This window comes from Pseudomonas putida (assembly GCF_028682635.1).
Lineage (GTDB): Bacteria > Pseudomonadota > Gammaproteobacteria > Pseudomonadales > Pseudomonadaceae > Aquipseudomonas > Aquipseudomonas putida_AE.
In genome coordinates this window covers 1-55,823 of the sequence record NZ_JANHLK010000005.1, presented here as the reverse complement: position 1 = coordinate 55,823, position 55,823 = coordinate 1, and the positions used below count along the sequence as shown (strand labels likewise).

53 protein-coding genes, 2 tRNA genes and 1 pseudogene (1 of these 56 running past the window's edge) are annotated in these 55,823 nt (G+C 61.0%); 28 read left to right on the top strand and 28 right to left on the bottom strand.

The window, feature by feature from the left end:
• The 3 genes in view from NPS56_RS07945 to NPS56_RS07935 are tightly spaced (at most 35 nt apart) and all read right to left on the bottom strand, a layout consistent with a single transcriptional unit that may run on beyond the window.
• Positions 1-612: the 5' portion of an SOS response-associated peptidase gene (locus NPS56_RS07945; RefSeq protein ID WP_046818982.1), read on the bottom strand. The gene continues 12 nt to the left of window position 1, outside the view; only the first 612 of its 624 coding nucleotides appear in the window; the start codon lies at positions 610-612; its stop codon lies off the left edge, out of view.
• A gap of 35 nt (positions 613-647) precedes the next feature.
• On the bottom strand, positions 648-908 hold the full coding sequence (locus NPS56_RS07940; protein ID WP_274074185.1) for a putative signal transducing protein: 261 nt from the start codon (positions 906-908) through the stop codon (positions 648-650).
• Between the two features lie 9 nt (positions 909-917).
• Positions 918-1,100 (bottom strand): CPXCG motif-containing cysteine-rich protein, encoded by a 183-nt coding sequence (locus NPS56_RS07935; protein WP_274074184.1) that lies wholly within the window; start codon positions 1,098-1,100, stop codon positions 918-920.
• A gap of 140 nt (positions 1,101-1,240) precedes the next feature.
• Here NPS56_RS07935 and NPS56_RS07930 point away from each other — a divergent pair, with 140 nt between their 5' ends.
• A complete protein-coding gene (locus NPS56_RS07930; protein WP_274074183.1) occupies positions 1,241-2,407 on the top strand; it encodes a 1-acyl-sn-glycerol-3-phosphate acyltransferase in 1,167 nt (388 codons plus the stop codon).
• Positions 2,408-2,492: 85 nt separating this feature from the next.
• On the opposite strand, the gene NPS56_RS07925 is transcribed toward NPS56_RS07930, so the two are convergent.
• The gene (locus NPS56_RS07925) at positions 2,493-2,771 is read right to left on the bottom strand and encodes a hypothetical protein (RefSeq protein ID WP_274074182.1); all 279 of its coding nucleotides are present in this window, start codon (positions 2,769-2,771) and stop codon (positions 2,493-2,495) included.
• Positions 2,772-2,948: 177 nt separating this feature from the next.
• On the bottom strand, positions 2,949-3,533 hold the full coding sequence (locus NPS56_RS07920) for a YajG family lipoprotein (RefSeq protein WP_056726255.1): 585 nt from the start codon (positions 3,531-3,533) through the stop codon (positions 2,949-2,951).
• 199 nt (positions 3,534-3,732) lie between these two features.
• Between NPS56_RS07920 and NPS56_RS07915 the strand changes: the two genes are divergently transcribed.
• Positions 3,733-3,966: a hypothetical protein gene (locus NPS56_RS07915; RefSeq protein WP_274074181.1), complete on the top strand. Its 234-nt coding sequence runs from the start codon at positions 3,733-3,735 to the stop codon at positions 3,964-3,966.
• A 740-nt stretch (positions 3,967-4,706) separates the two neighbouring features.
• Positions 4,707-6,215: a malate dehydrogenase (quinone) gene (gene mqo, locus NPS56_RS07910; protein WP_274074180.1), complete on the top strand. Its 1,509-nt coding sequence runs from the start codon at positions 4,707-4,709 to the stop codon at positions 6,213-6,215.
• 165 nt (positions 6,216-6,380) lie between these two features.
• Here mqo and NPS56_RS07905 read toward each other — a convergent pair whose 3' ends face one another.
• The 4 genes from NPS56_RS07905 to NPS56_RS07890 form a co-directional block, all read right to left on the bottom strand.
• The gene (locus tag NPS56_RS07905) at positions 6,381-6,668 is read right to left on the bottom strand and encodes a PA4642 family protein (RefSeq protein WP_274074179.1); all 288 of its coding nucleotides are present in this window, start codon (positions 6,666-6,668) and stop codon (positions 6,381-6,383) included.
• A 63-nt stretch (positions 6,669-6,731) separates the two neighbouring features.
• Entirely contained in the window at positions 6,732-7,217 is a 486-nt protein-coding gene (locus NPS56_RS07900) for a hypothetical protein (RefSeq protein ID WP_274074178.1), read from the bottom strand.
• Between the two features lie 169 nt (positions 7,218-7,386).
• On the bottom strand, positions 7,387-7,860 hold the full coding sequence (locus tag NPS56_RS07895; RefSeq protein WP_274074177.1) for a WbuC family cupin fold metalloprotein: 474 nt from the start codon (positions 7,858-7,860) through the stop codon (positions 7,387-7,389).
• A gap of 3 nt (positions 7,861-7,863) precedes the next feature.
• Positions 7,864-8,421 (bottom strand): hypoxanthine-guanine phosphoribosyltransferase, encoded by a 558-nt coding sequence (locus NPS56_RS07890; protein WP_274074176.1) that lies wholly within the window; start codon positions 8,419-8,421, stop codon positions 7,864-7,866.
• A 176-nt stretch (positions 8,422-8,597) separates the two neighbouring features.
• On the opposite strand from NPS56_RS07890, the gene upp reads away from it, so the two are divergent.
• Together upp and NPS56_RS07880 are read left to right on the top strand one after the other, a co-directional pair.
• A complete protein-coding gene (gene upp, locus NPS56_RS07885) occupies positions 8,598-9,236 on the top strand; it encodes a uracil phosphoribosyltransferase (RefSeq protein WP_008060213.1) in 639 nt (212 codons plus the stop codon).
• Between the two features lie 2 nt (positions 9,237-9,238).
• Complete coding sequence (locus tag NPS56_RS07880) at positions 9,239-10,513, top strand: uracil-xanthine permease family protein (RefSeq protein ID WP_274074175.1); 1,275 nt, start codon at positions 9,239-9,241, stop codon at positions 10,511-10,513.
• Between the two features lie 72 nt (positions 10,514-10,585).
• Here the strand turns inward: NPS56_RS07880 and hemH are convergent, their stop codons facing one another.
• The gene (hemH, locus tag NPS56_RS07875; protein WP_274074174.1) at positions 10,586-11,611 is read right to left on the bottom strand and encodes a ferrochelatase; all 1,026 of its coding nucleotides are present in this window, start codon (positions 11,609-11,611) and stop codon (positions 10,586-10,588) included.
• Between the two features lie 13 nt (positions 11,612-11,624).
• Positions 11,625-12,527 (bottom strand): TIGR01777 family oxidoreductase, encoded by a 903-nt coding sequence (locus NPS56_RS07870; RefSeq protein ID WP_274074173.1) that lies wholly within the window; start codon positions 12,525-12,527, stop codon positions 11,625-11,627.
• Between the two features lie 198 nt (positions 12,528-12,725).
• Here NPS56_RS07870 and NPS56_RS07865 point away from each other — a divergent pair, with 198 nt between their 5' ends.
• The 6 genes from NPS56_RS07865 (at position 12,726) to NPS56_RS07840 (ending at position 18,522) form a co-directional block, all read left to right on the top strand.
• Entirely contained in the window at positions 12,726-13,712 is a 987-nt protein-coding gene (locus NPS56_RS07865; RefSeq protein ID WP_274074172.1) for an NAD(P)/FAD-dependent oxidoreductase, read from the top strand.
• 204 nt (positions 13,713-13,916) lie between these two features.
• The gene (locus NPS56_RS07860; RefSeq protein ID WP_274074171.1) at positions 13,917-14,876 is read left to right on the top strand and encodes a YbgA family protein; all 960 of its coding nucleotides are present in this window, start codon (positions 13,917-13,919) and stop codon (positions 14,874-14,876) included.
• Positions 14,876-15,817 (top strand): MerR family transcriptional regulator, encoded by a 942-nt coding sequence (locus NPS56_RS07855; RefSeq protein ID WP_274074170.1) that lies wholly within the window; start codon positions 14,876-14,878, stop codon positions 15,815-15,817. Before NPS56_RS07860 ends, NPS56_RS07855 begins: the two co-directional genes overlap by 1 nt.
• 31 nt (positions 15,818-15,848) lie before the next feature.
• The gene (phrB, locus tag NPS56_RS07850; RefSeq protein ID WP_274074169.1) at positions 15,849-17,294 is read left to right on the top strand and encodes a deoxyribodipyrimidine photo-lyase; all 1,446 of its coding nucleotides are present in this window, start codon (positions 15,849-15,851) and stop codon (positions 17,292-17,294) included.
• 72 nt (positions 17,295-17,366) lie between these two features.
• Complete coding sequence (locus tag NPS56_RS07845) at positions 17,367-18,131, top strand: SDR family NAD(P)-dependent oxidoreductase (RefSeq protein ID WP_274074168.1); 765 nt, start codon at positions 17,367-17,369, stop codon at positions 18,129-18,131.
• A gap of 85 nt (positions 18,132-18,216) precedes the next feature.
• Positions 18,217-18,522, top strand: coding sequence for a YkgJ family cysteine cluster protein (locus tag NPS56_RS07840; protein ID WP_274074167.1), 306 nt, complete (start codon positions 18,217-18,219; stop codon positions 18,520-18,522).
• 122 nt (positions 18,523-18,644) lie between these two features.
• On the opposite strand, the gene NPS56_RS07835 is transcribed toward NPS56_RS07840, so the two are convergent.
• The 6 genes from NPS56_RS07835 to hemA form a co-directional block, all read right to left on the bottom strand.
• On the bottom strand, positions 18,645-19,163 hold the full coding sequence (locus NPS56_RS07835) for an acyloxyacyl hydrolase (protein ID WP_274074166.1): 519 nt from the start codon (positions 19,161-19,163) through the stop codon (positions 18,645-18,647).
• A 118-nt stretch (positions 19,164-19,281) separates the two neighbouring features.
• Positions 19,282-20,073 carry a glutamate racemase gene (gene murI, locus NPS56_RS07830; RefSeq protein ID WP_274074165.1) on the bottom strand — a complete coding sequence of 264 codons (792 nt, stop codon included), beginning with the start codon at positions 20,071-20,073 and terminating at the stop codon, positions 19,282-19,284.
• Positions 20,066-20,821 carry a molybdopterin-synthase adenylyltransferase MoeB gene (locus tag NPS56_RS07825; protein WP_274074164.1) on the bottom strand — a complete coding sequence of 252 codons (756 nt, stop codon included), beginning with the start codon at positions 20,819-20,821 and terminating at the stop codon, positions 20,066-20,068. Before NPS56_RS07825 ends, murI begins: the two co-directional genes overlap by 8 nt.
• On the bottom strand, positions 20,815-21,645 hold the full coding sequence (gene prmC / locus NPS56_RS07820; protein ID WP_274074163.1) for a peptide chain release factor N(5)-glutamine methyltransferase: 831 nt from the start codon (positions 21,643-21,645) through the stop codon (positions 20,815-20,817). The genes NPS56_RS07825 and prmC overlap by 7 nt, the downstream gene beginning before the upstream one ends.
• Positions 21,646-22,728: a peptide chain release factor 1 gene (gene prfA / locus NPS56_RS07815; protein WP_020799741.1), complete on the bottom strand. Its 1,083-nt coding sequence runs from the start codon at positions 22,726-22,728 to the stop codon at positions 21,646-21,648.
• Positions 22,725-24,014, bottom strand: coding sequence for a glutamyl-tRNA reductase (gene hemA, locus NPS56_RS07810; protein WP_274074162.1), 1,290 nt, complete (start codon positions 24,012-24,014; stop codon positions 22,725-22,727). The genes prfA and hemA overlap by 4 nt, the downstream gene beginning before the upstream one ends.
• A gap of 345 nt (positions 24,015-24,359) precedes the next feature.
• Here hemA and NPS56_RS07805 point away from each other — a divergent pair, with 345 nt between their 5' ends.
• The 8 genes from NPS56_RS07805 to ychF all read left to right on the top strand — a co-directional run bounded on the left by NPS56_RS07805 (position 24,360) and on the right by ychF (position 31,280).
• The gene (locus tag NPS56_RS07805; protein ID WP_274074161.1) at positions 24,360-26,084 is read left to right on the top strand and encodes a tetratricopeptide repeat protein; all 1,725 of its coding nucleotides are present in this window, start codon (positions 24,360-24,362) and stop codon (positions 26,082-26,084) included.
• Positions 26,085-26,088: 4 nt separating this feature from the next.
• Positions 26,089-26,706: a lipoprotein insertase outer membrane protein LolB gene (lolB, locus tag NPS56_RS07800; RefSeq protein WP_274074160.1), complete on the top strand. Its 618-nt coding sequence runs from the start codon at positions 26,089-26,091 to the stop codon at positions 26,704-26,706.
• Between the two features lies 1 nt (position 26,707).
• Positions 26,708-27,559, top strand: coding sequence for a 4-(cytidine 5'-diphospho)-2-C-methyl-D-erythritol kinase (ispE, locus tag NPS56_RS07795; protein ID WP_274074159.1), 852 nt, complete (start codon positions 26,708-26,710; stop codon positions 27,557-27,559).
• 36 nt (positions 27,560-27,595) lie between these two features.
• Positions 27,596-27,670, top strand: a tRNA-Gln gene (locus tag NPS56_RS07790).
• Between the two features lie 45 nt (positions 27,671-27,715).
• Positions 27,716-28,657 carry a ribose-phosphate pyrophosphokinase gene (locus tag NPS56_RS07785; protein ID WP_003171603.1) on the top strand — a complete coding sequence of 314 codons (942 nt, stop codon included), beginning with the start codon at positions 27,716-27,718 and terminating at the stop codon, positions 28,655-28,657.
• A gap of 142 nt (positions 28,658-28,799) precedes the next feature.
• Complete coding sequence (locus tag NPS56_RS07780) at positions 28,800-29,402, top strand: 50S ribosomal protein L25/general stress protein Ctc (RefSeq protein ID WP_274074158.1); 603 nt, start codon at positions 28,800-28,802, stop codon at positions 29,400-29,402.
• A 170-nt stretch (positions 29,403-29,572) separates the two neighbouring features.
• The gene (pth, locus tag NPS56_RS07775) at positions 29,573-30,157 is read left to right on the top strand and encodes an aminoacyl-tRNA hydrolase (protein WP_008037207.1); all 585 of its coding nucleotides are present in this window, start codon (positions 29,573-29,575) and stop codon (positions 30,155-30,157) included.
• Between the two features lie 22 nt (positions 30,158-30,179).
• Positions 30,180-31,280: a redox-regulated ATPase YchF gene (gene ychF / locus NPS56_RS07770; RefSeq protein WP_274074157.1), complete on the top strand. Its 1,101-nt coding sequence runs from the start codon at positions 30,180-30,182 to the stop codon at positions 31,278-31,280.
• Between the two features lie 66 nt (positions 31,281-31,346).
• Here the strand turns inward: ychF and NPS56_RS07765 are convergent, their stop codons facing one another.
• Together NPS56_RS07765 and NPS56_RS07760 are read right to left on the bottom strand one after the other, a co-directional pair.
• Positions 31,347-33,548, bottom strand: a complete 2,202-nt coding sequence (locus NPS56_RS07765; protein WP_274074156.1) for an OsmC domain/YcaO domain-containing protein — start codon at positions 33,546-33,548, stop codon at positions 31,347-31,349.
• Between the two features lie 100 nt (positions 33,549-33,648).
• Entirely contained in the window at positions 33,649-34,866 is a 1,218-nt protein-coding gene (locus NPS56_RS07760; RefSeq protein WP_274074155.1) for an MFS transporter, read from the bottom strand.
• A gap of 242 nt (positions 34,867-35,108) precedes the next feature.
• Here NPS56_RS07760 and NPS56_RS07755 point away from each other — a divergent pair.
• A tRNA-Met gene (locus NPS56_RS07755) sits at positions 35,109-35,185 on the top strand.
• Between the two features lie 170 nt (positions 35,186-35,355).
• Here the strand turns inward: NPS56_RS07755 and NPS56_RS07750 are convergent.
• Positions 35,356-36,465 carry a DUF2817 domain-containing protein gene (locus NPS56_RS07750; RefSeq protein ID WP_274074154.1) on the bottom strand — a complete coding sequence of 370 codons (1,110 nt, stop codon included), beginning with the start codon at positions 36,463-36,465 and terminating at the stop codon, positions 35,356-35,358.
• 153 nt (positions 36,466-36,618) lie between these two features.
• Here NPS56_RS07750 and ggt point away from each other — a divergent pair, with 153 nt between their 5' ends.
• Positions 36,619-38,451 carry a gamma-glutamyltransferase gene (ggt, locus tag NPS56_RS07745; protein ID WP_274074153.1) on the top strand — a complete coding sequence of 611 codons (1,833 nt, stop codon included), beginning with the start codon at positions 36,619-36,621 and terminating at the stop codon, positions 38,449-38,451.
• Between the two features lie 52 nt (positions 38,452-38,503).
• Here the strand turns inward: ggt and ddlA are convergent, their stop codons facing one another.
• Positions 38,504-39,598 carry a D-alanine--D-alanine ligase gene (ddlA, locus tag NPS56_RS07740; protein ID WP_274074152.1) on the bottom strand — a complete coding sequence of 365 codons (1,095 nt, stop codon included), beginning with the start codon at positions 39,596-39,598 and terminating at the stop codon, positions 38,504-38,506.
• Positions 39,599-39,850: 252 nt separating this feature from the next.
• Entirely contained in the window at positions 39,851-41,164 is a 1,314-nt protein-coding gene (locus tag NPS56_RS07735; protein WP_274074151.1) for an MFS transporter, read from the bottom strand.
• Between the two features lie 201 nt (positions 41,165-41,365).
• On the opposite strand from NPS56_RS07735, the gene NPS56_RS07730 reads away from it, so the two are divergent.
• The 3 genes and pseudogenes from NPS56_RS07730 to NPS56_RS07720 all read left to right on the top strand — a co-directional run bounded on the left by NPS56_RS07730 (position 41,366) and on the right by NPS56_RS07720 (position 44,343).
• Entirely contained in the window at positions 41,366-42,784 is a 1,419-nt protein-coding gene (locus NPS56_RS07730; RefSeq protein ID WP_056853286.1) for a short-chain fatty acid transporter, read from the top strand.
• A gap of 53 nt (positions 42,785-42,837) precedes the next feature.
• A pseudogene (locus tag NPS56_RS07725) lies at positions 42,838-43,017 on the top strand (hypothetical protein); the annotation flags it as partial.
• Positions 43,018-43,170: 153 nt separating this feature from the next.
• The gene (locus NPS56_RS07720) at positions 43,171-44,343 is read left to right on the top strand and encodes a hypothetical protein (RefSeq protein ID WP_274074150.1); all 1,173 of its coding nucleotides are present in this window, start codon (positions 43,171-43,173) and stop codon (positions 44,341-44,343) included.
• 74 nt (positions 44,344-44,417) lie between these two features.
• Here NPS56_RS07720 and can read toward each other — a convergent pair whose 3' ends face one another.
• Positions 44,418-45,062 carry a carbonate dehydratase gene (gene can / locus NPS56_RS07715; protein WP_274074149.1) on the bottom strand — a complete coding sequence of 215 codons (645 nt, stop codon included), beginning with the start codon at positions 45,060-45,062 and terminating at the stop codon, positions 44,418-44,420.
• Positions 45,063-45,231: 169 nt separating this feature from the next.
• Between can and NPS56_RS07710 the strand changes: the two genes are divergently transcribed.
• The gene (locus tag NPS56_RS07710; RefSeq protein ID WP_274074148.1) at positions 45,232-45,636 is read left to right on the top strand and encodes a serine kinase/phosphatase; all 405 of its coding nucleotides are present in this window, start codon (positions 45,232-45,234) and stop codon (positions 45,634-45,636) included.
• Between the two features lie 107 nt (positions 45,637-45,743).
• Here NPS56_RS07710 and rimI read toward each other — a convergent pair whose 3' ends face one another.
• Both rimI and NPS56_RS07700 read right to left on the bottom strand, forming a co-directional pair.
• The gene (gene rimI, locus NPS56_RS07705) at positions 45,744-46,196 is read right to left on the bottom strand and encodes a ribosomal protein S18-alanine N-acetyltransferase (protein WP_274074147.1); all 453 of its coding nucleotides are present in this window, start codon (positions 46,194-46,196) and stop codon (positions 45,744-45,746) included.
• Positions 46,189-46,929 (bottom strand): energy transducer TonB, encoded by a 741-nt coding sequence (locus NPS56_RS07700; RefSeq protein ID WP_274074374.1) that lies wholly within the window; start codon positions 46,927-46,929, stop codon positions 46,189-46,191. The genes rimI and NPS56_RS07700 overlap by 8 nt, the downstream gene beginning before the upstream one ends.
• A gap of 221 nt (positions 46,930-47,150) precedes the next feature.
• Here NPS56_RS07700 and mksB point away from each other — a divergent pair, with 221 nt between their 5' ends.
• Genes mksB through mksF form a run of 3 tightly spaced genes read left to right on the top strand, consistent with a single transcriptional unit; the run spans position 47,151 to position 51,956 of the window.
• Complete coding sequence (gene mksB, locus NPS56_RS07695) at positions 47,151-48,428, top strand: Mks condensin complex protein MksB (RefSeq protein ID WP_274074146.1); 1,278 nt, start codon at positions 47,151-47,153, stop codon at positions 48,426-48,428.
• The gene (gene mksE / locus NPS56_RS07690; protein ID WP_274074145.1) at positions 48,418-49,119 is read left to right on the top strand and encodes an Mks condensin complex protein MksE; all 702 of its coding nucleotides are present in this window, start codon (positions 48,418-48,420) and stop codon (positions 49,117-49,119) included. Before mksB ends, mksE begins: the two co-directional genes overlap by 11 nt.
• Positions 49,116-51,956 carry an Mks condensin complex protein MksF gene (gene mksF / locus NPS56_RS07685; protein ID WP_274074144.1) on the top strand — a complete coding sequence of 947 codons (2,841 nt, stop codon included), beginning with the start codon at positions 49,116-49,118 and terminating at the stop codon, positions 51,954-51,956. The genes mksE and mksF overlap by 4 nt, the downstream gene beginning before the upstream one ends.
• Before the next feature lie 185 nt (positions 51,957-52,141).
• Here the strand turns inward: mksF and NPS56_RS07680 are convergent, their stop codons facing one another.
• From NPS56_RS07680 to NPS56_RS07670, 3 genes are read right to left on the bottom strand one after another with little or no spacing between them, the layout of a single operon-like run.
• Positions 52,142-54,445, bottom strand: a complete 2,304-nt coding sequence (locus NPS56_RS07680; RefSeq protein WP_274074143.1) for a PqiB family protein — start codon at positions 54,443-54,445, stop codon at positions 52,142-52,144.
• Complete coding sequence (locus tag NPS56_RS07675) at positions 54,438-55,061, bottom strand: paraquat-inducible protein A (RefSeq protein ID WP_274074142.1); 624 nt, start codon at positions 55,059-55,061, stop codon at positions 54,438-54,440. Before NPS56_RS07675 ends, NPS56_RS07680 begins: the two co-directional genes overlap by 8 nt.
• On the bottom strand, positions 55,048-55,707 hold the full coding sequence (locus NPS56_RS07670; RefSeq protein ID WP_274074141.1) for a paraquat-inducible protein A: 660 nt from the start codon (positions 55,705-55,707) through the stop codon (positions 55,048-55,050). Before NPS56_RS07670 ends, NPS56_RS07675 begins: the two co-directional genes overlap by 14 nt.
• Positions 55,708-55,823: the final 116 nt, after the last annotated feature.

Below are 55,823 nucleotides of genomic sequence, written 5' to 3'. Positions count from 1 at the left end.
AAGACACTCCGGCCCATTGAGCTTCGGGTCATTGACCATGTTGGCCAGCACCCGCTCGCGCAACGCCGCGGGCTCGCTGGCGAGCAGGGCTTGCAGGGCATGCAGCGGCGTCTCGGGGTCGAGCCACGCGGCCTGCCCCGCCTCATCGAGAATCAACGGTCGGCGCTGACTGGCCGCCGGTTGCGTGATCACCGCCGTGCTCAGCCACACCTGCTCCTGCACCGGGTACGCCTCCCAGATGGCGGCGAAAAACAGCGACGAACCCTCACCCGGCGTCAGCCAGTACGGACGCTTGCGCGTGGTGCCGCGCCATTCATAGAAACCGTTGGCCGGCAGCAGGCAGCGGCGCTGACGCAGGGCCTCGCGAAACATGGGTTGCTCGGCAACGGTTTCGGCCCGGGCATGGGCCGGGGTGCGGGACAGGTCGGTCAGCCATGGTGGTGTCAGGCCCCAGCGGGCACGGGCGAGTTCACGCTGGCCGTCCTGGCCTGCGCGCAGCATCAACACCGAATCGTTGGGGGAAATGTTCCACTGGGCCTGTTGATCGGCCGGAAAACCTGGCAGGGTCGCGAAGTCGCGATTCCAGCGAAACAGGGCATAACGTCCACACATGGGGTAGCACGACTCTTGATCAAACGAACGCCAGCCTAACAGACCAGCGTGCCGGGAAAGCTCTCCGGCTCATCGCCGGACAGCGGCAGCGCAGCATTGTACGCGGTGATCAGCTCACGGGCGTATTCGGCCTGGTCATTCTCCACCGCCAGGCCCAGCAGGCCGAAGATCGGCAATTCCCCCGTGGCGCCCACCAGGTCGCGGCCCACCAGATGCGCCTCGACGCCCTCGCTGGCGAGCATGCCTTGCAACAACTCGCCTTCCATCAGGTTTTCCGGTTCGTAGATGCGCTGCATGGGTGCCCCTCACTCGTTTTCGCTGAAGACTTCCAGAAACCAGTCCTCTCCATGAACCTGCAACACGAACGTGATCGGCCGACAACAGACCTGGCAGTCCTCGATATAGGTCTGATCGCCAGCGGACAAGTCCACAGTCGTCTCGACTGTTTCACCACAATACGGGCATTCATACTGCGCAGTTTCCAGCATCGCGGTCTCCCAGGTGACTTGTGCGTATAATCGCCGGTCTATTTGCAGGGCTATTTTTGTCTGGACTACTTTTTCAGACCGTACCCTGCTGGTTTTCGATCAAAACCTTTACTTACCCTAGCCGTTTCTAACAAGAGAGCATGATGGGCGAATTCGATGCCATCCGACCTTACGACGATAGCGAAGTCCCAGCGGTGCTGGCGCGACTGCTCGGCGACAAGGCGTTTCTAGATATCCTCACCCACTTCCGCTTCCCGCGTTTCGCCGGCGCCTTGGGCTGGGCGCTCAAACCTCTTATAGCTCATCGGCTGCGCCGCGAGTTCGCTGGCATCACGTCGGTGGCCACCTTGCAGGACAAGGTCGAGTACTACGTCGACCACACCATCGAGCGAGCCACGGACGGTGTGACGTACACCGGCGTGGAGCAGTTCAAGTCCGGCAGCGCCTATCTGTTCATCGCCAACCACCGTGACATCGTGATGGACCCGGCCTTCGTCAATTACGCCGTGTACCACGCCGGCCTGCCGACCCCGCGCATCGCCATCGGCGACAATCTGCTGCAGAAGCCCTTTGTCAGCGACCTGATGCGCCTGAACAAGAGCTTTATCGTGCACCGCTCGATCACCGGTCGGCGCGAGAAGATGGCGGCGTACCAACTGCTGTCGGCGTACATCAACCATTCGATCCGCAACGATTGCGCCTCGATCTGGATCGCCCAGGCCGAAGGCCGGGCCAAGGATGGTGACGACCGCACCGAGTCGGCGATCCTCAAGATGTTCCACATGAGCCGCAAGGACGAGCCGTTCGGTGAAGTCATCCGCTCGCTGAACCTGACCCCCGTGTCGATCAGCTACGAGTACGATCCATGCGACCAGGCCAAGGCCCGCGAACTCTACATCCGCGCCACCACCGGCAGCTACACCAAGGCTCCGGGCGAGGATGACGTGAGCATCGCCAAGGGCATCACCGGCTACAAGGGTCGGGTGCACGTGAACTTTGCGGCGCCCATCACCGAGGTGTTCGAAGACACCAAGCAATTGGCGGTCGAGATGGACAAGCAGATCCTCGGCGGTTACCGCCTGTTCCCGGTGCACTACCTGGCCTACGCCCAATGGCAGGATGCCGACCCGCAACTGCAGGTGCCAAGGGCCAGCGAGATATTCCCGGCCGAGGAACTGGCCAAGGCCCAGGAACAATGGCAGCAACGTCTGGACGCCTGCCCCGAGGAACATCGCCCGTTCCTGGTGCTGCAATACGCGACGCCGGTGCGCAATCAGTATCGGGTCAAGGCTGGATTGCCGCTTTAACGGCGGATACGACAACGGCGCCCTCGGGCGCCGTTTTTTATTGCTTTGACCTGTAGGAGCTGCCGCAGGCTGCGATCTTTTGCTTCTAGACCTGTGTGCTGATCCACGACACCAGCAACGCCAGCCCCATGCAGGCAAAGCCGAAGCGGTAGAAAAACCGGTTCATGCGCAGGGTGGCCCAATCCAGCGTCGGCTCCTGGCTTGGACTGCTCTGGCGCTGCGACTGCAGACTGGCCATCGCGCGCTGTTCGCGGCGGCGGGTGGCGTGCAGCAACCAACTGCCCGGAAAGGCCAGCAGCAAGGCCAACAGATTGATCAATTTGGCGGGATGGGCGGTAAACAGCGTCATCAAATGCAGCGACATCACAAACCTCAAACGTAACCGGGGCGGCAGGCACCGGACAGGTGACCGCGGGCGAATTCTACCGAAAGCCTGGGCGCCTGCCCCTGCCTTTGCGACAAATAACGAATCAAATGACCAATGGCCATGAAAAAGCCCGGGACCATTGCTGGCGCCGGGCTTTCGGCATCAGGCGAACCTTTACTCGCCGAGCACCTGACCCACGGTCGGGTCCTTGAACAAGCGGGTCAAGGCATCGCTCAACACGTCGCTGACCAGCTTGGTGTTGGTTTCCTGGTTCGGCGCCATGCCGAAACGCTGGTCCAGGGAGGCGCCATAACGGCCGCTGTAGCGACGGTTGGCATTTTGCACATCGGAGCGGAAGGTTGCGCCAATGGTAGCCTCGGTCACGTACATGCCTTCTTTGGGCGACTGGTACTTCAACTCGGCCAGGGTCACGGTGATCTGTGGCGCGTTCGCCGCATTGGCGGTCGGGGTGAAGCCCAGCAAGCGCACGGCCGCTTCGGCCTGCGCCTGCAGTTTCGGCAGGATCTGCGCGCCCTGCACGGTAATCGCGCTGGTTTCCGGGTACAGGCCGCCACGGGTACCCAGGGTTGGCGACGGACGTCCGTCGACCACGCGCACCACCACCGGCTGGCCGTGGCCGACCGGCGCCAGTTGCGCCGTCAGCTTGGGTTCCGGGTTAAGTTGTTGCGGGCTGTGGGCGCAGCCGACCAACGTCAAGCTGGTCACAGTGATCAAACCGAACAACAGGCGTTGCAACATACTCTTCTCTCCAGAATCAGGCACTAACAGGCCCGCAGTATAGCGGTGCGCCGCTGCAGCGAACCAGCGCAACCATTGAGGAAAGTTCTGACAAATCTTTCAGAATCGGCTGCCTGTCACGCATCTGTCATCGCCCATACACTTGCGCGTCACGGCTCACTGCCATTCTCCACCGCAGTCACCCACAAGGTACTTCGCCATGCGCTTTCTCGTTTCGCTGTTCGCCCCACGCCCACGGCACCGCAGCTTTGCCCTGCTCGACAGCAACGGCCATTGCCAGGCATTCAAGCAGTGCAGCCTACAGCCCATGGGCGATGGTTGGGTCGAAATCGAGGAAATTCGCCTCAACTGGCTGCAGCAACCCCTGCCCGCCAGTGCCCGCGTCAGCCAGCATCCACCTCGCTCACGGGTGCAACAGTTGCTGGCGACCTGACCAGACGCCTAATAAAAGTCATTAAACACGACCAATTCCCTGCGTTTCTTCGCTACAATCTCCCCCCGATTATAAGGACGTCTCCTGATCGGGCCTCGCAGCATCGTCAATGCTTCGGTTTTGGCACCCCGCACCGCCCACAGAGAGCCGCCCACACAGATCGAGTGAAGCTGGCGCGCTTGCTGTTCCTCAAGCACAAACACCGCTTTTCGCGAATCTGCAGAGCTGTCATTACGCTCGGTCACTGAGCTGTTTGCCCGTATTGCCCGCCATGAATGTCCTGGCGGCAGACGTTCCGGGCACGGTGCCAGGCTGGGACAGCCCTTTTTTGAGGTTCACGTCTTCAAAAGAGCGTGAAAAAAACGGGTTTTCACAACTTCACAAGAGTGTGGCGAGCAAATGAATAGTTTTGCGTCTGAATATGCACCATTAGCGTCCAGTACAGCCCAACGACACAGGACCGAGTACACCTCGAATACCGGAGCCTGAAGCCTGTCCGCTACGGATTTGGTTGCACAAGCGGATGTATCGACCATAAGTCGAATTGCCAGTCGCCCGTTGAAATGAGTTCATAGGACTCTTAGTAGACCCGGCCGGTAGCATCCGTCGAAGTTGCGAAAAATTGCGAAGATTCGGACATGGCGATACTGCCATGAGTTTGAGGGGCATCACTGACTCGCCCCGGAACGCCTGGCAGCCATGCCGACAATTTGGTGCTGCAGATTTTGGAGACGCGTTAAATGGCGCATAACGAAGCAGTCGACGTAGTACTGGTTGGGGCCGGCATCATGAGTGCCACCCTTGCAGTACTGCTCAAAGAGCTCGACCCCGCGATCAAGCTGGAAGTCGTCGAGCTGATGGATTCCGGTGCCGCGGAGAGTTCCAACCCGTGGAACAACGCCGGTACCGGTCACGCCGGCCTGTGCGAGCTGAACTACACGCCGCAGGCTGCCGATGGCACCGTCGACATCAAGAAAGCCGTGCACATCAACACCCAGTTCGAGGTGTCGAAGCAGTTCTGGTCGTACCTGACCAAGAAAGGCACGTTCGGCTCGTGCAAATCGTTTATCAGCCCGGTGCCACACCTGAGTTTCGTGCAGGGCGAGAGCGGCGTGTCCTTCCTCAAGGAACGCTTCAACGTGCTGCATAAGCACCACGCCTTCGCCGACATGGAATACACCGAAGACAAGGCGACAATGGCAGAGTGGATGCCATTGATGATGCCTGGGCGCGACCCTGGCGAAACCCTCGCCGCCACCCGCGTGATCAACGGTACCGACGTCAACTTCGGCGCCCTGACCAACCAGTTGCTCAAGCACCTGACCAGCGCCCCCGATGCCCAGGTCAAGTACTGCAAGCGCGTGACCGGCCTCAAGCGCAACAACGGCGGCTGGACTGTCAGCATCAAGGACGTCAACAGCGGCAATACCCGTGAAGTCGACGCCAAGTTCGTCTTCCTCGGCGCCGGTGGTGCGGCATTGCCGCTGCTGCAGGCTTCGGGCATCGAAGAGAGCAAAGGCTTCGGCGGTTTCCCGATCAGTGGCCAATGGCTGCGCTGCGACAACCCGGAAGTGGTCAAGCACCACCAGGCCAAGGTCTACAGCCAGGCGGCCGTAGGCTCGCCACCGATGTCCGTACCGCACCTGGACACCCGTGTCGTCGATGGCAAGAAATCCCTGCTGTTCGGACCTTACGCCGGCTTCACCACCAAGTTCCTCAAGCACGGCTCCTTCATGGACCTGCCGCTGTCGGTTCGCGCCGGCAACATCGGCCCGATGCTGGCGGTGGCGAAAAACAACATGGACCTGACCAAGTACCTGGTCAGCGAAGTGATGCAGTCGATGGAGCAGCGCCTGGAGTCCCTGCGTCGCTTCTACCCTGAAGCGAAAGCCGAAGACTGGCGCCTGGAAGTGGCCGGCCAACGGGTACAGATCATCAAGAAAGACCCGAAAAAAGGCGGCGTCCTGCAATTCGGTACCGAACTGGTCGCGGCCAAGGACGGCTCCCTTGCTGCCCTGCTCGGTGCCTCGCCAGGTGCTTCGGTGACGGTTTCGATCATGCTCGAGCTGATCGAAAAATGCTTCCCGGGCAAAGCCAAGGGTGAGTGGGCTGCCAAATTGGCAGAGATCTTCCCGGCCCGCGAGAAAGTCCTGGAAACCGACGCTGCGCTGTATCGCAAGATCAACTCGCAGAACAACGTTGCCCTGGAACTGGTTGAAGAAAGCAGCGAGACCCCAAGCTTCGCTTGATTCGGCCGCATAAAAAACGCCCCGTCCATCCATGATGGCGGGGCGTTTTTTTATGCCTTTTTGTAGGAGCTGGCTTGCCAGCGAAAGGAGACGCCGCGGTATGCCAGAGACACCGCCTTCGCCGGCAAGCCGGCTCCTACAAGGGGCCCGATGTTTTACAGACGGTCAGCCGCGAGCCTTGTTGATCAACTCGATGTATTCCGGCGCATTGCGCTGATCCTGGATCAAGGCAACGAAATCATTGCCGTGCTCATCCTTGCCGTTCACGTCATAACCTGCCTCGACGAAGAACGTCAGGAAACGCTCGAAGTCGTCGATCCGCAGGCCACGATAGGCCTTGATCAGCTTGTGCAGGGACGGGGAAGTCGCGTCGACCGGCTCGAAATCGAGGAACAACTTGATCTGCTCATCGCCGATCTCGTCACCAATCACTTGTTTCTTATCTTTACGCATTGCCGACTCCAGCTCGCAGACATTTCACGGGGCGGGCAGTTTACCCCTGCGCGGGCGCCGGGCTCAACGCGGACGAACAGCCCCGGTGTGCAGATCGGCCCAGATGTGGCCGTTGGCGTAGCTGAGAAACTGGCAATACACCGTGTCGTTGCGCAACAAATCGATGACCACCCGGTACTGGGCCAGCGGGTAATAAAGCGTCAGGGTCTTGCTCTTGTCGTCGTACAGCGGCTTCTTCAGGCTTTTGCTTTCGCCATCGAAATTGACCAGTACCTGATTGATGGTCGCGCCCTTGTTCAAGGGTTTGCCCTTGAGGCGAATCATCAGCGGCGAGGTGACAGGGATCGGCTGCTGGCTGGACTGGCGCTGACTGCCGACCACCACCGAATATTCGGTGACTTGCAGCAGTTGTTGCTGCTCGGGTTCGGCATCACGCAGGGTCAGGTCGTCCGGCGGTAAAAATTGACTGTGCATCGGTGCCGGGGCGGCGGCCAAGGGCAGGCTGAGGGACAGCAACAGGGCGGCACAGCAGCGGATCGAACGGCTCATGACAGGCTCCGGAATCGGGGCCGTGCACTCTAGCATGGGCGGATGAAAGTGAGTCTGTGAACACAACCCCCTGTGGGAGCGGGCTTGCTCGCGAAGACGGCGTGTCAGTCGACATCAACGCAGCTTACACACCGCTTTCGCGAGCAAGCTCGCTCCTACAGTTGGAGAATCAATCGAATTGCGCGCGCATCCAGGCCTGATACTCGGCAACACCGGGTTCGCCTTCACGCGGTGCCCAGTGCGCCAGCTCACCTTCGCCCACCGGACGATAGGGACCCGCCTTGCACTCGAACATCAGGCTGTCGGCTTCGAGCACCACCAGGCCATGGAACACACCGGTCGGCAAATCGACGCCGACGCACTCGCCGCCAGCCTGCAGGATCTGCTTTTTCACCACTGCGCCAGCCTCGTCGAAAATCAACAGCCCAAGCCGTCCCTTAAGGACCAGCAAGGTCTCGGCCTTGTTTTCGCCCAAGTGGCGGTGCGGCGGAATATAGGTGCTCGGTTGCAGACCCACCGCCATCCGGTGGCAGGCGTCTTCCATCTGGTGGAAGTTGTGATGCTGGCGCCCACGGGGATTGGCCACGGCTTTCTCGGCCAATTCAGTGAACAGCGTTTGATCAAGAAAGCTCGGTGTGGCCATTACTTACATTCCTTTAACGGCAAAAATCCCGTTGGCGTTACGCCAGTAGCCTTTGTAGTCCATGCCGTAGCCAAAGATGTAACGGTCGATGCACGGCAAACCGACGAAATCGGCCTTCAGGTCCGGACGAGCCTTGCGGTCGTGGTCCTTGTCGATCAGCACGGCGGTGTGCACTTTACGCGCGCCAGCGTGCTTGCAGAAGTCAATGATAGCGCCGAGGGTATGACCTTCGTCGAGGATGTCGTCGATGATCAGCACATCACGGTCGATGAACGAAATTTCCGGCTTGGCTTTCCAGAACAGCTCGCCGCCGCTGGTTTCGTTGCGATAGCGGGTGGCGTGCAGGTAGGACGCTTCCAGCGGGAATTGCAGGTGGGTGAGCAGTTTGCCGGCGAAAATCAGGCCGCCGTTCATCACGCAGAACACCACCGGGTTGCTGTCCGCCAGTTGATCGTTGATGTGTGCACCGACGCGGGCGATGGCTGCCTCGACTTCAGCTTCGGTGTACAGGCAGTCAGCCTCTCGCATGATTTGACGGATATGCTCGAGATCAGCGGACATGGCGCTCTCCTGGGGGGTGGTATCGGGGGGACTAAGTGCGGAAAAGCGGGCAAAGGTACGCATCCTGCGAGGCCAGATCAAGCGTTTGTGGACTAACGTACTTTATGTCTATAGGACATCACCCTCGGATAGATTAATCTAGGCCGGTTTTTTTGCCCGCCGCCGGAGCCTTTCCCATGCCCATCCTCGAGATCCGCCACCCGCTGATCCGCCACAAACTCGGCCTGATGCGCCGCGCAGACATCAGCACCAAGAATTTCCGCGAGCTCGCTCAGGAAGTCGGTGCCCTGCTGACCTATGAAGCCACCAAGGACCTGCCGCTGGAAACCTACGACATCGAAGGTTGGTGCGGCACTGTGTCGGTGGAGAAAATCGCCGGCAAGAAGATTACCGTCGTACCGATCCTGCGCGCCGGTATCGGCATGCTCGAAGGCGTGCTGAGCCTGATCCCGGGCGCCAAGGTCAGCGCCGTGGGCGTGGCCCGCAACGAGGAAACCCTCGAAGCCCACACCTACCTCGAGAAACTGGTGCCGGAAATCGACGAACGCCTGGCCATGATCATCGACCCGATGCTCGCCACCGGCGGCTCGATGGTTGCCACCATCGACCTGTTGAAAAAAGCCGGCTGCAAGGACATCCGCGCCATGGTGCTGGTCGCTGCACCCGAAGGTATCGCCGTGGTCGAGAAAGCTCACCCGGACGTGATCATCTACACCGCTTCGATCGACCAGAAACTCAACGAACACGGTTACATCATCCCGGGCCTGGGCGATGCTGGCGACAAGATCTTCGGCACCAAGCAGAAGGACGCGTAAGCATGCAGCAAGAGTTCAACGATCCGCTCTGGCGCACGGTGCTGTCTGGCGCCCAGATGCTGTTCGTGGCCTTCGGCGCCCTGGTGTTGATGCCGCTGATCACGGGGCTCGACCCCAATGTGGCACTGTTTACCGCAGGCCTGGGGACAATTCTGTTCCAGGTCGTCACCGGGCGCCAGGTGCCGGTATTCCTGGCGTCGAGCTTCGCCTTCATCACCCCGATCATTCTCGCCAAGGGCCAGTTCGGCCTCGCCGCGACCATGGGCGGCGTGATGGCAGCCGGTTTTGTCTATACCTTCCTCGGCCTGGCCGTGAAAATCAAAGGCACCGGCTTCATCGACCGCCTGCTGCCGCCGGTGGTGATTGGTCCGGTGATCATCTCCATTGGCCTGGCCATGGCGCCGATCGCCGCCAACATGGCGATGGGCAAGGCCGGTGACGGCAGTGAACTGATTCATTACCAGACGGCAATGCTGATCTCGATGCCAGCCTTGCTGACCACCCTGATCGTCGCGGTGTTCGGCAAAGGCATTTTCCGCCTGGTGCCGATCATCTCCGGCGTGCTGGTGGGCTTTGGCATGGCGTTCTACTTTGGCGTGGTCGACACCGCGAAGATTGCGGCGGCCCCCTGGTTCGCCATTCCGCACTTCACCGCTCCGGAATTCAACTGGCAGGCGATCCTGTTCATCGTTCCGGTGGCCCTGGCCCCGGCCATCGAGCACATCGGCGGCGTGATCGCCGTGGGTAGCGTGACCGGTCGCGACTACCTGAAAAAGCCTGGCCTGCACCGCACCCTGCTGGGCGACGGCATTGCCACCACTGCCGCGGGCCTGTTCGGCGGTCCACCCAACACCACCTACGCCGAAGTCACCGGCGCGGTGATGCTGACCAAGAACTACAACCCGAAAATCATGACCTGGGCAGCGATCTTCGCCATCAGCCTGGCGTTCATCGGCAAATTCGGTGCGCTGCTGCAAAGCATTCCGGTGCCGGTGATGGGCGGGATTCTCTGCCTGTTGTTCGGCTCGATTGCGGCCGTGGGGATGAACACGCTGATTCGCCACAAGATCGACCTGGGCGAAGCGCGCAACCTGGTGATCGTCTCGGTGACCCTGGTGTTCGGTATTGGCGGCGTACTGGTCGGTACGGGCACAGGCCCGGACGACTTCGGCCTCAAAGGTATCGCGCTGTGCGCGGTGGTGGCGATTGCGCTGAACCTGATCCTGCCGGGCAATGACAGCTGGAAGCACAAGAAGGCGGATGAGCCGCTGATCTAAGGCAGCCTTGAGGACGCCATCGCGGGCAAGCCACGCTCCTACAAGAGCGTGGCTTGCTGGCGATGGATGCTTTTAAAGCACCAACGGTGCCCGCTCGCACAACGCACTCAACGCCTTCGCCCACTGCGGGTCATCGTTGAGGCACGGCACCAGCACCAACTCCTCTCCCCCCGCTTCGCGGAACTGCTCCAGCCCGCGATCGCCGATCTCTTCCAGGGTCTCGATGCAATCGGCCACGAAGGCCGGGCACATCACCAGCACTTTCTTCACGCCGCTTTTGCCGAGCTCGTCCAGGCGCGCTTCGGTGTAGGGCTCGATCCATTTGGCTCGCCCCAGGCGCGACTGGAACGACACCGACCATTTGCCATCCGGCAACCCCAGGCGCTTGGCGAACTCGGATGCCGTGCGCAGGCATTGGGCGCGGTAGCAGGTCATCAATACTGCTGGCGAAGCGTTCAGGCAGCAATTCTCGCCTCGCAAGCAATGGTGACCGGTAGGGTCGATCTTGGTCAGGTGCCGCTCCGGTAAACCGTGGAAACTCAACAGCAGGTGATCGTAATCCTGCAGCAAATACGGCTTGGCGCTGGCCACCAGGGCATCGAGGTATTCCGGTTGATCGTAGAACGGCTGGAGCACCGACAGTTGCACGTCGAGGTTTTTCTCACGCAGCACGCGCTTGGCTTCCTCGATCACCGTGGTGGTGGTGCTGTCGGCGAACTGTGGATAAAGCGGTGCCAGGGTGATCCGCTTATGCCCTTGGGCTGCCAGGCGCACCAGTGCCGACTCGATCGACGGCTCACCGTAACGCATCGCCAACTCCACCGGGCCATGGTGCCACTGCGTAGTCATTGCCTGTTGCAGGCGACGGCTGAGCACCACCAGCGGCGAACCCTCGTCCCACCAGATCGACGCGTAGGCATGCGCCGACTGCTCGGGACGCTTGATCAGGATCAGCGACACCAGCAAGCGCCGCAGCGGCCATGGCAGGTCGATGACGTACGGGTCCATCAGAAACTGATTGAGGTAGCGGCGCACGTCCGCCACCGAAGTGGAGGCCGGTGAGCCCAGGTTGACCAGAAGCAACGGGTGATCGGTCATGCAACGTCCTATTTCAAAGGCGGCTGGATAAATCGTCCAGGGCCGCGCGCAAATCAGTGAACTGGAAAGTGAAACCCGCTTCCAGCAAGCGAGCCGGTACGGCCTTCTGGCCGCCCAGCAAAAGCAATGACAACTCGCCCAGGCACACCTTCAACACCAGGGTTGGCAAGGGCATGAACGACGGGCGATTCAGCACGCTGCCCAATGTCTTGGCAAACTCGCGATTGCGCACCGGGTTCGGCGCACAGGCATTATAAGGACCACTGGCGCTTTGCCGATGCAGAAGAAAATCAATCAGGGCGATTTGGTCGTTGATATGAATCCACGGCATCCACTGCCGGCCGCTGCCGATAGGCCCGCCCAGCCCCAGTTTGAAGGGCAGCAACAGGCGCGACAAAAAGCCGCCGTCCGCCGACAACACCAGCCCGGTGCGAATGAAGATCACGCGAATGCCCAAACCCTCGGCACGCTGGGCGGTTTCCTCCCAGGCGATGCATAACTGGCTGGCGAAGTCATCGATGACCGGCGGCGAATCCTCGCTCAGTTCACGCTCACCCCCATCGCCGTACCAGCCGACCGCGGACCCCGAAATCAATACCTGCGGTTTCTGTTCACGGCTTTCGAGCCAGGCGAGCAGGGTTTCAGTCAGGGTGATGCGGCTACTCCACAACAGGGCCTTGCGCTTGTGGGTCCACGGGCGATCGGCAATCGGCGCGCCGGCCAGATTGACGATGGCGTCCACCGGCTCTTGCCCGAGCTCTTCAAGCCGTGCGATACCACGCACCTGGGCACCGCAGATTTTCGCGACTTTTGCAGGGGTCCGACTCCAGACGGTAAGGCGGTGTCCCTGGCTCAACCAGTGTCGGCAGAGCTGACGTCCTATCAAACCAGTACCGCCGGTCAGCAATATGTGCATGACTTCTTCCTCGCGTGGCGTTTTACCCTGATCACTAGTCTATTTTTATAAGCAAGGGATCTTTTGGTATCGGGCAGGCTCTGTGTTTAACAATAGGCCAAGCTGTCAGAACGAGAACGCTGAAAGTTATACCAAAAAACAATATTGTACAGGTTTCAACCCCGGCGTAGTCTGTACAGACAGGTAAACGAGGCCCTTATGACTGTACCTATCGCAATCATCGGCACCGGCATTGCCGGACTCTCAGCCGCACAAGCCCTGACCGACCTGGGGCATGTCGTGCAACTTTTCGATAAAAGCCGCGGCAGTGGCGGACGCATGTCGAGCAAGCGCAGCGATGCGGGTGCCCTGGACATGGGCGCGCAATATTTCACCGCCCGCGACCGCCGTTTTGTCACCGAAGTCCAGCGCTGGCAAGCCAATGGCTGGGTCGCGGAATGGACGCCGCAGCTGTATACCTACCATGGCGGCCGGCTCGATCTGTCGCCGGACGAACAGACACGCTGGGTCGGCACCCCGCGCATGAGCGCCATCACCCGTGCCCTGCTGGGCGACCTGGAAGTGCATTTCGCCTGCCGGATCACCGAGGTGTATCGCGGCGAAGAACACTGGCATCTGCAGGATGCCGAAGGTTTCACCCACGGCCCGTTCAGTCACGTGATCATCGCCACTCCGGCACCCCAAGCCACCGCGCTGCTGGCCTCCGCGCCGAAGCTCGCGGGCGCCGCCGCCGGTGTAAAAATGGACCCTACCTGGGCCGTTGCCCTGGCCTTCGAGACACCCCTGGAAACGCCCATCGAGGGCTGCTTCGTGCAAGACAGTCCGCTTGACTGGCTGGCTCGCAACCGCAGCAAACCGGGGCGCGACAACACCCTCGACACCTGGGTGCTGCACGCCACCAGTGCCTGGAGCCGCCAGCATATCGACTTGCCGAAAGAAGCGGTGATCGAGCAATTGCATGGCGCGTTCGCCGAGCTGTTGCACGACGCCATGCCCGCACCCAGCTTCAGCCTGGCCCACCGCTGGCTCTACGCCCGCCCCGCCAGCAGTCATGAATGGGCCACCCTGGCCGATGCCGACCTGGGCCTGTATGCGTGTGGCGACTGGTGCCTGTCCGGCCGCGTGGAAGGTGCATGGCTCAGCGGCCAGGAAGCCGCCCGCCGCCTGCATGCACACTTGCAATAACGCAACACCGCGACACTGGCTTGCCAGCGATGAACGATAACGTGGTGTGCTGAACACCGCCGTACCTGGATCGCTGGCAACGTCGCTGAGACAAGCCACGCAAATACCTATACAAGAAATTTGACTTGTACACCTTTGAATCTATGATGAACCTATGTTGTACAGCCTTTTAGCTCTGTACAGGTTTAGATTCCGAGGTACTCGATGCCCCTGCCCCCCGCCAAACCAAAAATTGCCATCAGCGCCTGCCTGATGGGTTTTGACGTGCGCTACAACGGCGGCCACAAGGCATCACAGCTGTGCCGCCAAGTCCTCGGCGAATACTTCGATTTTGTCCCCATCTGCCCGGAAGTCGCCATCGGCCTGGGCATTCCACGCCAGCCCATCCGGCTGGTGGGCGATGCTCAGGCTCCCCAGGCCGTCGGCACGGTCGATCGCAACCTCGATGTCACCCAGCCGCTGGCGGACTATGGCCGCCATATGGCGGCGGAGCTAGGCGATATCTGCGGTTACATCTTCATGCAGCAATCCCCTTCCTGCGGCCTGGAGCGGGTCAAGGTCTACCACGCCAACGGCGCCCCGGTGACTGGTGGTGGCCGGGGCATCTACGCCCGGGCGTTCTGCGCCCTGCAAGCGGATCTGCCGGTGGAAGAGGACGGTCGGCTCAACGACCCGGTGCTGCGCGAAAACTTTCTCACCCGCGTATTCGCCTACAGCGCCTGGCAACAATTGTTACAGGAGGGCCTGAGCCGCCGCGGCCTGACAACATTTCACTCACGCTACAAATACCTGCTGATGGCCCACAACCCGATGCAATACAAAATCCTCGGCAATCTGCTGGGCAACATGGGCCAGACCGACCCGCAGGAACTCGGGCCGCGCTACTTCAGCCAGCTGATGGCCGCCTTGAAGAAATGTGCCACCCGCCGCACCCACACCAATGTGTTGCATCACCTGAGCGGTTACCTGAAAAAAAACCTCAGCGCCGAGGACAAGCAGGAAATGCAACACCTCATCGGTCAATACCGCCAAGGCATCGTGCCGCTGGTGGTGCCGCTGACGTTGCTCAAGCATCACTTTCGCCAACACCCGGACCCGTACATCGACCAGCAGGTGTACCTGCAACCCCATCCGGAAAATCTCAGCTTGCGAAACGCCATCTGATGAAACCCCTACTCGACAGCAGCGCCAGCGAAGACCTCGGTGCCGACTTCAAGAAGGCCCTGGACGAAGGCTGGCTGCCGATCCGCGAAGTCGCCCGGCAGACCGGGGTGAACGCCGTGACGCTGCGAGCCTGGGAACGTCGCTATGGCCTGATCGTGCCGCAACGCACACCCAAGGGGCACCGGCTGTTCTCGGCTGAACATGTACAGCGCATTTTGGCGATCCTCACCTGGATCAACCGCGGCGTGGCCGTCAGCCAGGTCAAGCAATTGCTCGACACCCCACAGGCCTTCAGCGGGTTCGTTGAAAACGATTGGCAGGTGTTGCGCCATACCTTGCTGCACGCCGTCTCGCAGCTGAGCGAACGGACCCTGGACGACACCGTCAACCAGGCCATGGCGCTCTACCCGCCACGCACCCTGTGCGAGCAGTTGCTCCTGCCCCTGCTGGCGGAACTTGAACAGCGCTGGCAAGGGCAGTTCGGCACGCAGATGGAACGGGTATTTTTTTACTCCTGGCTGCGTAGCAAGTTTGGCGCGCGCATCTACCATGACAATCGTCAGTTACACAGCGCGCCACTGCTGTTGATCAACCACTCGGACCTGCCACTTGAACCTCACCTGTGGCTCACCGCGTGGTTGATCAGCAGCGCCGATTGCCCGGTGCAAGTGTTTGACTGGCCACTCCCGGCCAGCGAACTGGCAATGGCTGTCGATCTACTGCAACCACGGGGCGTCTTGCTGTATTCCAGCAAAGCGATAAACCTTTCACAGGTGGTGAAACTTTTAAATGGCGCCAGTTGCCCAAAAATGATCGCCGGACCCACGGTGTGCATTCACAACACCGAGTTGTCCGCAATAACGTCAGGGATCGCTGATCTGTACCTGGCCGACAATCCGTTGGCGGCGCACCAGGTACTGGTTCAATGCGGGCTCGTTTAATGGCATTCCAACGGTTCGAGCGGACACCCACATGCAATTGATCTGGCTGCGCAGCGACCTGCGCGTGCATGACAACACCGCCCTCGCGGCCGCGGCAACCCGTGGCCCGACTGTGGCGGTGTTTTTGCTGAGTCCGCAGCAATGGCGTGAACATGACGACGCCGCCTGCAAAGTGGACTTCTGGCTGCGCAACCTGCAGGCGTTGAGTCGTGTGTTGGGCCAGTTGAACATTCCCCTGCTGATCCGCAATGCTCCCCGCTGGGATGACGCTCCGACCGTGCTGCTCGAGCTGTGCCGGCAATTGCAGATCGACACGGTGCATCTCAACGAGGAATACGGCATCCATGAAACCCGTCGCGATGCCGCGGTGGCCCGGGCCCTGAAGACCGAAGGCATCGAGGTCCGCCGCTACCTCGATCAGTTGCTGTTCAAGCCCGGCAGTGTGCTGAGCAAAACCGGTACTTACTTTCAGGTCTTCAGTCAGTTCCGCAAGGTCTGTCATGAACGGCTGCGTCACTCGCTGCCGGGCCGGGTACCTGCACCGGTGGCGCAAGCGCCGCTGAATATAGCCAGCGACGCCATCGCGACGCAGGTCGAAGGCTTCGACGTGCCCCCCGACCGCCTGCGCGCCCTGTGGCCGGCCGGTGAAGACGAAGCCCGGCGCCGTCTCGACAGCTTTGCCGAGGTGCAGATCGACTACTACCAGAGCGAGCGCGACTTCCCGGCAAAACCCGGCACCAGCCAACTCTCGGCCTATCTGGCCGCCGGGGTGATTTCGCCCCGCCAGTGCCTGCATGCCGCGCTGCAAAGCAATCAAGGCGAGCTCGAAAGCGGCAAGGTCGGCGCCGTCACCTGGATCAATGAACTGCTGTGGCGCGAGTTCTACAAACACATTCTGGTGGGCTACCCGCGGGTCTCCCGTCACCGTGCCTTTCGCCCGGAAACCGAAGCCTTGGCGTGGCGCAATGCTCCCGAGGAGCTCGCCGCCTGGCAGCAAGGCCGTACCGGCTTTCCGATCATCGACGCGGCCATGCGCCAATTGCTGGAAACCGGCTGGATGCACAATCGCCTGCGTATGGTGGTGGCGATGTTCCTGACCAAGAACCTGTTGATCGACTGGCGCGAGGGCGAACGTTTTTTCATGCGCCACCTGATCGATGGCGACCTGGCAGCGAACAACGGCGGCTGGCAGTGGAGTTCGTCCACCGGCACCGACTCGGCGCCTTACTTCCGGATTTTCAACCCGCTGAGCCAGTCGCTAAAATTCGACGCCGATGGCCGGTTCATCAAGCACTGGCTACCCCAGTTGTCGGAGCTCGATAACAAGGCTGTGCACAACCCGGCGCAACTTGGCGGACTGTTCGGTGTGACCGGTTATCCTGCTCCGATCGTCGACTTGAACACCTCCCGTGCTCGCGCCTTGGCCGCGTTCAAGAACCTGCCGTCGCGGCAAACTGCCGGGAGCCACCATGAATAGCCGAATGCTGCGCCAATACGAACATCTACCGGTATGGGGCCGGGCGATTGCCTGGCTGCAAAGGAGAACGGGATGAGCCTTACACCTCCACGTCGATACTGGTTGACCGGTGCGAGCAGCGGCATTGGCGCCGCGCTGGCCGAAGAAATACTCAAGACCGGCGCCCACCTGGCCGTCAGCTCCCGCTCGCTGGCGCCGCTGAGAGTCCTGTCCCTGCGCTATCCCGGGCAGGTATTGGTGGTGGCTGGCGACTTGACCAACAGCCAGACGGTACGTGAAATCGGCGAGCAGATTGCCCAGGACTGGGGATATCTGGACACCGTGATCCTCAACGCCGGCACCTGCGAATACGTGGATGCCAAGCAGTTCGACGCCTCGATCATCGAGCATGTGGTGCGCACCAACCTGCTCGCCAGCAGCTACTGCATCGAAGCGGCGCTGCCACTGCTGCGCGCTGGCACGGCGCCGCACCTGGTAGGCCTGGCCAGTTCGGTGACTTACCTGCCACTGCCCCGCGCAGAGGCCTATGGCGCCTCGAAAGCCGGGATGCGTCACCTGTTCGAATCCCTGCGCATTGACCTGGCACCGGAAGGGATCGAAGTCACGGTGGTCAGCCCCGGCTTCGTCGAGACCTCACTGACATCGAAAAACGCCTGGCCAACGGGGAAAGCTGCCCAGCACATTTTCCACGAAATGAAGAACCGGCCTGTGGATATCCCGTTGCCGGGAACGCTCATGGCAACCCTCTGGCCGCTGTCGAAAACGACCGACCGGACCCGGTTGGCGATTGGCAAACGCATGGTACGCAGCAGCCCGCCGATCATGGATCAGTTGTGATCAACAAACTTGCAGTGCACGCCAGCCACTGAGCGTCCGTCAGAGCTTTCACACGGCGCCGGCTGACTGCCTTACACTGCGCGCCATGAAAACCATCCCTCACACACAAATCGCCACGCCGACGGTGACCTGCTCGACCTGTGCAGCCTGCTGCTGCCAGCTCGAAGTCATGCTGATCACCGATACCGGCGTGCCCGAGCGATTCATCGACACCGATGATTGGGGTGGGGAAGTCATGCTGCGCCTGGATGACGGCTGGTGCGCCGCGCTGGATCGCAACACGATGATGTGCACCATCTACGAAAAACGCCCGCTGATCTGCCGGGAGTTCGAGATGGGGGCACCGGAATGCATTGAGGAACGCCAAGGCATTTCGACGGCGTATCGCTGAAACTCATTGTGGGAGCCAGCCTGCTGGCGATGGCGGTGTTTCAGTCAACACTAATGTTGAACCTGAAATCGCAATCGCCAGCAGGCTGGCTCCCACAGGGTATGTTGCTCAGGCAGTGATCCTTACAACGGCATCGTGTAATGCAGCGCGTAACTTTCTACGCCTTGGTTGGGACTGGCGATCCCGGCATTGGAATAGTGCGTGGCGCGAACTCCGACTTCATGCCCGCCAGCAAAACGCAGGCCGACACCTAAACGGTCTTCGAACTGAAACGCGCTGCCCAGGTCGTTGTTTTCCACTTCGGTAGTGGCGAACACCGCCACGCCAACCCCGAGTTCCACATAGGGTTTAACGCTCTCACCGGCGAACTCATAAACAAACACTGGGGAGAACGAAAGGCTGTGGTTGCTGGATTTCTCGTCGCCATCCCAGTAGGTGTAGGCGCCGCTCCAGTAACCGGTCAAACGACCGACGTCGCTTTGCCACCAGCTCTTGTCCCAATCGAATTGCATACCCAGCCGATAAGTCATGGTCGACTCGGGGGTCTGGCCGATCCCGAACTCCACGCCTGCCGCCTGTGCAGTGAAACTGTGCCCCATCAGTGCAGCCGCAATCGCGGCCAAGCAAAATAGTCGCTTCATAGAAACATCCTTTTCCGAACGATTACGTTTGGTGTTTTTTTTGCTCTACGTACCCAGCTATAGAAGTCGACGGTTATTCAGAAGTTCCACCCCAATTGTGCCCTGCCCCACAACTTGTTTACCCTTCGAAGCTTCGCACAACCCCAGCGTTATTCCACAAGATTGGCAATATATTTGTGAAATGAACAGGATCGGCACTGGTCCAGAACTGCGCAGCACGCGCAGGCCCGGCGGCGAGTAGTTCGCGCTCGGCCAGCAGGCGTTGAAGCTGGCGCGCGACCGCCGCGCCGGTGTCGATCAGGCTGATGTCATCGGGGATCATCTGCTTGAGCAGCGGCTTGAGAAACGGGTAATGGGTGCAGCCCAGGATGATGGTGTCGGCGCCTTCGGCAAGTAGCGGCTCGACGTAACCCTGCAGCAACTGACGCAGGGTGGGGCTGTGCAGATCGCCTTGTTCGATCAAATCGACCAACCCGGGGCAGGGCTGGGTGATCACTCGAACGTCGGTGGCGAATCGGTCGAGCAGCGCGGCGAACTTGGCGCTCTGCAGGGTGCCCGTGGTGGCCAGCACGCCGACCACGCCGCTGCGGGTCGCGGCGGCCGCCGGCTTGACGGCAGGTTCCATGCCGACGATGGGCCACTGCGGGTAATCGCGACGCAGGTCGGCGACCCCCGCGACCGTCGCGGTGTTACAGGCCAATACCAGGGCCTTGGCGCCCTGGCCTTGAAAAAACTCGGCCATGATGCTGCAACGCTGGCGGATGAATTCCGGGGTTTTCTCGCCGTAGGGAATGTTCCCACAGTCGCCGAAGTACAACAGGGATTCGTCAGGCAACAAACGCTGGATCTCGGCCAGCACCGAAAGCCCACCGACGCCGGAGTCGAACACGCCGATCGGCGCCTCACGCATGCTTGGGCCCACAGACGCTGCACCCCGGATCACGCTTGACCCGCAATTCGCGAAAGCGCGTACCCAAGGCGTCGATCAACAACAGGCGCCCCACCAGCGGCTCGCCAAAGCCGGCCAGCAACTTCAACGCTTCGAGGGCTTGCAGGCTGCCGACCAGCCCCACCAGCGGACCGACCACCCCGGCCTCGCTGCAGGTCAATTCGGCTTCGCTGCCGTGCCCATACAAACAGTGATAGCACGGGCTTTCTGCGCGACGCGGGTCGAACACCGACAATTGCCCTTCCAGGCGAATCGCCGCACCGCTGACCAGCGGCTTGCCGGCGCTCACGCAAGCGGCGTTGACCGCTTCACGGGTGGAAAAATTATCGGAGCAGTCGAGGACCAGATCCACACCGGCCACGACCGCCGCCAGCGAGTCTTCATCCAGCGCCGCGCGATGGGCGACCAGCGCGATCTGCGGGTTGATGGCCGTCAGGCGCTTGATCGCCGAGTCGACCTTGCTCATGCCGACGCTGTCGGTGTCGTGAATGATCTGGCGTTGCAGGTTGGTCAGGTCGACCGTATCGAAGTCCGCCAGATGCAACTCACCCACGCCGGCCGCCGCCAGGTACAGCGCCACCGGCGCGCCAAGCCCGCCGAGGCCGACGATCAGCACGCGGCTTTCCTTGAGCCGCAACTGACCGTCGATATCAATGTGCTGCAACAGAATCTGCCGGCTGTAACGCAGCAATTCCTGATCATTCAGCATGGCAGGCGCCCCAGGCTTATGCGTTGATGACCGCCCAGGTCGGTGCGGCTGTGGACCTGTTCGAAACCATGGGTCAGCAGCAGAACGCGCACCGCCTCGGCCTGATCGTAACCGTGCTCGAGCATCAGCCAGCCGCCCGCGTCCAGATGGTCCGGCGCCTGGGCAATGATCAAGCGCAAATCGTCGAGCCCGTCGACACCGGCCACCAGGGCGCTGGCCGGTTCGAAACGCACGTCGCCTTCCACCAGGTGCGGATCGGCGGACGCGATATAGGGCGGATTGCTGATGATCAGTTGAAAACGTTGACCTTGCAGGGCGCTGAACCAATGACTGCTCAGCACCGTGGCATTGCTCAGGTGCAAGCGCTGGCGATTGCGCTCGGCCAGGGCCACGGCTTCCAGCACACGATCCACAGCGGTGACCTTCCATGCCGGACGTTCGCTGGCCAGGGCCAGGGCAATCGCGCCGCTGCCAGTGCCCAGGTCGAGAACTTTGGCGGGCGTGGCCGGCAACAGTTCTAGCGCGGCTTCCACCAGCAACTCGGTGTCCGGGCGCGGAATCAGGGTGTGCGGTGCGACTTCCAGGTCGAGTTTCCAGAAACCTTGCTGGCCAAGAATGTACGCCACCGGCTCACCGCTGCGGCGACGCTGCAAATAGTCGGCGAAGGTCAACGCCGCTTCGCTCGGCACGATACGTTCCGGCCAGGTGTGCAGGAAGCTGCGGGACTTGCCCAGCGCCGCCGCCAGCAACAACTCGGCATCCAGGCGCGCCGTGGGCGAGTCGGGCAGATCGGCCGCGCGCAACAGACTGGCAATGATCGTCATTTACTCACCTATGGCGGCCAGTTGATCGGCCTGGTACTCGGCCAGCAACGGCTCGATCACTGCATCGACGCCCCCGGCGAGGATTTCGTCGAGGGAATACAGGGTCAGGTTGACCCGGTGGTCGGTGACCCGGCCCTGGGCGAAGTTGTAGGTGCGGATGCGTTCCGAGCGATCCCCCGAACCCACCAGCAATTTACGCTCGCTGGCGATGGCATTGGCGGCGGCACTGGTCTGCTGGTCGTTGAGCTTGGCCGACAGCCAGGACATCGCCCGGGCGCGGTTCTTGTGCTGCGAACGTTCTTCCTGGCACTCGACCACGATGCCGGACGGCAAGTGGGTGATGCGGATCGCCGAATCCGTCTTGTTCACGTGCTGACCACCCGCACCGGAGGAACGGTAGGTATCGATGCGCAAGTCCGCCGGGTTGATCTCGATCGCTTCCTGTTCGTCCGGCTCGGGCAATACCGCCACGGTGCAGGCCGAGGTGTGGATGCGCCCCTGGGACTCGGTCGCCGGTACGCGTTGCACGCGGTGGGCGCCGGACTCGAACTTCAGTTTGCCGTAGACGTTGTCGCCCTCGACGCGCGCGATGACTTCCTTGTAGCCGCCGTGTTCACCCTCGTTTTCCGAGAGGATCTCCACCCGCCAGCCGCGCCGCTCGGCGTAACGCGAATACATGCGGAACAGGTCGCCGGAGAAAATCGCCGCTTCGTCGCCGCCGGTGCCCGCGCGGATTTCGAGGAACACGTTGCGCCCGTCGTTCGGGTCCTTGGGCAGCAGCATGCGTTGCAGATTGGCTTCCAGCTCGACCAGGCGTTCCTTGGCCTCGCGGACTTCTTCCACGGCCATTTCGCGCATGTCCGGGTCGCTGTCCTTGAGCAAGGCCTGGGCGCCTTCGAGGTCGCCCTGCACTTTAAGCAGCTGTTTATAGGTTTCGACGATCGGCTCGACTTCCGCGTACTCCTTGGAATAGGCGCGGAACTTGTTCTGATCGGAAATGACCTCGCCATCGCCAAGCAAGGCGGTCAATTCCTCGAAACGGTCCTGGAGGATGTCCAGCTTATTGAGCAGTGACGCTTTCATTGCGGTTTCTTATCCGAAAAGCTATCCGATGAGCCCTCACCGAGGGCAAAGAGTTCCTGGGCCATCGCCAGCGCATCGAGGCGACCTTCGGCAGAGAGCTTTTTCAACTGCACGCTCGGTGCGTGCAAGAGTTTATTGGTCAAGCCGCGTGCCAATTGCACCAGCACCTCTTCGGCGCTGCTGCCGTTGGCCAGCAGGCGCTGGGCCTTTTGCAATTCTTCGTCGCGCAGGCGTTCGCTCTGTTGACGATAGGCCTTGAGCACGTCGACCGCCGCCAGTTCGCGCAGGCGTACCATGAAATCTTCGGCGCCGACCGAGACCATCTCTTCCGCGGCCTGGGCTGCACCCTGGCGACTCTTGAGGTTCTCGGCGACCACTTCGTGGAGATCGTCGACGCTATACAGGTAGACGTCGTCCAATTCGCCGACTTCTGGCTCGATATCACGCGGTACGGCGATATCGACCATGAAGATCGGCTTGTGCTTGCGCAGCTTCAGGGCGCTTTCGACAGCGCCCTTGCCAAGGATCGGCAACTGGCTGGCGGTGGAACTGATGACGATGTCGCTGCGCACCAGCTCCGCCGGGATGTCCGACAGCAGCACCGCATGGGCGCCGAACTGCTCGGCCAGGATGCTCGCGCGCTCCAGTGTACGGTTGGCGACCACGATACGCTTTACGCCCAGGTCATGCAGGTGGCGGGCGACCAGGGTGATGGTCTCGCCGGCGCCGATCAGCAAGGCCTGGCTGCGTTGCAGGTCACTGAAAATCTGTTTGGCCAGGCTGACCGCGGCAAACGCCACGGACACCGGGTTCTCGCCAATGGCGGTGTCGGTGCGCACTTGCTTGGCCGCATTGAACGTGGCCTGGAACAGGCGCCCGAGCAACGGTCCGATGGTCCCGGCCTCCCGCGCGACGGCGTAGGCGGATTTCATCTGGCCGAGGATCTGCGGTTCGCCCAACACCAGCGAATCGAGCCCGGAGGCGACCCGCATCATGTGACGAACTGCCGCATCGTCTTCGTGCACATAAGCGCTCGCGCGCAGCTCATCGAGGCTCAAATGATGATATTCGGCCAGCCAGCGCAGCACGGTATCGGCCGACAGGTGATCCTGTTCTATATAGAGTTCACTGCGATTGCAGGTGGAGAGGATCGCAGCTTCGCGGCTGTCGGTGAGTCGGCAGAGCTGCTGCAAGGCCTCAACCAGCTGCTCAGGGGTAAAGGCCACGCGCTCGCGGACGTCTACTGAAGCAGTCTTGTGGTTAATACCGAGTGCAAGGAAGGCCATTCAAGGTCGCTGGTGGTGACGTGAAGCCGGCAATTGTCCTACTTCGACACATGGAGAACAACTACTCGATATCTATTGGCCTGGTAGGTGATGCCGCGAATTGCGAGCGGTTCTCGTTTACACAGATTTTGATCCGCACACCGCTCGCTGCAGGCGCCGGCTTGCTGGCGATGGACTTGCAGGCGCCGCGTCCTTTCCAGAATAAATGCGTCATCGTTCACCACCATCGCCAGCAAGCCGGCTCCTACAGGGGAGCGCGCTCACTTGAAATCAGTTCGGCGGTTATGTTTGACGTAAGGCTTGTGTCATGATGATCCGACCGCAGGTTAGTCGTCCTCTTCCTATATGAATAGATCTTCCGCGTTGCTCCTTGCCCTTGTCTTTCTCAGCGGCTGCCAGGCCCTGGCCCCCGCGTCGACGGACGACCCGTCGCCGGTCGAAGACACCACGGTGGCCCCTGAAAAGCCCAAGGTCTACAGCTCGTTCAGCGAAGACACCGTCTTCAGTCTGTTGAGCGCGGAACTGGCTGGCCAGCGCAATCGTTTCGACATCGCCCTGGACAACTACGTGACCCAGGCCATCAACACCCAGGATCCGGGCATCTCCGAGCGGGCCTTCCGCATTGCCGAGTACCTGGGCGCCGACCAGGCCGCCCTGGACACGGCACTGATCTGGGCGAAAAACGCGCCGGACGACCTTGAGGCCCAGCGGGCCGCCGCCGTGCAACTGGCGCGCGCCGGGCGCTATGACGACTCCATGGTCTATATGGAGAAGGTGCTGCAGGGCAAGGGCGATACCCATTTCGACTTCCTCGCGCTGTCCGCGGCCGATACCGACCAGGACACGCGCAACGGCCTGATGAAAAGTTTCGACCGCTTGCTGCAGCGCCACCCGAACAACGGCCAGCTGATTTTCGGCAAGGCCTTGCTGCTGCAACAGGATGGCGACACAAAAGGCGCGCTGACCCTGCTGGAAGACAATCCACCGGACGACGGCGAAATCGCCCCGATCCTGCTGCGTGCGCGCCTGCTGCAATCCCTGGATCGCGGTGACGAAGCTTTGCCGCTGCTGCAAAAAAGCATCAGGAAATACCCGGACGACAAGCGCCTGCGCCTGACCTACGCGCGCATGCTGGTCGAACAGGACCGCATGGATGACGCCAAGGCCGAGTTCTCCAGCCTGGTGCAGCAATACCCGGATGACGACGACCTGCGTTATTCGCTGGCGCTGGTGTGCCTTGAGGCCAAGGCCTGGGACGAGGCCAAGGGCTACCTGGAAGACCTGATCGCCCGTGACAGCCACGTCGACTCGGCGCACCTGAACCTGGGGCGCATCGCCGAAGAACGCAACGATCCACAAGGTGCGCTGATCGAGTACGCCAAGGTCGGGCCGGGTAACGATTACCTGCCAGCGCAACTGCGCCAGGCCGATATCCTGATGGGCAACGGCAGGACCGCCGAAGCGCAAAAACGCCTCGCTGCCCAACGCGACGAGCAACCGGACTACGTGATCCAGTTGTATCTGATCGAAGCCGAAACCCTGTCGGCCAACAAACAGGGGGACAAGGCCTGGAAAGTCCTGGAACAGGCGCTGCAGCAATACCCGGATGACCTGAATCTGCTGTACACCCGGGCCATGCAGGCGGAAAAACGCAATGACCTGGCCCAGATGGAAAAAGACCTGCGCCTGATCATCAAGCGCGACCCGGACAACGCCATGGCATTGAACGCCCTCGGCTATACCCTGTCTGACCGCACGACGCGCTACGCCGAAGCCAAGGCGCTGATCGAGCAAGCGCACCAGATCAGTCCGGAAGACCCGGCGGTGCTCGACAGCCTCGGCTGGGTGAATTACCGCATGGGCAATCTCGACGAAGCCGAGCGTCTGCTGCGCCAGGCCCTGGAGCGTTTCCCCGACCAGGAAGTCGCCGCTCACCTGGGCGAAGTCCTGTGGGCCAATGGCAAGCAAACCGAAGCCCGGCAAATCTGGGGCAAATTCCTCAAGGAACAACCCGACAGCCCTACCCTGCGCAGTACCATCAAGCGCCTGACCGGATCAGAGACTCTTTAAGATTATGTTTTTGCGCCACTTCATTGTTTTCAGTTTCATCGCCTTGCTCGCCGGTTGTGCGGGCTTCGGTGCCCGCGAGTCGGTCGAGGGCCACGGAGACCCCGCCCAATGGCGCCAGCACAAACAGCAGCTGGCGAGCCTTGATGGCTGGCAGATCGACGGCAAGATTGGCATTCGCGCGCCGAAAGATTCCGGCAGCGGCACGCTGTTCTGGCTGCAGCGCCAGGATTACTATGACATTCGCCTCTCCGGCCCCCTGGGTCGCGGGGCGGCGCGCCTGACCGGGCGCCCGGGCAAGGTTTCCCTGGAAGTCGCCAACCAGGGTCGCTACGAAGCGGCGTCCCCGGATGCCCTGCTCGAAGAGCAGCTTGGCTGGAAGCTGCCGGTTTCCAACCTGGCCTGGTGGGTCCGCGGACTGCCGGCGCCGGACAGCAAAAGCCGTTTGACCCTCGATGGCAATAGCCGCCTGGCCAGTCTCGAACAGGACGGCTGGCAGGTCGAATACACCGCCTACACCGAGCAAAACGGCTACTGGCTGCCTGAGCGGATCAAATTGCACGGCACCGACCTGGATGTCACGCTGGTGATCAAGACTTGGCAACCGCGCAAGTTGGGGCAATGAAATGCCAGCCAAGCAACTGACCCTGCCCTCCCCGGCCAAGCTCAATTTGATGCTGCACATTCTGGGTCGCCGTGAAGACGGTTACCACGAATTGCAGACGCTGTTTCAGTTTCTCGACTACGGTGACGAAATCACCTTCGCCGTGCGCGACGACGGCGTCATTCGCCTGCACACCGAGTTCGAAGGCGTGCCCCACGACAGCAACCTGATCGTCAAGGCGGCGAAAAAACTCCAGGCGCAATCCTGCTGTTCGCTCGGCATCGATATCTGGATCGACAAGGTCCTGCCCATGGGCGGCGGCATCGGCGGCGGCAGTTCGAATGCCGCCACCACCCTGCTCGGCCTCAATCATCTGTGGCAATTGGGTTGGGATGAAGACCGGCTGGCTGCACTGGGCCTGACGCTGGGCGCTGACGTCCCGGTTTTCGTTCGCGGGCATGCGGCGTTCGCCGAGGGCGTGGGGGAAAAACTGACCCCTGTCGACCCGGAAGAACCCTGGTATCTCGTGCTCGTACCGCAAGTCTCTGTAAGTACGGCAGAAATTTTTTCAGATCCGTTGTTGACACGTAACACGCCGCCCATTAAAGTGCGCCCCGTTCCCAAGGGAAACAGTCGAAATGACTGTTTGCCGGTGGTAGCAAGGCGTTATCCAGAGGTACGTAACGCATTGAATTTGTTAGGTAAATTTACCGAAGCAAAACTCACCGGAACTGGAAGTTGTGTGTTTGGGGGCTTCCCAAGCAAAGCTGAAGCTGATAAAGTCTCGGCCCTTCTTACAGAGACCCTTACAGGGTTTGTAGCAAAAGGAAGCAACATTTCGATGTTGCACCGCAAGCTGCAAGGCCTGCTCTAAAAGAACCGATTACTGGGTAATCGTTGCAACAGATACAGGGGCGTCGCCAAGCGGTAAGGCAGCAGGTTTTGATCCTGCCATGCGTTGGTTCGAATCCAGCCGCCCCTGCCATTTTCAATACTCATCCAGGTTACCCTCAGCCTCTAGGTACTGCGCGTGTCCAAGATGATGGTCTTTACGGGGAATGCTAACCCCGATCTGGCTCGGCGTGTCGTACGTCAGCTGCATATCCCTCTCGGTGACATCTCTGTCGGTAAATTTTCCGACGGCGAAATTACAGCCGAGATCAATGAAAACGTCCGCGGTAAAGATGTCTTCATTATTCAGCCGACTTGCGCTCCGACCAACGATAACCTGATGGAACTGGTAGTGATGGCTGATGCCTTCCGCCGCTCCTCGGCTACTCGTATCACTGCTGTTATTCCTTACTTTGGTTATGCCCGTCAGGATCGCCGTCCGCGTTCCGCACGTGTGGCTATCAGCGCGAAAGTCGTTGCTGACATGCTTACCGTAGTCGGCATCGACCGTGTTCTCACGGTTGATCTGCATGCTGACCAAATCCAGGGTTTCTTCGATATTCCGGTAGATAACATCTACGGCTCCCCGGTTCTGGTGGATGACATCGAAGATCAGCGCTTCGAAAACCTGATGATCGTGTCCCCGGACATTGGTGGCGTCGTGCGTGCACGTGCCGTTGCCAAATCCCTGGGCGTGGATCTCGGGATCATCGACAAACGCCGTGAGAAAGCCAATCACTCTGAAGTGATGCATATCATCGGTGATGTCGAAGGGCGTACCTGTATTCTGGTCGATGACATGGTCGATACCGCCGGCACCCTGTGCCACGCGGCCAAGGCCTTGAAAGAGCATGGCGCTGCCAAGGTTTTCGCCTACTGCACGCACCCTGTGCTGTCGGGTCGGGCGATCGAAAACATTGAAAATTCCGTGCTGGACGAGCTGGTGGTGACCAACACCATCCCGCTGTCCGCTGCAGCACAAGCCTGTGCGCGTATCCGTCAACTGGATATCGCACCGGTTGTTGCCGAGGCGGTCCGCCGCATCAGCAATGAAGAATCGATCAGCGCGATGTTCCGCTAAGGGCCCTGCCCTTTTCGAAATGTCTCGTTGACGAAAAGCGCCCCGCCCCGGCATTCCTGTCGGGGCGGGGCTTTTTTGCCCATATCGCCTTTAGCGCTGGTCGCAAACGCTGGGGCGAGTGTGGTTATTTTGGAGATACAACATGAACGATTTTACTCTGAATGCTGAAGTGCGTTCCGACCTGGGGAAAGGTGCGAGCCGCCGCCTGCGTCGTCTCGCAAGCCTGGTTCCAGCTGTAGTTTACGGTGGCGAAAAAGCCCCTGAATCCATCAGCATGCTGGCCAAAGAAGTTGCCAAACTGCTCGAAAACGAAGCGGCTTACAGCCACATCATCGAGCTGAACGTTGGTGGCACCAAGCAAAACGTAATCATCAAGGCTCTGCAGCGTCACCCGGCCAAAGGCCACGTGATGCACGCCGACTTCGTACGCGTTGTAGCTGGCCAGAAACTGACCGCTATCGTGCCTGTACACTTCGTTGGCGAAGAAGCTCCGACCAAGAAAGGCGGCGAAATTTCGCACGTTGTTTCGGAAATCGAAGTGACCTGCCTGCCGAAAGACCTGCCTGAATTCATCGAAGTCGACCTGGCTAACGCCGAAATCGGTTCGATCATTCACCTGTCCGACCTCAAAGCTCCTAAAGGCGTTGAGTTCGTTGCTCTGGCACACGGTGATGACAAGGCTGTTGCCAACGTCCACGCTCCACGTGTTGCTCCAGAAGCTACCGAAGAAGGCGCTGCAGAGTAATTCACTCTGTGATGCCGGAGTGATCAAGTAACATCGCGGACTGGAACGTAGCGAGAAAGCGGGCGAGAACGCGGAGTTTACATCATGGTAAATGAGCAATTTTCGTCCACTTTCGCCGCTCTCCCGGATTGCGGCGATGTTATCCACCACTCCAAGGAAGGGCCCCTATCGTGACTGCCATCAAACTGATCGTTGGCCTGGGTAATCCAGGCGCTGAATACGAACAGACCCGGCATAACGCAGGGGCCCTTTTTGTTGAGCGCATCGCGAACGCACAAGGTGTGAACCTTGTGGCGGACCGCAAATATTTCGGCCTGACCGGGCGCTATTCGCATCAGGGTCAGGATGTTCGTCTGCTGATTCCCACCACGTACATGAACCGCAGCGGCCAGGCCGTGGCGGCCCTTGCCGGATTCTTCCGCATCAAGCCTGAAGAAATCCTCGTGGCGCACGACGAACTCGACCTGCCACCCGGCGTTGCCAAGCTCAAGCAGGGCGGCGGCCATGGCGGTCACAACGGGTTGCGCGACATCATCGCGCAACTGGGCAATCAGAATACTTTCTACCGCCTGCGACTTGGCATCGGCCACCCGGGCGTCGCCAGTATGGTTTCAAATTTCGTCCTGGGTCGTGCGCCACGCGCCGAACAGGAAAAACTCGATGCCAGCATCGACTTTGCCCTCGGCGTGCTGCCGGATATCCTCGCCGGTGAATGGAACCGCGCGATGAAAAACCTGCACAGCCAGAAGGCCTGACTCTTATCCGAGGGGAAACACCATGGGATTCAATTGCGGCATCGTCGGCCTGCCTAACGTCGGCAAGTCCACCCTGTTCAACGCCCTGACCAAATCCGGTATCGCGGCCGAGAACTTCCCCTTCTGCACCATCGAACCGAACAGCGGTATCGTGCCGATGCCGGATCCACGCCTGCAAGCCCTGGCGGAAATCGTCAATCCAAAGCGCATCCTGCCGACCACCATGGAATTCGTCGACATCGCAGGCCTGGTGGCCGGCGCGTCGAAAGGTGAAGGCCTGGGCAACAAGTTCCTGGCCAACATCCGTGAAACCGATGCCATCGCCCACGTGGTCCGCTGCTTCGAAGACGAGAACGTGATTCACGTCTCCAACAGCGTCGACCCGAAACGCGACATCGAAATCATCGACCTGGAACTGATCTTCGCCGACCTCGACAGCTGCGAGAAGCAACTGCAGAAAGTCGCGCGTAACGCCAAGGGCGGCGACAAGGACGCCGTGGTCCAGAAAGGCCTGCTGGAGCAACTGATCGCTCACTTCACCGAAGGCAAGCCGGCGCGCAGCCTGATGAAGAACATGAGCACCGACGAAAAAGCGGTGATCAAGGGCTTCCACCTGCTGACCACCAAGCCTGTGATGTACATCGCCAACGTCGCTGAAGACGGTTTCGAGAACAACCCGCACCTGGACGTGGTCAGGGCCATCGCCGAAGAAGAAGGCGCCATGGTTGTTCCGGTCTGCAACAAGATCGAAGCGGAAATCGCCGAGCTCGACGACGGCGAAGAGAAAGACATGTTCCTCGAAGCCCTGGGCCTCGAAGAGCCTGGCCTGAACCGCGTGATCCGCGCCGGCTACGAAATGCTGCACCTGCAGACCTACTTCACCGCCGGTGTCGAAGAAGTCCGCGCCTGGACCGTACGCGTTGGTGCCACCGCACCACAAGCCGCTGGCGTGATCCACACCGACTTCGAAAAAGGCTTCATCCGCGCCGAAGTGATCGCCTATAACGACTTCATCCAGTACAAGGGCGAAGCCGGTACCAAGGAAGCCGGTAAATGGCGCCTGGAAGGCAAGGATTACATCGTTAAAGACGGCGACGTGATGCACTTCCGTTTCAACGTCTGACGTTCGCAGCCTTCAACAAAAAAAGCACCCTCGGGTGCTTTTTTTTGTGAGCGCTATGAAAGTGGATCAGTTCGCCACTTTCGCGCGGGCCGAGTGCAGTTTCTTGTAGCTGTCGATCAGGCGCAGGTGCCGGTCGAGACCCTCCAGCTTCATGCTGGTCGGCGTCAAGCCGAAGAAGCGCACGCTGCCGTTCACGGAGCCGATCGCGGCGTCCATGCGCTCGTTGCCGAACATACGGCGGAAGTTGCCCTCGTAATCGACCAGCTCCAGGTCCTCGTCCAGCTCCATTTCCAGCACCACGTTCACGGCCTGGTAGAACAAGCCGCGCTCGACCGTGTTGTCGTTGTACTGCAGGAACATTTCCACCGCCTCTTTCGCCTCTTCAAACTTCTGCAAGGCGAGATAGATCAGCAACTTCAACTCCAGGATCGTCAACTGACCCCAGGCGGTGTTGTCGTCGAACTCGATACCGATCAAGGTGGTGATGTCGGTGTAGTCGTCCAGCTCGCTGTCTTCCAGACGCTTGACCAGCGACTTCAGGCCGGCCTTGTTGAGGCTGTGCAGATTGAGGATGTCCTCGCGGAAGAACAGCGCCTTGTTGGTGTTGTCCCAGATCAGGTCGTCCACCGGATAAATTTCCGAGTAGTCCGGCACCAGGATGCGGCAGGCCGTTGCACCGATGTGCTCATACACCGCCATGTACACTTCCTTGCCCATGCCTTCGAGAATGCCGAACAGGGTCGCGGCTTCCTCGGCATTGGAGTCTTCACCCTGGCCGGAGAAGTCCCACTCGACGAATTCGTAGTCCGACTGGGCACTGAAGAAGCGCCACGACACCACGCCGCTGGAATCGATGAAGTGCTCGACGAAGTTGTTCGGCTCGGTCACCGCATGACCTTCGAAGGTCGGCAGCGGCAAGTCGTTCAAGCCTTCGAAGCTGCGGCCCTGCAACAATTCCGTCAGGCTGCGCTCCAGCGCCACTTCCAGGCTCGGGTGCGCGCCGAACGAGGCGAACACACCGCCGGTGCGCGGGTTCATCAAGGTGACGCACATCACCGGGAACTCGCCGCCCAGAGACGCATCCTTGACCAACACAGGGAACCCCTGCTCTTCCAGCGCCTGGATACCCGCGAGAATCCCAGGGTACTTCGCCAGCACTTCGGCGGGTACATCCGGCAGGGCGAATTCGCCCTCGATGATCTCGCGCTTCACCGCGCGCTCGAAGATTTCCGACAGGCACTGCACCTGCGCTTCGGCCAACGTATTGCCGGCGCTCATGCCGTTGCTCAGGTACAGGTTTTCGATCAGGTTGGACGGGAAATACACCACCTCCCCGTCCGACTGGCGCACGTACGGCAGCGAACAGATGCCGCGCTCTTCATTGCCCGAGTTGGTGTCGAACAGATGCGAGCCACGCAGTTCGCCATCGCGGTTGAAGATCCGCAGGCAATACTCGTCAAGAATCTCCGCCGGCAGTTCGTCTTTAGGGCCAGGCTGGAACCAGCGCTCGTTCGGGTAATGCACAAACGCCGCGTTGGCGATGTCTTCTCCCCAGAACTGATCGTTATAGAAAAAGTTGCAGTTCAGCCGCTCGATGAACTCGCCCAAGGCCGACGCCAGCGCGCCTTCCTTGGTGGCGCCCTTGCCATTGGTGAAACACATCGGCGAGTGCGCATCGCGGATATGCAGCGACCACACATTGGGCACGATATTGCGCCACGAGGCGATTTCGATCTTCATGCCCAAGCCGGCGAGAATGCCCGACATGTTGGCAATGGTCTGCTCCAGCGGCAGGTCCTTGCCGACAATGTAGGTGCCCGCATCCGAACCTGAAGTGGAAGCCGGCATCAGCAATGCCTGGGCGTCGGCATCGAGGTTTTCCACCTCTTCAATCACGAACTCCGGCCCGGCCTGCACCACTTTTTTCACGGTGCAACGGTCGATGGAACGCAGGATGCCCTGGCGGTCCTTGTCGGAGATATCAGCCGGCAACTCGACCTGGATCTTGAAGATCTGGTTGTAGCGGTTTTCCGGGTCGACAATATTGTTCTGCGACAGGCGGATGTTATCGGTGGGAATGTTGCGGGTGTCGCAGTACAACTTCACGAAGTAAGCCGCACACAACGCCGACGAAGCCAGGAAGTAGTCGAACGGACCGGGGGCCGAACCATCGCCCTTGTAGCGGATAGGTTGATCGGCCACCACGGTGAAGTCATCGAACTTGGCTTCAAGTCGAAGGTTGTCGAGAAAATTGACCTTGATTTCCATGCGGGGTACCAGAATAACGAGCAAACGAATGGCCGCCATTATCCGGCTTTTCAGCCGGAAGTCTCGCGCAAGCTCGAGCTTCCAGCTGCATGGTGGGTAATCAGGCCTTTTTGGTACGCGGCAGGAAAATCGCCAATACCCCCAGCAACGGCAGGAACGAACACAGGTAGTACACGTATTCGATGCCGTGGATGTCCGCCAGGTGCCCTAGCAATGCCGCGCCAATCCCGCCGAAACCGAACATCAGGCCGAAGAACACCCCGGCAATCATCCCGACATTGCCCGGCACCAGCTCCTGGGCGTACACCACGATGGCCGAGAAGGCCGAGGCGAGGATGAAGCCGATGACCACACTGAGGACGGTGGTCCAGAACAGGTCCACATGGGGCAGCAGCAAGGTAAAGGGGGCAACGCCAAGGATCGAGAACCAGATCACCGCCTTGCGCCCGATCTTGTCGCCGATGGGCCCGCCAAAGAAGGTCCCCGCGGCCACCGCGCCGAGAAACAGGAACAGGTGCAGTTGCGAACTGGCCACAGACAGGTCGAACTTCTCGATCAGGTAGAACGTGAAGTAACTGGTGAGGCTGGACATGTAGAAGTACTTGGAGAACACCAGCAACCCAAGCACCACCAGCGCACTGGTCACCCGGCCCTTGGACAGGCCGTGGGTCGCTGCCTGGCCCTGCTTGAGCTTGAACAGGTTCAAGTGGTTGGCGTACCAGCGACTGATCCGGTAAAGCACGAACAGGGCAAACACCGCGAACAGGCCGAACCAGGCCACATGCCCTTGCCCGTAAGGAATGATGATCGCCGCCGCCAGCAACGGACCGAACGCCGAGCCCGCGTTGCCGCCGACCTGGAAGGTCGATTGCGCCAGGCCGAATCGCCCTCCCGAGGCCAGTCGTGCCACGCGAGAAGCTTCCGGGTGGAAGGTCGAGGAGCCAATGCCGATCAAGCCCGCCGCCAGCAGGATCAGCGGGAAGCTGCCGACCACCGACATCATGACTATGCCGATCAAGGTGCAGACCGTGCCAGCCGGCAACAGCCATGGCTTGGGATGGCGGTCCGTGTGGTAGCCGACCCAAGGTTGCAGCAGTGATGCGGTCAGTTGAAACGTCAGGGTGATCAGGCCGACCTGGGTGAACGTCAGGCCATAGTTGGCCTTGAGCATCGGGTAGATCGACGGCAGCACCGATTGAATCAGGTCGTTGATCAGGTGCGCCAGCGCCACTGCGCCAATGATGCGCATGACCAACGGACTGCTTTGTGAAGACGCGGGCGCCGCCGCAGTGGCGGACTGAACGTTGCTGATAGCCATGAAATTTCCGAAAAACAGAGGGATGCACACCGGCAGGTGCATCAATGTGCCATTTTTCGCTGCGGCAGCGCCATCCCCTTAGCCTGCTAACGACCTCGCTATTTCGCAGATTTCGGCTCGATCGATGCCCTCCTCCGCTCCGGTTTTTCGGCTCGGGAAGATAAGCGGTTGAAAGTGTAGAGAAATATTTTAAATTTACGCTTGACGCATCTCCATTACCGGTGAATAATGCGCGCCATCTTGGCTACATAGCTCAGTTGGTTAGAGCATAGCATTCATAATGCTGGGGTCCGGGGTTCAAGTCCCTGTGTAGCCACCAAGTGCTAAAAACGGCTTACCGAAAGGTAGGCCGTTTTTTTTTGCCTCGCGAAAATGGCTGCACCCTTGTAGGAGCGAGCTTGCTCGCGATGGTCTCAAGGGCACCGCGCTTAATCAGTCAGCACGCGTCATCGTTGACGACCATCGCGAGCAAGCTCGCTCCTACAGGCCTCAGGCGCGAAGCGTCGGCAAGACGGTCAATCCCCGCTCCCAGATCTGCCAGGTCCGCAACCAGACCATGGCCTGCCAATCGCTGTCGGCGGGATAGAACTGTTCAAGCAGGCTCAACTTGATCTCGCGCCCTACTCCATCGTGTACATCACCGTGCAGATGCAACCAATGGTCATCGCGCAGATGCCGATGAACCTCCGGCCCCGGATAAGTCCCGCACTCGATGACGAAGGGCATCAACCGCACCTGCGGTAGCGCCTCGATCAAGGCTTGCGAGGTGTAGCCGGTGGCCGTCGCCGCCACACCGGTTTCGCTGAGGGTGTCGGCACCCGTGTGCAGGGTGTAGAGCCATGGGCCATAAATCGCCTGCGCATCGGCCAATGCCGGATACGGCGCCTGGGTGATCGTCAGCAACATCGGATGACCGTACTCCCCGGCACCGGTGTGCAAGTCGAAACACAGGGCGACGTCCGCATGGGCCACGTGCTTTTGCAGGATCTGCTGCAAGGTGCGGTTCGACCAGCTGGGGGCTACCCCGCCATAGAACAGACCATCCGCATGCGCATGCTGGCCACCTTCGACAATCGACATGACCGCAGGCCAGCCATGCAGGCGGATCTGCTCGTCGAGCAAGGCATCGGCGCGGTCACGCTCGGGCCCGCGCAACTGGGTGCAGGCGTAAATCTCATGTAGGGCGTCATAGGCCAGGTTGTCCGGCAACGCACCGTTGAAATCCAGGTGATTGCGGTTCAGGTCGACGTTGTCTTCGTTGACCCTGCGCAGCCACGCCATGCCCCAGGGATTGATCGCATGAATCATCACCACCGCGACATCGGCCGGCAATGTGCGCTTGCCGAGCTCCTGCAGCCACTTGATCTGGCAACCCGAGCCATAGAACCCCTCGACCCCGTGCGTGCCGCTCAGCGCGATCAGCAGGCGCTTGGCGCCAGGATCGCCGAGTACCGCCACATCGGTGCCCAGAGCCTCACCTGAAGGCCCCTTGAGGGTATGGGGATACTCAGTCAGCGTCGCGCCGGCCGCGGTTGCCGCCGCCAGGAATTGTTCGCGCTGGGAACGGTAGCTTGGCTGGGTGGGAAACTCGCTCTGCATGGCTGCCTCTTGTGGTTCTTCTGGCGTGATCGCTGGCAACGACCCTACCGAAAATCCGTCGATTGATGAAGGGCAACCGCGCCTTCTGGTTTGCGTCACTGCGAGGTCGCCGATACAGTCGCCGATACATTTATCCAACGGACGGAGTGCCCCATGTTCTCAGCCTCCCACACGAGTCGCGTTCGCCTGTCTGCCCTCACGCTGATCATTACCGCGCTGACCCTTGGCGCCTGCCACAACGCGTCGGCCCCGACGCTGCCGGCTGCACCGGAAAGCGCGTCCGGTTATCGCACCGACCTGCAGACTCGACATGCCTCCCGGCACATGGCGGCCGCGGCCAACCCCTTGGCGGCCGAAGCCGGGCGGGAGATGCTGCGTCGGGGCGGCTCGGCCATCGATGCCGCCATTGCGATGCAAGCGGTACTGACACTGGTCGAGCCGCAGTCCTCAGGGATAGGCGGCGGCGCGTTGATCGTGCTCTGGGACGGCCAATCCGTGCGCACTTACGACGGGCGCGAAACCGCACCGGCCGGCGCCAGCGAAAAACTGTTCCTGCAGGCCGATGGCCAACCGATGACGTTCACCCAGGCGGTGATCGGAGGGCGCTCGGTGGGCACCCCGGGGGTGTTGCGAGCCTTGGAGCTGGCCCATCAAAAACATGGTCGCCTGCCATGGGCGCAGCTGTTCGAACCCGCCATCACGCTCGCGGAGCAAGGCTTTGTCATATCGCCCCGCCTGCACCGGCTGATCGCCGCGGATTCATCCCTGAGGCGCTCTGCGGAGATGTCAGCGTATTTCCTCAATGCCGATGGCAGCCCGAAAGCCGCCGGCACGCTGTTGAAAAATCCACCCTTGGCCGCCGTGTTGCAACGCATCGCCAAGGAAGGGCCGGATGCCTTGTACAAAGGGCCCGTTGCCCAGGAGATCGTGGCCAAGGTCCAGGGGCACGCCAACCCTGGCAGCCTGTCGCTGAGCGACCTGGCCAACTACAGCGCCAAGGAGCGCGCGCCCCTTTGTACCGACTACAAACGCTGGCAGGTCTGTGGCATGCCGCCGCCGTCGTCGGGCGGGATTGCCATGGCGCAGATCCTCGGCACCCTGCAGGCCCTGGAAACGCGCGACAAGCGCTGGGCCTTGGCGCCCATGCAACCGGTGAAAACCAACACCACCGCCGGCTTTGAACCGCCCGCCGAGGCCGTGCACCTGATCAGCGAAGCCGAGCGCCTGGCCTATGCCGATCGCGCGCAGTACGTGGCCGACTCGGACTTCGTGCCGGTGCCCGTCAAGGGCCTGATCGACCCGGCTTACCTGGCCAGCCGGGCTGCACTGATCGGCGAGCACAGCATGGGCACGGCCAAACCGGGCACGCCGCCGGGCATCCAGGTCGCTTTCGCGCCAGACCGCTCGCCCTTGCGCATCTCCACCTCGCAAGTGGTGGCGGTCGATGACGCAGGCGGCGCGGTGTCCATGACCACCACCATCGAATCCGCCTTCGGCTCGCACCTGATGGTCCAGGGTTTCCTGCTCAACAACGAGATGACCGACTTCTCGTTCATTCCCGAGGAGAATGGACAGAAAGTCGCCAACCGCGTCGAGCCCGGCAAGCGTCCGCGCTCCTCCATGGCCCCGACGCTGATCTTCGACCGCCACAGCGGTGAGTTCCTCGCCAGTCTTGGATCGCCCGGTGGTTCGCAGATCATCGAGTACGTGGCCAAGACCACCATCGGCCTGCTCGACTGGCAGCTCGATCCGCAAGCGGCGATCAACCTGCCCAACTTCGGCAGCCGAAATGGCCCGACCGAACTGGAGAACGGGCAGTTCAGCGCGAAGTTGATCCAGGTACTCAAGGACAAGGGCCACGCCGTCAATGAAATAGACATGACCAGCGGCACCCAGGCAATTGTCCGGGTCAAGGATGCGCAGGGTAAGGCTTCGCTGGCCGGCGGGGCCGATCCTCGGCGTGAGGGGGAAGCATTGGGGGATTGAGTCGCTAACGGCGTGAACGGGTCTGCCTGGGCGTTGGCAGGCCCGCGTCCCCTCAACGACTGATTTTCAACGCCTGCCGGGCCTGGTGTTTCGCCAGTGCCAGGTCGATCAAGCGCGTGACCAGTTCACTGTAGGTCATGCCGGCTGCCTGCCACAGTTTCGGGTACATGCTGATGCGGGTGAACCCCGGCAGCGAATTGATTTCGTTGATCAGCACTTCGCCGCTCTCGGTCAGGAAGACATCGACCCGCGCCAGGCCGGAGCAGCCCAGCACCTGGAACGCCTCGACGGCCATGGCGCGGATGCGCTCGCTGGCTTCGACGCTGATCTGGGCCGGAACCACCACCTGCGCGGCCTTTTCGTCGATGTATTTGCTGTCGTAAGAGTAAAACCCGCTGTGCACCACGATCTCGCCACAGCCGCTGGCGATGGCCTCCTCGTTGCCAAGGACCGCGCATTCGATCTCGCGCCCCTTGACCGCCGACTCGATCAGCACTTTTTCATCGAAGCTCAATGCCAGCTCGACCGCCGCCGCATATTCGGCTTCGTCAGTCACCTTGCTTACACCAACGGAAGACCCCTGGTTGGCCGGCTTGACGAACAGCGGCAGGCCGAGCTTGCCGCTGACCTCGGCGAAACCCGTGCGCGCGGCGCTGGCGCGGGTCAGGGTGACGAACGGCGCGACGGCAAGGCCAGCATCACGCAACAGGCGCTTGCTGATGTCCTTGTCCATGCAGACCGCCGACCCCAGCACATCGGAACCGACAAACGGCAAATCGGCCATGCGCAGCAAGCCCTGCAGGCAACCGTCTTCGCCCAGGGTGCCGTGGACGATCGGGAAGATCACGTCGACATGGCCCAGCAATTCGGGCCCCGCCGTTTCCACCAGTTGCTGACGGGCCTTACCCGGCACCACGGCCAATTCGCGATTGGATTGATTGAGCGCGATCAGGGCCGGGTTTTCCTGGTTCAGCAGGAAATTCGAGGGATCGTTGAGGTGCCAGTGGCCTTGTTTGTCGATGCCGATCAGCACCGGCTCGAAGCGCGAACGGTCCAGTGCATCGACAATGTTCTTCGCCGACTGCAACGACACCTCGTGCTCAGCCGACCGCCCGCCAAAAATAACGCCCACACGCAGTTTACTCATTGCCTGACCCCATGGTGGATGTGCTTGCAACCCGGATAGCCGTCACGTTACGGCTGCAAGGTCTTGGCGTCCAGCGGCTCGCCGATGGTCTGTAGGAGCGAGCTTGCTCGCGAAGGTTTTGAAAGCGCTGCGTTCATTCAGGAAGCAGGCGTAATCGTTAGCCTCCATCGCGAGCAAGCTCGCTCCTACAGTGAAGAGCGCTTGAAAATTGCCCTGCAAATATAAGGAAACCGCGCCAGTCACCCTTGCCTATCACGCCGCACCGGCAGCCGGACACCCGGCGATGCTCTGCATCCGTGTGCCGAAATACGCCGCGCTGAGCACGCCCACCGCGCCCATCACTGCGCAGAAGATCACGCAGATCCAGGGGCTCCACGGCATCAGGCCGATCAATAGCAAAGGTGTAATGCTCGCCCAGGCGGCGTAGGCAATGTTGTAGGTGAAGGAAATACCCGAGACGCGAATCCGCGCCGGGAACAGGCTGACCATCACCGACGGCACCGCGCCCACCACCCCGCAACTCAGGCCGGCCACCGCGTAAGCCAGGCCGACCCAGTTGCCACCGCTGATCAGGCAGCTATAGAGCACGCCGATGCCCAAGGGCAGCAGCAGGCTATAGAGCATCACGGTGCGCCAGGCGCCGATGCGATCGACCAGCAAACCGGCGAGCACGCAGCCGATGTTCAGGAAAACGATGCCCAGTGCGCTCAGGGCGAAGGTGTGGCTGGCGGTCATGCCGAAGGTTTTCTGCATCATGGTCGGGGTAATGACCACAAACACCACCACCGCCGATGTAAGCACGCAGGTGAGGATCATCGCCGGCAGCAGGGCCAGGCGATGTTCGCGCAGGACCGCCCGCAGCGGCAACTCGACGGCCGCCTCACGCCGTGCCTGCATGGCCATGAACACCGGGGTTTCGCTGAGCCAGCGCCGCAGCCAGACGCCAATCACGCCAAACACCCCGCCCAGCAGGAATGGGTAACGCCACGCGTAGTCGAGGATTTCAGCCGGGGTGAAGGCCTGCGCCAGGAACGTCGCCGTCAGGGCGCCGAGCAAGTAACCGAAGGTCAGCCCCGCCTGCAGGAAGCCCAGGGCGTAGCCGCGATGGCCGGCCGGCGCGTGTTCGGCCACGAATACCCAGGCGCTCGGCACTTCGCCCCCCACCGCCGCGCCCTGGAGCACGCGCAGGGCCAGCAGCAGCAGCGGCGCGAAATAGCCGATCTGCGCATAGGTCGGCATGATCCCGATCAGCAGGCACGGCAGCGCCATCATCAGGATGCTCAGGCTGAACACCTTCTTGCGCCCCAGGCTGTCGGCGAAATGCGCCATCAGGATTCCGCCCAGGGGCCGCGCCAGGTACCCGGTGACGAAGATGCCGAAGCTTTGCAGCAGGCGCAGCCACTCGGGCATTTCCGGCGGGAAAAACAACTGGCTCAAGGTCAGGGCGAAAAATACGAAGATGATGAAGTCGTAGATTTCCAGCGCGCCGCCGAGGGCCGCGAGCCCCAGGGTCTTGTAGTCCGAGCGGCTGAACGGCAGCGGACGTGGATCGGTATTGGCAGTCATGTAAAGAACTCTGGCACAGGCAAAAACCAAGGCGCCCATGGTCTACGCAAACGCGCCGGCGGACAACCCGTTAGACCAAAGTCCCATAGGCGCAAAAACAGCGCCGCAAAAAGCATGCGCTTGAATTAATGTTGGCGTCTGTCCAGTGGGGCCCCTGCGGCCCCGAAGACCACAACAAACATAAAAATTCGAGGTAGTCCCGTGGCCGCTGATATCGAAGATACCCGCTCCGCCCGCTTTGCCCTGCGCTGTTCAAGTTTTGCCGAACGCTGGTTCCCCGACTCCTGGGTGTTTGCCGCCCTGGCGGTGATCATCGTCGCCGTGGCCACCATGGCCATGGGCGCCAAGCCGACTGACGCGGCCATGGCCTTTGGTGACGGCTTCTGGAGCCTGATCCCGTTCACCATGCAAATGGCGTTCGTGGTGATTGGCGGTTATGTGGTCGCCAGTTCGCCACCGGCGGTAAAGCTGATCGACCGCCTGGCGAAGTTGCCGAAAAACGGTCGCTCCGCCGTGGCCTGGGTGGCGCTGATCTCCATGGTCGCGTCGCTGCTCAACTGGGGTCTGTCGCTGGTGTTCGGCGGTCTGCTGGTGCGTGCGCTGGCGCGCCGTACGGACCTGAAGATGGACTACCGCGCCGCGGGTGCGGCGGCGTACCTGGGGTTGGGCGCGGTGTGGGCCCTGGGCTTGTCGTCGTCGGCTGCGCAGTTGCAGGCCAACCCGGCCAGCCTGCCGCCGTCGATCCTGTCGATCACCGGGGTGATTCCTTTCACCCAAACGATCTTTCTCTGGCAATCGGGGGTCATGTTGCTGGCCTTGATCGTCATCTCGCTGATCATCGCCTACGCCACCGCCCCCGGCCCGAACACGGCGCGAGACGCCGAGGCCTGTGGCGTCGACCCGAGCTTCAACCTGCCACCGCTGCAACCGCGCACCCGTCCCGGCGAATGGCTGGAACACAGCCCGCTGCTGACCATCCTGCTGGTGCTGCTGGCGGCTGGATGGCTGTTCCATGAGTTTTCCACCAAACCTGCGATCAGTGCGATCTCCGGCCTGAACACCTACAACTTCCTGTTCATCATGCTTGGTGCCCTCCTGCACTGGCGCCCGCGCAGCTTCCTCGACGCGGTGTCCCGCGCAGTGCCAACCACCACCGGCGTGCTGATCCAGTTCCCGCTGTACGGTTCGATCGCCGCGCTGATGACCACGGTCAAGGGCGCCGATGCGCAGACCCTGGCCCACCACATCTCGACTTTCTTCGTCAGCATTGCCTCCCACGACACCTATGCCCTGCTGATGGGCGTGTACTCGGCGATCCTGGGGTTCTTCATTCCGTCCGGCGGCGGCAAGTGGATCATCGAAGCGCCGTATGTGATGCAAGTGGCCAACGACCTGAACTACCACCTGGGCTGGGCCGTGCAGATCTACAACGCCGCCGAGGCCCTGCCCAACCTGATCAACCCGTTCTACATGCTGCCACTGCTGGGCGTGCTGGGGTTGAAGGCGCGGGACTTGATCGGATTCTCGTTCGTTCAGTTGCTGGTGCACACGCCGTTGGTGCTGCTGTTGCTGTGGGCACTGGGGACGACGCTGGCGTATACGCCACCAGTGATGCCGTAAGGGCACGGCCAGTTTTTCCTGGTTCTCCCGTATCAGCGGGTCGGACCAGGGAGAACAATGTGACGGCCTTTCAGAAAGCGATGGATGTCGCCATGCAGTTACTGCAGAGCGCCGTCATCGATGCCAAAAAAGCCAGGCTGAGCGATACCGGTGAGGCCATCGTCAAGGATGCGGTGACCGCACAGGCTGAATACTTGCGCGCCGGCAGCCAATTGGCGCTGCGGCTATTGTGATTGCCTGACCTCTCGCCAGCCCGCAAACACTGATCGCGGGCTGGATCGCAGGCTTGAAAAAAAAATGCGGGAGGCCTGTTTTTCTGCATCATTGTGTTGATCCAGTATGACGTGCGATCTTGGTATCGCGACCCCGCTGAAAAGGATCTGAGCATGCTTAAACTCGCCGGACTCACCCTCGCGGCCCTCACTCTGAGTACCGCTGCCCACGCCGATGTCGCCCTGAAACTGGGCAGTACCGAACGCGTTACCCGCCTCTTCGCCTACCCCAACAACTGCAACGTGATCTGCTATCGCAACTGGACGCTGGAGCAGACCGTCGAGCATTACCTGACTCAAAGCGTGCAGCGCGATGGCTATGGCGAAGCGAAGGTGCTGGTGAAAACCGATAACGGTCAGCTGCATGCCGAAATAACCGGTGTCCCCAATGGCTATGAAAAGCCCTTGGCAGCACTGCTGGACGCCGGCGACCTGGCCTACAACGGCGCCAGCAAACTGAACGCCGACGGCAAGTGGGGCTACAGCTGGTATTTTTTCCTGCCGCTGGGCATGGCGCTGGAGAACCGCAGAAGCGTCGAACTGTTGCACTTCCCGCCCGATTATTCGCTGACCCAGGCCCAGGATTACCTGAAATCGGCCACCTCGGATCGCTGGGCCACGCTGCTGACCGTCAATGGCATTCCGGCCGAGCAGACGCCGGGCTACCAGACGATCATCGATATCGCCCCGATTGCTGCGCCGTCCAACGCCGGCAAGGACTTGGCAGGCGTCTACGACTACTTCAAGGACTACCAGACCACCATGGTCAAGCAGGTCACCCAGCACGCCAGCGGCATGGCATTGCCCATGGTGGCCTTCGGTGTACCGGTGCGTAACTGGGTCAAGCAGCAATACGGGCCAACCATGAACGTGTTGAGCCTGGTGACGATCAGCCCGGTCGACGGGGTCAAGGTACCGGTATTGGGCGCCAACCATCCGAGCTACATCTGGTACGCCGCCGATCCGGCCAGCTACACCGGCAAGGATGCCCAGGGCCAGGCCGATACCGCGGGCCTGAAAGTCATGGCCCAGGATTTGAGTGTCGCGTGCTGGCAGGCCGCCATGGGCCGTGAACCGGACAGCAATCCTGATGTGGAGCTAAAAAGCTGCACCCAGACCTGGCAAGTGGCCCAGGCCGACAAGACCTGTGCGCTGTTCTACACCTCGATCCGCAAGCTGACGACCGCACAGGCCGCGGGCAAATGTGCGACCGCCTCGATCAAGGCCCAGCTCAAACTGCTCAAGGCACCAGCGCCAGCCCCGGCGATCCCGGCTCCGGCGCTGTAACCCGATGAACGGCAGTCGCCGACGGCCAGGTGTTTTTGCAACACCGGCGTCGGCGCACGCTGTGCTGAAGGGCTTTACTGGGTCTCGACCGGACGCAGTCGGTACTGCGGCGGCAACTGCTCGAAACCGCTGATGGTGGTGTTCAGGCTTTTCCAGCGACCGTCCTTGATGCCATAGATGCAACCATGGATCGACAGGCTTTGCCCGCGGTGCCAGGCGTTTTGCACAATGCTGGTATGGGCGACGTTGGCCACCTGCTGGATCACGTTGAGTTCGCAGAGGCGGTCGACCTGCTCCTCTTCGGTGGCCAGTTTGGCCAGCTCTTCGCGCTTCTCGTAGTAGAGATCGCGAATCGACCGCAGCCAGCCGTCGATCAGGCCGAACTGGCGATCCTGCATCGAGGCGCGCACGCCGCCACAACCATAGTGACCGGTCACGAGGATGTGTTTGACCTTGAGCACGTCCACCGCGTACTGGATCACCGACAGGCAATTGAGGTCCGTGTGCAACACCACGTTGGCCACGTTGCGGTGCACGAACAGGTCGCCCGGCAGCATGCCGACGATCTCGTTGGCCGGCACCCGCGCATCGGAACAGCCGATCCACAGGTACTCCGGGGTTTGTTGACGAGCCAGCTTGGCGAAGAAGTCAGGATCTTCTTTGGTGATCGCGTCGGCCCAGCGCTCGTTGTTATCGATCAGATCTTGTAATTCGTTCATGCAATGAAGCCTCGGTAATGGTGCGCAGGTTTGACAGACAACCGCCCGTCGGGGTCACGCGCGTTATGCAGTTGCCACGCTGATACCTGCCCATGGCACTCCATGCCGGTTGAATTCTCTGCAACCCAGTGGGTCCACCCTAGTAAGGCTAACAGTATGAGGAATTGCCATGACTGATTCACGACGTCCGTACGATGCGGTGCAACCGGAACCCATCGATGATAACGAAGACCGCATGGGCTCGGTACATGAGCTGGATTTTGACGCGGACGAACCCAGCGCAAAAATCGGCGATGAATTGCCGCAAAAGGAACGCGAAACACTGATGCCCGAGGAGCGCGTGCGTGAAGCCGGCATGACGGGCGCATCGACCGATGACCATGAACCCACCGATGACGACATGAGCCCGGAAACGCTTATTCGTGAAGACGGTGCCCGGGATGCCCAGGAAACGGGTGACGGTGACCAGGCCGATTGGGACTTGAGCATTGTCGATGAAGATGACATTGGTGGGGGCAATGGGTTGGATGAGGCGGAGATGGCGCAACGTGATCCGCTGGACAGAAAACGCTGATCTGCGGATTAACCTGGAGCTGCCGAAGGCTGCGATCTTTTGCTCTTAAAAAATCAAGATCAAAAGATCGCAGCCTGCGGCAGCTCCTACAAGGGCATCTACGGTGATCAATCGACGAGGGTGCAGGCCATCACCACCGCATCTTCACGCCCGCCGACCGCCGGGTAGTAATCCCGTCGCCGCCCAATCTCATTGAAGCCATAGCGCTCATACAACTTGAATGCCGCGGTATTGCTGTCGCGCACTTCCAGGAAGCATTCCCGGGCGTCGGCCTTGTAGGCGATCGCCATCAAGTGCTCCAGCAACGTCAAACCCAGGCCGCGGCCCTGGTTTTCCGGCTTGACGGTGATGTTGAGCAGATGCGCCTCGTCCAGAATGATCTGCACCACCCCATGGCCCACCTGCTGCTGGCCTTCGAACATCAGCCAGATCTGGTACTTGCCCAGGCCATCGAGAAAAATCCCGCGGGTCCAGGGATGGCTGTAGGCCGCGTACTCGATCTTCAGAACAGTTTCCAGGTCCGCCTCGGTCATCGGGCGGAACGATACAGCGTCACTCATTCGATTCATTCCAGCGCGCCATCAGCCGACGCATGGCTTGCCACACGGCGGCCTTGCGCTGTGGCTCTTCCATTAACAATTCCAGGCCCGGTACCGCCCAGGCCGAGCCCAGACCTTCGATCTGCAGTTCGCGGTTGAATGCATCAGCGTCCGCCTCACCGGCAAATCGCACCGCGGGCAGGCCGATCAGCCAGAGGCAGGCACATGGCGCCTCTTCCATGCGCACCGAAAGGAAACCCTGGACAAAATCACGGGCCGCCTCCGGGCCCTGGTCCATCGTCCCGCGCACCAGCAGCGGCCAGCGTACCGGCTCGCCGACGATCTGCGGGCTGTCCGGCAGACCGGCGGCGCGCAGCATGTCCTTGAGCAGCAGATACGCGGGATCGCGGGCCTGGAACGCTTCGCCTGTGGGTAACTCCACCAGCAGCAGGCAGCGGCCGGCTCGCAGCAGTTGCAGGGCGAAGCGCGGTGGCGGCACGGGCGCGACCCTGGCGACTACCGGGGCTTCCTCGACCTCAGGTTTGGCGCCGGTGCGCGTGCTCGCCAACGATGGCCGCGGCACCTCGATCTTCACCCGTTCGGCCGGTTTTACCGCAGGCGCAGCGGGCGCTTCGACCACAGGTAAAGGTGCTACGGGCGCAGCGACCAGCGGCTCGGGCGGTTCCAGCAGCTCGGGCCGCGACGGGGCGGCAAAGGGCAATTCGGTGCGCGGCAGCCAGTTGACCACCTGCATGGCGTTCAAATAAGCGCGACGACGGGACTCGATAAGCAAAGGTCGGCCACTTGTGGATAACTAAAAGTGCGCCGATTCTACCGCCCTTCGCACAAGATCGCCCGCTGTTGATCGATAGACTTCTCATATAGAAAAAGCGACAGCCCGTCCCGAGAGTGAATCGATACGCCCTCGATGCAGTACAATCGCCGCTTTTAATCGCCAACCAGCCGGCCATTCCGATGATCGAACCCAAGCGCGTCTTGCGCGCCCTCGCTGAACACTGGGCACTTCTGGAGCCACTGTGTGAGCATTTCGACCAAGGCACCCTGAGCCTCAACGAATTGCGCATGCAACTGGCCGCCCAGCAACTCGACAGTTCTCCGCAGGACATCACCAGCCTGCTGGACGTGTGGATTCGCCTCGATATCCTGGTTCCCGTGGCGAAAAGCCCGAACCGTTTCGAGCTCAACGCGCAAATCCACGACTTTCTCGCCTACCTGCGCCGTGAACACCGTTTGGGCCTATGCCTGGAAATCGAAGCCTATCTGCGCCATCTCGAGCGTCTGGCCGGCTACATCCAGGACGCCTTCGACATCCGCGACGGCAACGACCTGGCCCGCCAGCTACGCCTGCTCGACATGCGGGTTCGCGATGTACTGAAAAAACTCGATAACGACGAACAGGCACTGGTGGCCGTCGCCGAAAGGGCGAAAACCAGCGACCGACAGATTCCGCTGCGCCAGCGTTACGCCGAGGTGTTGGCGACCTGGGACGAATACGTCGAGCCGATGATCGATCTGGTGAACGCCGACGGCGCCTTCGAACAAGGCGTGCGCAAGGTCGAAACCGTGCTGCTGAAGATGCTCTCCGAACAGCAACGCCTCGGTCATCTGGTCGACGACGACATGCTGCTGCGCACCCACGCGCGCATCCTCGAAATGCAGACCAGTGCCCAGTTGACCCTGCGTCACGCGCGCGAACTGTTGCTGCCGCTGCGGGAAGAGGCGCGTCGTCACAACGCCGTCACCCGTGGCGCAGCACTGGCCCTGGCGGCCATTCGTCGCAAAGGCATCGATGCCGTGCCGCAGGCAGCCATGCCGTTGTTCACCCGGCCGCAAAGCACCTTCCTCGGCAGCGCCAGCCAGGTCGAGGCCTACGTGTACGCCCTGGCCCGATTCGAACCGAAACCGGCGCGCTTCCCCAAGGCCCACAAGACCCAGAAAGGCGAAGCCCCGCGTGCGCCACGCACGGTTCGTGAAATGCTCGAACGCTGCGAAGACGCCCTGCCGATGCCGGACCTGATGACCTGGCTGCTGGAGCAGGAACCGGACGGCGCCACCGACGAATTGCTGTACTGGTTCTCGCGCCTGTCCCGGGAAAAACGCTTCAAGCGCGAACGCCTGGAACGTCGCGAGTACCACACACACGAGCACCAGGTCAGCCTGCGCTCCTTCGCCCTGCTCTCGGTCGGCGACGACGCCATCGAGAATTCTGCGAGCACCCCCAATGCATCTTGATCTTTCCGAACTGTCCCAGCTGGCACCGATCTTTCGCGAGCTGTTCAAGGGTTACCACGTCAGCCGCCGCGATCCTGAGCTGTATGCGCAGCTGTCGAACTTCCAGGACCAGTACCGCACGCTGTTCAAGGCCCTGGGCTTTGAACTGGTCTGCGACACCCGTGGTTTCTACTACTTCGTGCCGGACGGGGCTGCGGCGACGGTGAACAAGACCGCCCAGCGCCTGGCGCTGTTCACCTTCATCCTCGTCGAGCACCTGGCCGACCAGGGCCGCGACCCGATCGCCGTACTCGACGGCGGCAGCCTCGGTCGCGATGAACTGCCCTCGCTGCTGGAAAAATACCGCGACCTGTTCATCCAGGCTGAAGTGCAGACCCAGGATGAGCTGGAAGAAAAGATCATGCGGCGCATGACCCAGCTTGGCTTCGCCGGCGAAGAAAACGGCGTGTACCGCTTCCTGCCGCCGATGCACCGCTTCCTCGATGTGTGCCTGTCGGTGCAGCAGGACCGTGACCTGGCGGCCAGCCTGCACAGCGTATTGCCACTGCCGGTACCCGTGCTGATCGACGAAGACAGTGACGAAAAACTGCTGCAGACCGACGACCCGCTCGACCTCGCCGAATTTTCCGATGAAAGCGAAGAAGACGCCCTGGCCCGCGCCATTGCCGAAGAACAGGAGCTCGACGCATGAGCAAGGAACGCTACGGCATCCGCCGCTTTGCCCTTTTGAACACCGCCGGCTACAGCCTCGGCCTGTTCCCGCTGGAAGAGCCACTGTCGGTCTACGGCGCGAACAACCTCGGTAAATCCGCTTCGATCAATGCGTTGCAGTTCCCGATCCTGGCGCGCATGTCGGACATGAGCTTCGGCAAGTACAGCCTGGAACAATCCCGGCGTTTCTACTTCGCCTCCGACACCAGCTACATCCTGGTGGAAGTGAACCTGCCCCACGGTCCTCACGTGATCGGCGTGGTCGGACGTGGCCCGGGTGGCGGCTTCGGTCACCAGTTCTTCGCCTATGCCGGTCAGCTGGACCTGGCGCACTATCAGAAAAACGACACCTGCCTGCGCCAGAAAGAGCTGTTCAGCAACCTGGAGCGCGAAGGCCTGAAAGCCTACGAACTCAAGCCCGATGAACTGCGGCGCCTGCTGGTCGGTGGCCACACCTCGATTCCGCTGGACCTGACCCTGATCCCGCTGCGCTCCACCAGCGAACAAAGCCTGAAGACCTTCCGCGCCCTGTTCATCAACCTGCTGCACATGCGCGAAATCACCGCGGCCAAGCTCAAGCAACTGTTCCTCGATGCCTTCGAGCACAGCTTGCGCTCCGGTAGCGTCGACTACATCGCCGCGTGCGAAGAAGCCTTCCGTGATGTACGACGCATGGAACAGGACTACCACTCGCTGGTGGCCGCCGGCCCATTGGTCGAAGCCCTGGCCAACGGCGTGAAGCAGCGCGACATCCTGCGCGGCAAGCTGCACCGGATCTCGCCGCTGCTCGACTCCCTGCTCGGCACCTGGTCGGACTACGCCAGTGCCCGCAAGGAAGAGCTGACCCTCCAGGCCGAGCACTATCGCCACGAGCAGGACGCCCTGCAGAACGATCAACGTGGCGGCACCCAGGAGCTGATGCGCCTGGAGCGGGAAATCACCGGCATCCAACGCTGGCTCGGCGAGCTGTCGGTGCTCAAGCATCGCTTCGCGCTGATCGATGACGTCAAGGTGCTCGAGCAACAACTGCTCGCGGCCAAGGACGCCCACGACGAGCTGGCAGGTGCCCTGGCGCAATCGCGTCAGTTCAGCGCCGAGGACCTGGAAGAACGCCTGCGCGACCTGGAAAAACGCCTGAAGTCGGTCAAGCAGCAACTCGACCACGCCGACAACAACAGCTACGCCCGCCTGCGCGAGGAATTCTCGCAGCAGGACGTCGAGCGCCTGATGCGCCTGTTCAACAGCGCACTGTTCAGCCTGCCACTGGGTGAACACGGCATCAGCCTGGACGAGAATGGCGACTGGGTGAAATCCGTGGAACTGATCCTCGATGGTTTCAAGGGCGAGCGCTTCGAAGTGCCGGGCCTGTCCATCGACATCTCGCACATCGAGCCACCGGCCCTGCAAGCCCTGGCCGACCGCGCGGCGCTTCGCGATCAGAAGGAACGCCTGGAAAAAGAACTCAAGCAACTGAAAACCCAGCAGGCCGTGGCCGCCGACCGCGCCGCGAGCAAGACCCAGACCGAAGCGCTGTACCAGCAAGTGCTGGATGCGCAGAAAGCGCTGGAAGACTTCCGCCGCGCGCAAACCCTGAGCGCAGAGGAAGGCGACAAGCTCGAACAGCTGGCGCAGATGGAAGCCGCCCAGGACGAATTGAAGCGTTCCAGCGATGCCTTCACCGAGCGTGTCCAGCAACTGTCGGCCAAGCTGCAACTGGTCGGCCGCCAGATCGGCGACATGGAAGCCAAGCAGCGCACCCTCGACGACGCCCTGCGCCGCCGTCAGTTGTTGCCGGCGGACCTGCCGTTCGGCACGCCGTTCATGGACCCGGTCGACGACTCGATGGACAACCTGCTGCCACTGCTCAACGACTATCAGGACAGTTGGCAGGGCCTGCTGCGCGCCGACGGGCAGATCGAGGCGCTGTACGCCCAGGTGCGCCTCAAGGGCGTGGCCAAGTTCGACAGCGAAGACGATATGGAACGTCGCCTGTCACTGTTGATCAACGCGTACGCACACCGCACTGACGAAGCCCTGACCCTGGGCAAGGCCCGTCGAGCGGCCGTGACCGACATCGCCCGGACCCTGCGCAACATCCGCAGCGACTACGACAGCCTCGAGCACCAACTGGCGCTGTTCAACCGCGAGATCAACAAGCGCCAGGTGTCCAACCTGCAAAGCTTCCGCATCGTGCTGGCGCCGAACAAGGAAGCACTCAAGCACATCGACCAGATCATCCACAGCGCCGGCCAGTATGAAGAAGGCGAGACGCTGTCGGTCTTCGACCTCAGCCAGAGCGCCGAGCAGGACAACAAGAACGAAGAGGCCAAGGAATACCTGGCGCGGCTGGTGGCGGCAAACCACAACCAGCTCGGCCTCAAGGACTTGTTCGAGCTGGCGTTCGAGATCACCAAGGTCAACGGATCGCCGGTGATCCACACCGACATCGACGGCGCCGCGTCCAACGGCACCACCATGACCATCAAGGCGCTGACCAACATGTATTTGTTGCTGCACTTGATGGACCGCGACCTGGCCGGGCGTGTGCGCTTGCCGTACTACCTCGACGAGGCCGCGGACATCGACGAGAAGAACCAAGCGGCCTTGCTGGAAACCAGCCTGCAACTGGGCTTCGTGCCGATCCTGGCGAGTGTGAAGCCGCAGGTTTGCGCCAGTGTCGCCATCGACCTGGAAGGCGGCAGCGGCCCGGCGGGCATCTACATCGATGAGGAGGACTGGAAGTACATCCGTCGTCACGAACCGGTGAAGGCGTCAGTGAATGTCGAAGCGGATGAGCCGGAGCTGGATGCGGTTTGAGTTGAACCGCTAGATGCGAAAAGGCCGCTATCCAATGGATCGCGGCCTTTTTTTGTGGTTCTTTCAGTGCTCTTCAGGGCCTCTTCGCGAGCAAGCCCGCTCCCACAGTGGACCGGTGTACATAAGTCCATTGTGGGAGCCAGCCTGCTGGCGATGGCGTCATCACTGACGCCACATACTCCCTGTTACTTACCGAGCGGAATCTTCGGCGCCCAGGTCAGCCATTCCTCTTCGAACTTGTCGAACAGCGCAAACGTCTGCTCCGGCCGCGCCGGGTTGCCCATGCGCTCGCCGTCTGGCGTAGCGAAGGCAACACCGCCCTGGATCATCGTCTCCAGCGACTCGGTGCGCACCGTTGCCCCTCTGAACAGGCCAACATCGAAATCAAAACCGCTGGTGTTCCAGAAGCGTGTGCCGCTGCGTACCAATGGCGCGTACTTCGGCTCGATCAGGATGCGGATCAACACTCGATCAGCCGTCTGCCCCAGCTCGTAACCCGTGACCTTGCCCACGGTGATTTCGCGATAAGTCACCGGTACCCCGGGTTTCAGCGAACCACGGCGAGGAGCGCTCAACACCAGGCTCAAGCCGGCTTCCTGCCTGGCGGTTTCCGGTGGACTGGCCAGCGCCACGAAGTTTTTCTGCGGCCCCAGGTTCTTCGCAGCCGGTTGCACCTCGATGTACTGCCCAGTGACCAATGTTTCCAGGTTGGACGTCTTGATCAACCCCAGCTCGGGCTTGACCACCCAGAACTGACTGCCGACGCGCGCGATGCGCTCCGGCACTTCATCGATCCGCGCCGTCAGCAGCACCGACTGCAGGTCGTCACTCAGATCGACGTCTTCGATCTTGCCGACATCCAGCCCCTTGAAGCGGATCGGTGTGCCGGTATGCAGGCCATCGGCACGGTCGACCTTGAGGGTGATCACCGTGCCTTTCTGGTTGGCTAGCTCATGGCTGGCGAACAGGCGGAAACGCGGGATGCGCTTCTGCAAGGGCGCCTTGGCCTCCGGTGTTTCAAAGGCGATGCCGCCCGCCATCAGGCTTTGCAACGATTCGCTCTTGACCTGGATCCCGCCGGTCAGCCCCCCGGTCAACGTGATGCCACTGGCATTCCAGAATCGAGTGGAGGCGTTGACCAGGTCTTCGTATTCCTTCTCGATATGGACGCCAATCACCAGCTGTTTCTTCTTGCGCGAAAACTGATAACTCTGGACCGAGCCCACCTTGACCTGCTTGTAGAGCACCGGGCTGCCCACTTCCAGCGAGCCGAGGTTATCGGTGAACAACACCAGGTGCAGACCCGGGGCACGCAAATCCAGCGGCGGCGCCTTGGGCCGTGCGACAAACTCGCGTTGCGGCGCGGCGCCTTTGTCCCCCGGACGCACGGCGATGTAGTTACCCTTGACCAGTGCTTCAAGGCCGGTGATGCCCGCCAGGGAGATCGACGGCTTGACCACCCAGAACTGGGTGCCATCGACCAGGTAATCCTCGGCCAGCGGGTCCAGCGTCAACTCGGCGCTGGCACCGGACAAATCGGGATCGACCTTGAGCGCCTTGAGGGTGCCGACCTGGATGCCTTTGTACATCACCGGCGTACGGCCAGCCTGCAAGCCTTCGAAGTCAGTCAGCTTGACCTTGACCTTGATACCGGCAGCGGCCGCGTCGAAGTCCTCATACAGACGGAACGGCAGGCTCGGATCGGTCGGCGGGCTGTCCTTGCGGTTTTCAGGCGTGGCAAACGCAATACCGCCAGCCACAATACTGGCCAGGGACTCACTGCGTACTTTTACCCCGGACAGGTTGGCGTCGATGCTGATGCCGCTGGCGTTCCAGAAGCGCGTGTGTTTGCGCACCAGCTTGGCGTAGGTCGGCTCGATGAAGACCTTGAGTTCAACCGTACTCTGGTCTTCTGATAGCACGTAGCTTTTGATCTGCCCGACCTTGATCTGCTTGTAGAACACCGGGCTGCCACGGTTCAGCGAACCCAGGCGATCGGCCTTGATCGTCAGGTGCAGGCCTGGCTGGGCGTCGGACAGCGGCGGCTCCTCGGCCAGGGCCTTGAACTTGCGGGTAGGCTCGCCCTCACCCGGACTGACTGCGACATAGTTACCCGAAACAAGCGTCTCCAGGCCGGTGATACCGGCCAGCGTCACGCTCGGCTTGACCAGCCAGAAGCGCGTGCTGGTGCGCAGGTATGGCTCCACGTCCTTGTTCATCTCGACGGTCGCGATCACACCTTTGGAGCTGCCTTCGTCATCAAGCTTGAGGGTTTTCACCTTGCCGACCGACATGCCCTTATAAACGACTTCGGTCTTGTTGGCCTGGATACCTTCACCGCTTTCGAAACGTACCTGAATCTCGATACCGGTTTCGTTGTAGGCACGCCAGCCAAGCCAGCCGCCGATGATCAAGGCGATCAGGGGCAGAATCCAGATGGCAGACCAGTTCGAGGCCGGTCGGGTTTTCGCTACGGGCAAATCAGTCATGGTCGTCGTCCGACTCCGTGTTATCCCAAATCAGTCGGGGATCGAAAGTTACTGCGGCAAGCATCGTCAGAATCACTACGCTGGCGAACGCGATGGCGCCAAGATTGGCTTCGATGCTGGCAAGCCGTCCAAAATTCACGAGCGCCACCAGGATGGCGATCACAAAGATATCGAGCATCGACCAGCGGCCGATGAACTCGATAAAGCGGTACATCCATATTCGCTGGCGGGCCGAGAGTGGCTGGTGGCGCTGCACGGAAAACAGCAACAGTGCGATACCCACCAGCTTGAACGTGGGCACCATGATGCTGGCGATAAACACCACCGCGGCGATGGGAATCATGCCGTGCTGAACCAGTTCGATCACTCCGGACATGATGGTGCTCGGATCACCCTTGCCCAGGGAGCTCACGGTCATGATCGGCAGCAGATTGGCCGGTATGTAAAGAATGGCGGCGGTGATCAGCAACGCCCAGGTCCGCGTCAAACTGTTCGGGCGGCGGGCATGCACCAGCGCGCCGCAGCGAGTGCAGACCTGTTCGTCGGTATCAGCTTCCTGCTTGTTCAATTCATGGCATTCCGCGCAAATCAGAATGCCTGCATCAATCGCCCGCATGGGCATCCTCTCCTGATAAAGCCTGCCAGATCTGGTGAGGAGACATCACGACCTCCAGCCAGACCTGAACCAACAACAATCCAATGAAGCATGCCAGGCCCAGGCCGATGGTCATTGCTGCCATATCTGCCAGCTTGACGATCGCCACCAGTACGCCCATGAGGTAAACCTCGAGCATCCCCCAGTCCCGCAAATGGTGGTAAATCCGGTAGAGCAGCAAGCCGTAGCTACGCCCGACGTCAAAACGGATGCTCAGCAACACCACCAGTTGGCAGAGCAGCTTGAGCAACGGAATCGCCATGCTGCACAGGAACACAATGACTGAAACGCTTTGCATGCCTGTATCGAACAGCGCGACAACCCCGCTCCAGACCGTGTCTTGCGATGATTGCCCGAGCAGGTTGAGTTGCATGATGGGTAAAAAGTTCGCCGGGATATACAACAGCAGTGCAGCAATCACCAGGGCGAGACTACGCTGCACGACGTTGTATCGATGGGCATAGAGTTCGTAACCACATCGCGGGCACAGGGCTTTCTCGCCATGGGCGAGCTCGGGCTTGCGCAACAGCAAGTCGCACTCATGGCATGCCACCAAATCGCTTAGCGGTAATTCTGACAGCTTTGAGGTGTCAACCGGATCTGGCATATGACGCTCTGACTCCGAAAAAGTTGGGCCTATTCTAGTGCCATGAATCAAAAATAACTGTGCCAATTTGTGCACGAGTCTTTCTCGCGGACAAAGACAAAACCCCTACCTGCATG

What these genes read in the sequence shown, in the direction of transcription:
- NPS56_RS07940 (WP_274074185.1), bottom strand. Translation starts at nt 908, where the DNA reads ATGCAGCGCATCTACGAACCGGAAAACCTGATGGAAGGCGAGTTGTTG.
- NPS56_RS07935 (WP_274074184.1), bottom strand. Translation starts at nt 1,100, where the DNA reads ATGCTGGAAACTGCGCAGTATGAATGCCCGTATTGTGGTGAAACAGTC.
- NPS56_RS07930 (WP_274074183.1), top strand. Translation starts at nt 1,241, where the DNA reads ATGATGGGCGAATTCGATGCCATCCGACCTTACGACGATAGCGAAGTC.
- NPS56_RS07925 (WP_274074182.1), bottom strand. Translation starts at nt 2,771, where the DNA reads ATGTCGCTGCATTTGATGACGCTGTTTACCGCCCATCCCGCCAAATTG.
- NPS56_RS07920 (WP_056726255.1), bottom strand. Translation starts at nt 3,533, where the DNA reads ATGTTGCAACGCCTGTTGTTCGGTTTGATCACTGTGACCAGCTTGACG.
- NPS56_RS07915 (WP_274074181.1), top strand. Translation starts at nt 3,733, where the DNA reads ATGCGCTTTCTCGTTTCGCTGTTCGCCCCACGCCCACGGCACCGCAGC.
- mqo (WP_274074180.1), top strand. Translation starts at nt 4,707, where the DNA reads ATGGCGCATAACGAAGCAGTCGACGTAGTACTGGTTGGGGCCGGCATC.
- NPS56_RS07905 (WP_274074179.1), bottom strand. Translation starts at nt 6,668, where the DNA reads ATGCGTAAAGATAAGAAACAAGTGATTGGTGACGAGATCGGCGATGAG.
- NPS56_RS07900 (WP_274074178.1), bottom strand. Translation starts at nt 7,217, where the DNA reads ATGAGCCGTTCGATCCGCTGCTGTGCCGCCCTGTTGCTGTCCCTCAGC.
- NPS56_RS07895 (WP_274074177.1), bottom strand. Translation starts at nt 7,860, where the DNA reads ATGGCCACACCGAGCTTTCTTGATCAAACGCTGTTCACTGAATTGGCC.
- NPS56_RS07890 (WP_274074176.1), bottom strand. Translation starts at nt 8,421, where the DNA reads ATGTCCGCTGATCTCGAGCATATCCGTCAAATCATGCGAGAGGCTGAC.
- upp (WP_008060213.1), top strand. Translation starts at nt 8,598, where the DNA reads ATGCCCATCCTCGAGATCCGCCACCCGCTGATCCGCCACAAACTCGGC.
- NPS56_RS07880 (WP_274074175.1), top strand. Translation starts at nt 9,239, where the DNA reads ATGCAGCAAGAGTTCAACGATCCGCTCTGGCGCACGGTGCTGTCTGGC.
- hemH (WP_274074174.1), bottom strand. Translation starts at nt 11,611, where the DNA reads ATGACCGATCACCCGTTGCTTCTGGTCAACCTGGGCTCACCGGCCTCC.
- NPS56_RS07870 (WP_274074173.1), bottom strand. Translation starts at nt 12,527, where the DNA reads ATGCACATATTGCTGACCGGCGGTACTGGTTTGATAGGACGTCAGCTC.
- NPS56_RS07865 (WP_274074172.1), top strand. Translation starts at nt 12,726, where the DNA reads ATGACTGTACCTATCGCAATCATCGGCACCGGCATTGCCGGACTCTCA.
- NPS56_RS07860 (WP_274074171.1), top strand. Translation starts at nt 13,917, where the DNA reads ATGCCCCTGCCCCCCGCCAAACCAAAAATTGCCATCAGCGCCTGCCTG.
- NPS56_RS07855 (WP_274074170.1), top strand. Translation starts at nt 14,876, where the DNA reads ATGAAACCCCTACTCGACAGCAGCGCCAGCGAAGACCTCGGTGCCGAC.
- phrB (WP_274074169.1), top strand. Translation starts at nt 15,849, where the DNA reads ATGCAATTGATCTGGCTGCGCAGCGACCTGCGCGTGCATGACAACACC.
- NPS56_RS07845 (WP_274074168.1), top strand. Translation starts at nt 17,367, where the DNA reads ATGAGCCTTACACCTCCACGTCGATACTGGTTGACCGGTGCGAGCAGC.
- NPS56_RS07840 (WP_274074167.1), top strand. Translation starts at nt 18,217, where the DNA reads ATGAAAACCATCCCTCACACACAAATCGCCACGCCGACGGTGACCTGC.
- NPS56_RS07835 (WP_274074166.1), bottom strand. Translation starts at nt 19,163, where the DNA reads ATGAAGCGACTATTTTGCTTGGCCGCGATTGCGGCTGCACTGATGGGG.
- murI (WP_274074165.1), bottom strand. Translation starts at nt 20,073, where the DNA reads ATGCGTGAGGCGCCGATCGGCGTGTTCGACTCCGGCGTCGGTGGGCTT.
- NPS56_RS07825 (WP_274074164.1), bottom strand. Translation starts at nt 20,821, where the DNA reads ATGCTGAATGATCAGGAATTGCTGCGTTACAGCCGGCAGATTCTGTTG.
- prmC (WP_274074163.1), bottom strand. Translation starts at nt 21,645, where the DNA reads ATGACGATCATTGCCAGTCTGTTGCGCGCGGCCGATCTGCCCGACTCG.
- prfA (WP_020799741.1), bottom strand. Translation starts at nt 22,728, where the DNA reads ATGAAAGCGTCACTGCTCAATAAGCTGGACATCCTCCAGGACCGTTTC.
- hemA (WP_274074162.1), bottom strand. Translation starts at nt 24,014, where the DNA reads ATGGCCTTCCTTGCACTCGGTATTAACCACAAGACTGCTTCAGTAGAC.
- NPS56_RS07805 (WP_274074161.1), top strand. Translation starts at nt 24,360, where the DNA reads ATGAATAGATCTTCCGCGTTGCTCCTTGCCCTTGTCTTTCTCAGCGGC.
- lolB (WP_274074160.1), top strand. Translation starts at nt 26,089, where the DNA reads ATGTTTTTGCGCCACTTCATTGTTTTCAGTTTCATCGCCTTGCTCGCC.
- ispE (WP_274074159.1), top strand. Translation starts at nt 26,708, where the DNA reads ATGCCAGCCAAGCAACTGACCCTGCCCTCCCCGGCCAAGCTCAATTTG.
- NPS56_RS07780 (WP_274074158.1), top strand. Translation starts at nt 28,800, where the DNA reads ATGAACGATTTTACTCTGAATGCTGAAGTGCGTTCCGACCTGGGGAAA.
- ychF (WP_274074157.1), top strand. Translation starts at nt 30,180, where the DNA reads ATGGGATTCAATTGCGGCATCGTCGGCCTGCCTAACGTCGGCAAGTCC.
- NPS56_RS07765 (WP_274074156.1), bottom strand. Translation starts at nt 33,548, where the DNA reads ATGGAAATCAAGGTCAATTTTCTCGACAACCTTCGACTTGAAGCCAAG.
- NPS56_RS07760 (WP_274074155.1), bottom strand. Translation starts at nt 34,866, where the DNA reads ATGGCTATCAGCAACGTTCAGTCCGCCACTGCGGCGGCGCCCGCGTCT.
- NPS56_RS07750 (WP_274074154.1), bottom strand. Translation starts at nt 36,465, where the DNA reads ATGCAGAGCGAGTTTCCCACCCAGCCAAGCTACCGTTCCCAGCGCGAA.
- ggt (WP_274074153.1), top strand. Translation starts at nt 36,619, where the DNA reads ATGTTCTCAGCCTCCCACACGAGTCGCGTTCGCCTGTCTGCCCTCACG.
- ddlA (WP_274074152.1), bottom strand. Translation starts at nt 39,598, where the DNA reads ATGAGTAAACTGCGTGTGGGCGTTATTTTTGGCGGGCGGTCGGCTGAG.
- NPS56_RS07735 (WP_274074151.1), bottom strand. Translation starts at nt 41,164, where the DNA reads ATGACTGCCAATACCGATCCACGTCCGCTGCCGTTCAGCCGCTCGGAC.
- NPS56_RS07720 (WP_274074150.1), top strand. Translation starts at nt 43,171, where the DNA reads ATGCTTAAACTCGCCGGACTCACCCTCGCGGCCCTCACTCTGAGTACC.
- can (WP_274074149.1), bottom strand. Translation starts at nt 45,062, where the DNA reads ATGAACGAATTACAAGATCTGATCGATAACAACGAGCGCTGGGCCGAC.
- NPS56_RS07710 (WP_274074148.1), top strand. Translation starts at nt 45,232, where the DNA reads ATGACTGATTCACGACGTCCGTACGATGCGGTGCAACCGGAACCCATC.
- rimI (WP_274074147.1), bottom strand. Translation starts at nt 46,196, where the DNA reads ATGAGTGACGCTGTATCGTTCCGCCCGATGACCGAGGCGGACCTGGAA.
- NPS56_RS07700 (WP_274074374.1), bottom strand. Translation starts at nt 46,929, where the DNA reads ATGCAGGTGGTCAACTGGCTGCCGCGCACCGAATTGCCCTTTGCCGCC.
- mksB (WP_274074146.1), top strand. Translation starts at nt 47,151, where the DNA reads ATGATCGAACCCAAGCGCGTCTTGCGCGCCCTCGCTGAACACTGGGCA.
- mksE (WP_274074145.1), top strand. Translation starts at nt 48,418, where the DNA reads ATGCATCTTGATCTTTCCGAACTGTCCCAGCTGGCACCGATCTTTCGC.
- mksF (WP_274074144.1), top strand. Translation starts at nt 49,116, where the DNA reads ATGAGCAAGGAACGCTACGGCATCCGCCGCTTTGCCCTTTTGAACACC.
- NPS56_RS07680 (WP_274074143.1), bottom strand. Translation starts at nt 54,445, where the DNA reads ATGACTGATTTGCCCGTAGCGAAAACCCGACCGGCCTCGAACTGGTCT.
- NPS56_RS07675 (WP_274074142.1), bottom strand. Translation starts at nt 55,061, where the DNA reads ATGCGGGCGATTGATGCAGGCATTCTGATTTGCGCGGAATGCCATGAA.
- NPS56_RS07670 (WP_274074141.1), bottom strand. Translation starts at nt 55,707, where the DNA reads ATGCCAGATCCGGTTGACACCTCAAAGCTGTCAGAATTACCGCTAAGC.